At 69.5% G+C, this 57,671-nt stretch carries 43 protein-coding genes and 4 pseudogenes (2 of these 47 running past the window's edge); 10 read left to right on the top strand and 37 right to left on the bottom strand.

Annotated elements, in window-relative coordinates:
* On the bottom strand, nt 1-1,351 hold the 5' portion of the coding sequence (locus tag QNO09_RS27370; RefSeq protein ID WP_283972921.1) for a rhamnogalacturonan lyase family protein. 962 nt of this gene lie to the left of the window's left edge; only the first 1,351 of its 2,313 coding nucleotides appear in the window; its start codon is at nt 1,349-1,351; its stop codon lies off the left edge, out of view.
* A gap of 1,302 nt (nt 1,352-2,653) precedes the next feature.
* Between QNO09_RS27370 and QNO09_RS27375 the strand changes: the two genes are divergently transcribed.
* Nucleotides 2,654-5,029 (top strand): glycosyl hydrolase 53 family protein, encoded by a 2,376-nt coding sequence (locus QNO09_RS27375; RefSeq protein WP_283972922.1) that lies wholly within the window; start codon nt 2,654-2,656, stop codon nt 5,027-5,029.
* Nucleotides 5,030-5,298: 269 nt separating this feature from the next.
* A complete protein-coding gene (locus tag QNO09_RS27380) occupies nt 5,299-6,681 on the top strand; it encodes an L-serine ammonia-lyase (RefSeq protein WP_283972923.1) in 1,383 nt (460 codons plus the stop codon).
* Between the two features lie 191 nt (nt 6,682-6,872).
* Here QNO09_RS27380 and QNO09_RS27385 read toward each other — a convergent pair whose 3' ends face one another.
* Both QNO09_RS27385 and QNO09_RS27390 read right to left on the bottom strand, forming a co-directional pair.
* A complete protein-coding gene (locus tag QNO09_RS27385; RefSeq protein ID WP_283972924.1) occupies nt 6,873-9,167 on the bottom strand; it encodes an FdhF/YdeP family oxidoreductase in 2,295 nt (764 codons plus the stop codon).
* Complete coding sequence (locus QNO09_RS27390; protein WP_283972925.1) at nt 9,164-10,312, bottom strand: aromatic ring-hydroxylating oxygenase subunit alpha; 1,149 nt, start codon at nt 10,310-10,312, stop codon at nt 9,164-9,166. The genes QNO09_RS27385 and QNO09_RS27390 overlap by 4 nt, the downstream gene beginning before the upstream one ends.
* A 191-nt stretch (nt 10,313-10,503) precedes the next feature.
* Here QNO09_RS27390 and purU point away from each other — a divergent pair, with 191 nt between their 5' ends.
* Complete coding sequence (gene purU, locus QNO09_RS27395) at nt 10,504-11,376, top strand: formyltetrahydrofolate deformylase (protein WP_283972926.1); 873 nt, start codon at nt 10,504-10,506, stop codon at nt 11,374-11,376.
* A gap of 55 nt (nt 11,377-11,431) precedes the next feature.
* Entirely contained in the window at nt 11,432-12,223 is a 792-nt protein-coding gene (locus QNO09_RS27400) for an IclR family transcriptional regulator (RefSeq protein WP_283972927.1), read from the top strand.
* A 148-nt stretch (nt 12,224-12,371) separates the two neighbouring features.
* Here QNO09_RS27400 and QNO09_RS27405 read toward each other — a convergent pair.
* The 11 genes and pseudogenes from QNO09_RS27405 to betA form a co-directional block, all read right to left on the bottom strand.
* Nucleotides 12,372-12,935 (bottom strand): annotated as a pseudogene (locus tag QNO09_RS27405) (sarcosine oxidase subunit gamma); the annotation flags it as partial.
* A complete protein-coding gene (locus tag QNO09_RS27410) occupies nt 12,928-16,260 on the bottom strand; it encodes a sarcosine oxidase subunit alpha family protein (protein ID WP_283972928.1) in 3,333 nt (1,110 codons plus the stop codon). The gene QNO09_RS27410 and the pseudogene QNO09_RS27405, both read right to left, overlap by 8 nt.
* 20 nt (nt 16,261-16,280) lie before the next feature.
* Nucleotides 16,281-17,513: a sarcosine oxidase subunit beta family protein gene (locus tag QNO09_RS27415; protein WP_283972929.1), complete on the bottom strand. Its 1,233-nt coding sequence runs from the start codon at nt 17,511-17,513 to the stop codon at nt 16,281-16,283.
* On the bottom strand, nt 17,510-18,793 hold the full coding sequence (gene glyA, locus QNO09_RS27420) for a serine hydroxymethyltransferase (RefSeq protein ID WP_283972930.1): 1,284 nt from the start codon (nt 18,791-18,793) through the stop codon (nt 17,510-17,512). Before glyA ends, QNO09_RS27415 begins: the two co-directional genes overlap by 4 nt.
* Nucleotides 18,790-19,650 carry a bifunctional methylenetetrahydrofolate dehydrogenase/methenyltetrahydrofolate cyclohydrolase gene (locus QNO09_RS27425; protein WP_283972931.1) on the bottom strand — a complete coding sequence of 287 codons (861 nt, stop codon included), beginning with the start codon at nt 19,648-19,650 and terminating at the stop codon, nt 18,790-18,792. Before QNO09_RS27425 ends, glyA begins: the two co-directional genes overlap by 4 nt.
* A gap of 120 nt (nt 19,651-19,770) precedes the next feature.
* On the bottom strand, nt 19,771-22,209 hold the full coding sequence (locus tag QNO09_RS27430) for a GcvT family protein (RefSeq protein WP_283972932.1): 2,439 nt from the start codon (nt 22,207-22,209) through the stop codon (nt 19,771-19,773).
* Between the two features lie 227 nt (nt 22,210-22,436).
* Nucleotides 22,437-23,408, bottom strand: coding sequence for an ABC transporter substrate-binding protein (locus QNO09_RS27435; protein WP_283972933.1), 972 nt, complete (start codon nt 23,406-23,408; stop codon nt 22,437-22,439).
* Nucleotides 23,409-23,421: 13 nt separating this feature from the next.
* Nucleotides 23,422-25,422 (bottom strand): ABC transporter permease, encoded by a 2,001-nt coding sequence (locus tag QNO09_RS27440; protein WP_283972934.1) that lies wholly within the window; start codon nt 25,420-25,422, stop codon nt 23,422-23,424.
* Nucleotides 25,422-26,510, bottom strand: a complete 1,089-nt coding sequence (locus tag QNO09_RS27445; protein WP_283972935.1) for a quaternary amine ABC transporter ATP-binding protein — start codon at nt 26,508-26,510, stop codon at nt 25,422-25,424. Before QNO09_RS27445 ends, QNO09_RS27440 begins: the two co-directional genes overlap by 1 nt.
* A 20-nt stretch (nt 26,511-26,530) precedes the next feature.
* Nucleotides 26,531-28,000: an aldehyde dehydrogenase family protein gene (locus QNO09_RS27450; RefSeq protein WP_283972972.1), complete on the bottom strand. Its 1,470-nt coding sequence runs from the start codon at nt 27,998-28,000 to the stop codon at nt 26,531-26,533.
* A gap of 196 nt (nt 28,001-28,196) precedes the next feature.
* The gene (gene betA, locus QNO09_RS27455) at nt 28,197-29,855 is read right to left on the bottom strand and encodes a choline dehydrogenase (protein WP_283972936.1); all 1,659 of its coding nucleotides are present in this window, start codon (nt 29,853-29,855) and stop codon (nt 28,197-28,199) included.
* Between the two features lie 208 nt (nt 29,856-30,063).
* Here betA and QNO09_RS27460 point away from each other — a divergent pair, with 208 nt between their 5' ends.
* Nucleotides 30,064-30,810 (top strand): IclR family transcriptional regulator, encoded by a 747-nt coding sequence (locus QNO09_RS27460; protein WP_283972973.1) that lies wholly within the window; start codon nt 30,064-30,066, stop codon nt 30,808-30,810.
* A gap of 60 nt (nt 30,811-30,870) precedes the next feature.
* Here QNO09_RS27460 and QNO09_RS27465 read toward each other — a convergent pair whose 3' ends face one another.
* The 7 genes and pseudogenes from QNO09_RS27465 to QNO09_RS27495 all read right to left on the bottom strand — a co-directional run bounded on the left by QNO09_RS27465 (nt 30,871) and on the right by QNO09_RS27495 (nt 37,084).
* The gene (locus tag QNO09_RS27465) at nt 30,871-32,001 is read right to left on the bottom strand and encodes an aromatic ring-hydroxylating oxygenase subunit alpha (RefSeq protein ID WP_283972937.1); all 1,131 of its coding nucleotides are present in this window, start codon (nt 31,999-32,001) and stop codon (nt 30,871-30,873) included.
* 130 nt (nt 32,002-32,131) lie between these two features.
* The gene (locus tag QNO09_RS27470) at nt 32,132-33,298 is read right to left on the bottom strand and encodes an NAD(P)/FAD-dependent oxidoreductase (RefSeq protein WP_283972938.1); all 1,167 of its coding nucleotides are present in this window, start codon (nt 33,296-33,298) and stop codon (nt 32,132-32,134) included.
* Nucleotides 33,295-33,657 (bottom strand): bifunctional 3-phenylpropionate/cinnamic acid dioxygenase ferredoxin subunit, encoded by a 363-nt coding sequence (locus tag QNO09_RS27475; RefSeq protein WP_283972939.1) that lies wholly within the window; start codon nt 33,655-33,657, stop codon nt 33,295-33,297. Before QNO09_RS27475 ends, QNO09_RS27470 begins: the two co-directional genes overlap by 4 nt.
* A 168-nt stretch (nt 33,658-33,825) precedes the next feature.
* Nucleotides 33,826-34,737 (bottom strand): dihydropteroate synthase, encoded by a 912-nt coding sequence (folP, locus tag QNO09_RS27480; RefSeq protein ID WP_502962353.1) that lies wholly within the window; start codon nt 34,735-34,737, stop codon nt 33,826-33,828.
* A gap of 122 nt (nt 34,738-34,859) precedes the next feature.
* Nucleotides 34,860-35,188, bottom strand: a pseudogene (locus QNO09_RS27485) (chorismate-binding protein); the annotation flags it as partial.
* A gap of 175 nt (nt 35,189-35,363) precedes the next feature.
* Nucleotides 35,364-35,999, bottom strand: a complete 636-nt coding sequence (locus QNO09_RS27490) for an MBL fold metallo-hydrolase (protein ID WP_283972940.1) — start codon at nt 35,997-35,999, stop codon at nt 35,364-35,366.
* Nucleotides 35,999-37,084 carry an S-(hydroxymethyl)mycothiol dehydrogenase gene (locus tag QNO09_RS27495; RefSeq protein WP_283972941.1) on the bottom strand — a complete coding sequence of 362 codons (1,086 nt, stop codon included), beginning with the start codon at nt 37,082-37,084 and terminating at the stop codon, nt 35,999-36,001. Before QNO09_RS27495 ends, QNO09_RS27490 begins: the two co-directional genes overlap by 1 nt.
* Between QNO09_RS27495 and QNO09_RS27500 the strand changes: the two are divergent.
* A pseudogene (locus QNO09_RS27500) lies at nt 37,083-37,652 on the top strand (NAD(P)-dependent oxidoreductase); the annotation flags it as partial. The gene QNO09_RS27495 and the pseudogene QNO09_RS27500 overlap by 2 nt on opposite strands.
* A 289-nt stretch (nt 37,653-37,941) precedes the next feature.
* Here QNO09_RS27500 and QNO09_RS27505 read toward each other — a convergent pair.
* The 6 genes from QNO09_RS27505 to QNO09_RS27530 all read right to left on the bottom strand — a co-directional run bounded on the left by QNO09_RS27505 (nt 37,942) and on the right by QNO09_RS27530 (nt 44,113).
* Nucleotides 37,942-38,418, bottom strand: coding sequence for a MarR family winged helix-turn-helix transcriptional regulator (locus QNO09_RS27505; RefSeq protein ID WP_283972975.1), 477 nt, complete (start codon nt 38,416-38,418; stop codon nt 37,942-37,944).
* A gap of 342 nt (nt 38,419-38,760) precedes the next feature.
* Nucleotides 38,761-39,090, bottom strand: a complete 330-nt coding sequence (locus QNO09_RS27510; RefSeq protein WP_283972942.1) for a DUF4387 domain-containing protein — start codon at nt 39,088-39,090, stop codon at nt 38,761-38,763.
* Nucleotides 39,083-40,468, bottom strand: a complete 1,386-nt coding sequence (locus tag QNO09_RS27515; protein ID WP_283972943.1) for an acyclic terpene utilization AtuA family protein — start codon at nt 40,466-40,468, stop codon at nt 39,083-39,085. Before QNO09_RS27515 ends, QNO09_RS27510 begins: the two co-directional genes overlap by 8 nt.
* A gap of 54 nt (nt 40,469-40,522) precedes the next feature.
* Entirely contained in the window at nt 40,523-41,509 is a 987-nt protein-coding gene (locus tag QNO09_RS27520) for a phosphoglycerate dehydrogenase (RefSeq protein ID WP_283972944.1), read from the bottom strand.
* Between the two features lie 62 nt (nt 41,510-41,571).
* Nucleotides 41,572-42,846 carry an MFS transporter gene (locus QNO09_RS27525; protein ID WP_283972945.1) on the bottom strand — a complete coding sequence of 425 codons (1,275 nt, stop codon included), beginning with the start codon at nt 42,844-42,846 and terminating at the stop codon, nt 41,572-41,574.
* 109 nt (nt 42,847-42,955) lie between these two features.
* Nucleotides 42,956-44,113, bottom strand: coding sequence for a tartrate dehydrogenase (locus tag QNO09_RS27530; protein ID WP_283972946.1), 1,158 nt, complete (start codon nt 44,111-44,113; stop codon nt 42,956-42,958).
* A gap of 200 nt (nt 44,114-44,313) precedes the next feature.
* Between QNO09_RS27530 and QNO09_RS27535 the strand changes: the two genes are divergently transcribed.
* Entirely contained in the window at nt 44,314-45,240 is a 927-nt protein-coding gene (locus tag QNO09_RS27535) for a LysR family transcriptional regulator (RefSeq protein ID WP_283972947.1), read from the top strand.
* Here QNO09_RS27535 and QNO09_RS27540 read toward each other — a convergent pair.
* Together QNO09_RS27540 and QNO09_RS27545 are read right to left on the bottom strand one after the other, a co-directional pair.
* Nucleotides 45,237-45,540, bottom strand: a pseudogene (locus tag QNO09_RS27540) (integrase core domain-containing protein); the annotation flags it as partial. The gene QNO09_RS27535 and the pseudogene QNO09_RS27540 overlap by 4 nt on opposite strands.
* Nucleotides 45,541-45,723: 183 nt before the next feature.
* Nucleotides 45,724-46,134: a RidA family protein gene (locus tag QNO09_RS27545; protein ID WP_283972948.1), complete on the bottom strand. Its 411-nt coding sequence runs from the start codon at nt 46,132-46,134 to the stop codon at nt 45,724-45,726.
* Between the two features lie 81 nt (nt 46,135-46,215).
* Here QNO09_RS27545 and QNO09_RS27550 point away from each other — a divergent pair, with 81 nt between their 5' ends.
* Entirely contained in the window at nt 46,216-46,587 is a 372-nt protein-coding gene (locus tag QNO09_RS27550; RefSeq protein ID WP_283972949.1) for a winged helix-turn-helix transcriptional regulator, read from the top strand.
* Nucleotides 46,588-46,693: 106 nt separating this feature from the next.
* On the opposite strand, the gene QNO09_RS27555 is transcribed toward QNO09_RS27550, so the two are convergent.
* From QNO09_RS27555 to QNO09_RS27565, 3 genes are read right to left on the bottom strand one after another with little or no spacing between them, the layout of a single operon-like run.
* Entirely contained in the window at nt 46,694-47,374 is a 681-nt protein-coding gene (locus QNO09_RS27555) for a haloacid dehalogenase type II (protein ID WP_283972950.1), read from the bottom strand.
* A 54-nt stretch (nt 47,375-47,428) separates the two neighbouring features.
* The gene (locus QNO09_RS27560; protein WP_283972951.1) at nt 47,429-48,508 is read right to left on the bottom strand and encodes a phosphotransferase; all 1,080 of its coding nucleotides are present in this window, start codon (nt 48,506-48,508) and stop codon (nt 47,429-47,431) included.
* A 23-nt stretch (nt 48,509-48,531) separates the two neighbouring features.
* Nucleotides 48,532-49,881, bottom strand: a complete 1,350-nt coding sequence (locus QNO09_RS27565; RefSeq protein WP_283972952.1) for an aspartate aminotransferase family protein — start codon at nt 49,879-49,881, stop codon at nt 48,532-48,534.
* A 585-nt stretch (nt 49,882-50,466) separates the two neighbouring features.
* Here QNO09_RS27565 and QNO09_RS27570 point away from each other — a divergent pair.
* Nucleotides 50,467-51,636, top strand: a complete 1,170-nt coding sequence (locus tag QNO09_RS27570; RefSeq protein WP_283972953.1) for an ROK family transcriptional regulator — start codon at nt 50,467-50,469, stop codon at nt 51,634-51,636.
* 254 nt (nt 51,637-51,890) lie between these two features.
* Here QNO09_RS27570 and QNO09_RS27575 read toward each other — a convergent pair whose 3' ends face one another.
* Nucleotides 51,891-52,724 carry a PIG-L family deacetylase gene (locus tag QNO09_RS27575; RefSeq protein WP_283972954.1) on the bottom strand — a complete coding sequence of 278 codons (834 nt, stop codon included), beginning with the start codon at nt 52,722-52,724 and terminating at the stop codon, nt 51,891-51,893.
* Nucleotides 52,725-52,909: 185 nt separating this feature from the next.
* Between QNO09_RS27575 and QNO09_RS27580 the strand changes: the two genes are divergently transcribed.
* A complete protein-coding gene (locus QNO09_RS27580) occupies nt 52,910-53,125 on the top strand; it encodes a hypothetical protein (protein WP_283972955.1) in 216 nt (71 codons plus the stop codon).
* A 208-nt stretch (nt 53,126-53,333) separates the two neighbouring features.
* Here QNO09_RS27580 and QNO09_RS27585 read toward each other — a convergent pair whose 3' ends face one another.
* From QNO09_RS27585 to QNO09_RS27600, 4 genes are all read right to left on the bottom strand, one after another.
* Entirely contained in the window at nt 53,334-54,095 is a 762-nt protein-coding gene (locus QNO09_RS27585) for a hypothetical protein (RefSeq protein WP_283972956.1), read from the bottom strand.
* A 520-nt stretch (nt 54,096-54,615) separates the two neighbouring features.
* Complete coding sequence (locus tag QNO09_RS27590) at nt 54,616-55,407, bottom strand: hypothetical protein (RefSeq protein WP_283972957.1); 792 nt, start codon at nt 55,405-55,407, stop codon at nt 54,616-54,618.
* A 196-nt stretch (nt 55,408-55,603) separates the two neighbouring features.
* Nucleotides 55,604-56,758, bottom strand: coding sequence for an oxygenase MpaB family protein (locus QNO09_RS27595; RefSeq protein WP_283972958.1), 1,155 nt, complete (start codon nt 56,756-56,758; stop codon nt 55,604-55,606).
* Between the two features lie 546 nt (nt 56,759-57,304).
* Nucleotides 57,305-57,671 carry the 3' portion of an RICIN domain-containing protein gene (locus QNO09_RS27600; protein ID WP_283972959.1) on the bottom strand. Its footprint extends 113 nt past the window's final position, so 367 of the gene's 480 nt are visible here — the last part of the coding sequence; the start codon falls outside the window, past its right edge — the gene reads right to left on this strand; it ends in the stop codon at nt 57,305-57,307.

Genomic DNA, 57,671 nt, shown 5'->3' on the forward strand with positions numbered 1-57,671 from the left:
CCGCGCGGTTGCCGTAGTTGTCGCCCCAGGAGGAGACGTTGCCGCGCGGCGGGTCGTAGGTGACGGTGGACATCGCGGCGCCGGTCAGACCGTTGAACATGGTCAGGTACTCGGGCCCGGCCAGGATGTAGCCGCTGGAGTTGCGGTGGTCGGCGCCCGCGTTGCCGATGACCGTGCCCTGGCCGTCGCGTGTGGCGTCCGCCGTCTTCATGGCCACCTCGGACCGGCCGTCACCGTCGTAGTCGTACACCTGGAACTGGGTGTAGTGCGCCCCGGCCCGGATGTTGCGACCGAGATCGATGCGCCACAACCGCTGGCCGCTCAGCCGGTAGGCGTCGATGTAGACGTTGCCGGTCACGCCGGACTGCGAGTTGTCCTTCGCGTTGCTCGGGTCCCACTTGACGATCAGCTCGTACTGCCCGTCGCCGTCCACGTCACCCGGGCTGGCCTCCACCGGCGTGTAACCCGAACCGGGCGAAGACAGCGGCACGTCGAGGTGGTTGCCTCCGGTGAAACGCAGCGAGGACTCCGATGCCGGCTGCTCCGTGCCGTTCACCACCGCGCGCACGGTGTACGAGGCATCCGAAGGGGCGCCGTTGTCCAGGTAGTTGGTGGAGTCGGTGACCGGTGAGCCGTTCACCTTCGTGCCATTGCGGTACACGTGGAACGCCGTGTCGTAGCTCTCGGTGCCCAACAGCCGCCAGGACACCAGATTGCCCGAGCCCGAACGCACCGAGACCAGACCCCGGTTCAGGTCCTCCATCTGCAGGGCCTCACCGGCCGGCGGATCGGGATCCGCGCCGCCGCCGGTCTTCACCAGCCGCCACTGCTGGTTGAAGCCGTCGTTGTCCTCGTACTGGGAGATCCGGGCACCGTCTTCCGTCGACCGCTCCCAGACGTCCAGCGCCTTGCCGCTGTTGCGGTTGATCAGCTGCACATACTGGCTGTCGATGTCGACCACGCTGAACTGCTGATGGACGGCGTTGTTGTCCGTCCACTGCAGCAGGTTCGCGCCGTTGGCCGTGGACCCACCCTCCACGTCGAGCACCTTGCCACTGTGCCGGGCCTTGATCCGGTAGTACCCGCTGCCCGAATCGACGAACTGGAACTGCTGGTTGGCGGCGGTTCCAGGGGTCCGCTGGACGACTTCGGCTCCGTCGGCGGTGGAGCCCCCCGATACTTCGACGGCCTTGCCGCTGTGGCGTGAGATCAGTTGGTAGGAGGCGGACGTATCGATCACGGCCGCGCTCGCGACGGCCGCGGGCAGGGCGACCAGTGAGACGGCGGCCAGCAAGGCCGCCAGCAAGAACATGATCGGCCCGCGCGTTCTTCGCAGACTTCGGACGGACATGTGCGGCTCCTTCACGAGGGCGGGCAAGGGCTTGCAGGGGCCCGGCACCATGGATGAAACGATTCACCTTTGCCGTTCACGAGGGACAGGTCTTGCTCGGGACGAGTGGGAGCGCTCCCACTGAGGCTAGAAGGGGCCATCAGGGGCGGCAAGACCTATGCGCCGACTGAATGTCGCAATCTGTTTGATCAAGTGGTTTCCAGGTTGCGGGTCACGATTGACTGTCCCCGCATGTGACCCGTTCACGCAGGCGCGTCAAATGACCTCAACCTGCAAGTAGGGGCGGCCACTGCCGGATCAGGACTGCCTCCCGCCCTGCGGCGGGACTCTGGAGCCTGACGGGCCGATGCCTTGCCGTACGGCGGGCGCCTGAGTACCGTCCTCAATTGTCAACAGAACCGAAAGAACCTCAACGGCCTCTCCGACGCCACGACGGCGAGCCGCACGCGGCGCGACAGGACCTGTCAGGCCAGGGCAGGACGACGCGCCGGTCTCGCAACTCGGCGGATCCACCCCCTGAGGACGTACTCACGAAATCCCGTCACGGGCTGCTTTGTCATGGACGCATCTTCCCGTCCAGGGCTCATCCGCTCGCCCGGGCGGGCTGCGGACACGCCTACACGAGGAGGAACAGAGTGCGATCACGAACCACCGAGAACGCACCGCCGGGAGAACCCGGCCCAGGCCCCGGCGCGGCGGAGTGCGCCGCCCGGCAACAGTGTCAACGGCGGGAGGCGCCCGGGTCCGCTCCGGGCCCGATGCGGGGCACACCGGACGGCGCCCGTGGGAAGTGCGCTCCTTTTCCCTGGCCTGCGCCCTCCAGTTCGGCCCCGGACTCGGCCCTCCGCGTGCTCCAGTCCAGTTTGGCGACGTCAACGCCCTGCTGCGTGAGCGGGTGACGCGCCGGGTGGGCCTGGGCCGGAGCGGCGAGCCCGCCCTGCCGGGGCCTTGTGGGGTTCGCGCCGCCGGTTACGGGGTCGCGTCCCACGAGGTGGTGCAGGGATCAAGGCCCACAGGTTCCGGTACGAGGACCGCGGCGATCCACCTCGTGGCCGCAGCCCGCGAAGCATCCCGCCGACGCCGGGTGACCGTACGGTCCGGCGGACTCGCCGTCTCCGACCTGCGGATTCCGGTGACTTGATCCCCTGCACCACCTGGCGGGACGCCACCGGCTACGTGCCTCGCCGCGTTACCGAACCGCCCGGGTGCGGACAGGTACGACTGGCGGTCCGGCGCCCTTCGATGCACCCTCCCGCAGGCACCTGGGGGAGAAGCGAGCCACTCCGACAGGAGGAGTAAGCAATGATGCGAAGACACCCGGTCCGCACGGCACTCGGCATCACGACCGCCGTCATTCTGGCTTGCGGCGCAGCGGCATTCGGGCCGGCTGCCCCGGCCTCCGCGCAGTACGGCAAGGCCGAGATCTCGCCGATCGAGAGCGACATCAGTGCCAAAGACTGGGCGAGCGTCGACGTCAGCAGCGGAGCGTCCACCGCCGACCTGGCGATCGACCAGGACGACCAAACCGCGTGGATGGCGGACGGTACGCCCGGGAACCAGTGGCTGACCCTCGATCTGGGCGGCGCCTACGACAACGTCAGGAAGGTCGAGGTCGTCTTTCCGGGCACCGGGGCCGCCTACCAGTACGTGGTCGAGTCGTCAGCGGACGGCGACAGTTGGCAGGTCATCGCCGACCACTCGGCCAACCACCAGCCCACTCGCGGATCGGTCGACCTCTTCACCCGGCCGGGGACGAGATTCGTACGGGTGACGTTCACGGGAGCCTCGCCCGGTGCAACCCTGGGCATCAGTGAACTCAGCGTCTACAACTATCTGCGCGGTGACCTGATCCTCGGCGCCGACGCCTCCTGGGTGGACAACGACGTCGCCGAAGGACGCGAGTACTGGGTGAGTCCGACCGAGGAGGACCGAGGTGCGGGTCCCCACCTGCTCGACGTGCTCCAGGACCGTGGCGTCGAGTACGCCCGGCTGCGGGTCTTCAACGAGCCTCGCAGCGAATCCTCGGGCGACGTACTGGCCGTCCCGTACCAAGGCCCCGCGCGGTCACTCGAGGTCTCCGAGTGGATCAAGGCCGAACGGGACATGGGCCTGGGGATCGACCTCCACTACGCGGACTCGTGGGCCGACCCGGCCAAGCAGCCGAAGCCGCGGGCGTGGGCCGGGCTGGAGTTCGACGACCTGACCCAGGCTGTGTACGACTACACCTACGACTACGTCGGGCAGTTGATCGAGCAGGGCACGACGCCGGACAAGGTCGCGATCGGCAACGAGATCGTCAACGGCTTCCTGTACGGAAGTGAGGCCGCGTTGATCGGCACCACCGATCCGGCGTACTTCCGGAACCAGCCGGAGATCTACCAGTCGCGGCCCGGCGGTGGCCTGCTCTGGAAGTACTGGGGCTCCGACGACCCGGAGGAGCAGCGGCTCTACGAAGAGGCGTGGGACCGGTTCACGACGCTGTCCGCGGCGGGGATCCGCGCGGTCCGCGATGTGTCGGCCGACCGGGGGGAGGACATCGACGTCGAGACGCACATCATCATCGGCAAGGATCGGGGCGCCAAGACGCTCGAGTTCTGGGACCAGTACCTGACCCGGGTGAACGCCAAGGGCGCCGACCCGGACGTGCTCGCCCATTCGTACTACCCGGAGTGGCACGGGTCGCCGGACCACTACGAGCGCAATCTCCACGCGGTGGCGGCGGCGCACCCGGGGTACGGGATCGAGATCGCCGAGACCTCGTACCCGGCGTCGGGCGGCGGCGGGGCCCCGATGCCCAACTCGTCGTACCCGCGGACCGTTCAGGGTCAGGCGGATGCCCTTCAGCGCGTGTTCCAGATCGCCAACGACATCCCGGACAACCGGGGCTTGGGCGTGCTGGCGTGGGAGCCGGCGAGATGGCAGTCCCTGTTCACCGCCGTACCGGGCATGACGCGCACCTGGGAGCCGAACGCGTCGATCGACATCTTCACCAAGAGTCGCGCCTCCCACGTGGTGGAGGACACCGTGTACGCGTCCGCGCCGGTCGGCGACGAGGTCGTGCTGCCGGATTCGGTCCGCGTGCTGACCACGGCCGACGGTTCGACCGAGCCGGTCCCGGTGGAATGGAACCCGGTACCGGACGGCGCCACCGACACGGCCGGCCGGCTCACGGTCCACGGCTCCACCGAGTACGGTCCGGTGACGGCGATGCTCGACGTGGTCGAAACGTATGCCGGACTCGACTGCGACCGGGTAATCACCGGTCGGCACTCCGGGCCCCTGACGGTGACCGAGGGTGCGACCTGCCTGAACGGAGCGACGGTGTCGGGCCCGGTGTCGGTGCGGGCCGGCGCCTCGCTCCAGGTGGACGGTGCGGTGATCGCCGGTCCGGTGCGGGCCGACGGCGCGGCGGGGGTGGTGATCTGCGACAGCCGGATCTCCGGCCCGGTGACGTTGTCCGGGACCTCGTCGGTGACGATCGGCAACCCGGTGCTGGGCTGTGCTCAGAATGCGATCGCGGGCCCGGTGACGGTGACGCGGACGCGTGGGTGGAACGTGATCGCAGGGAACACGATCAACGGCCCGCTGACGTGCGGGGAAAACGCTCAGCCACCGGTGAACAACGGATCGGCCAACAGGGTGAGAGGTCCGAAATCCGGGCAGTGCCGCGACCTGTAGCGACCTGACGTCCGGCTGTTCCGTGAGCGCTGCCTCGCCGGGGGGCCCGGCCCGGCCGGGCAGCGCTCTCGTCCGGAGTGCCCCGCGTCCCGCGTCGACGGCGCTGCGTCGGCGGCGGCTTGGCAGGTGTCTTGACAACCAGGGGCACAAAAGAAAGTCTGTTGCGTATAGAGATGCTGGTTGCCTCATCAGAAACCAAGTGTCCACGGTCGAGGGGGTCTCGCTCGCACCTCCAGGCCGCACCCGCGCGCAGACAAGGGAGCCCGCTCGTGGCCATCTCCGTCTTCGACCTCTTCTCCATCGGCATAGGCCCGTCCAGTTCCCACACTGTCGGTCCCATGCGGGCCGCCCGCATGTTCGCCGGCAGGCTGGCGAAGGAGGATCTGCTGGGGCGGACGGCGTCTGTGCGGGCCGAACTCTTCGGCTCCCTGGGGGCCACCGGCCACGGTCACGGCACCCCCAAGGCCGTCCTGCTCGGTCTGGAGGGCAACGAGCCGCACACGGTGGACGTCGGCGTGGCCGAAGGTGAGGTCGAGCGGATCAGGGCGACAGGAAGGCTGCGCCTGCTGGGCCGCGAGCTCGGCGACCTCCACGAGATCCGTTTCGACACGGAGCGGCAGTTGGTCCTGCACCGCCGCCGTTCCCTGCCCTACCACGCCAACGGCATGACCCTGTTCGCGTACGACGCCGAAGGGCTGTCCTTGCTGGAGGCCACCTACTACTCGGTGGGCGGCGGCTTCGTCGTGGACGAGGACGCCGTGGGCGCGGACCGGGTCAAGGTCGACGACACGGTCGTGAAGTACCCGTTCGGCAGTGGCGACGAGCTGCTGCGTCTGACCCGGGAGACGGGTCTGTCGATCTCGGCGCTGATGCTGGAGAACGAACTGGCCTGGCGGAGCGAGGAGGAGATCCGCGCGGGGCTGCTGGAGATCTGGCGGGTGATGCGGGAGTGCGTGGCACGAGGCCTGTCGTGTGAGGGGATCCTGCCGGGCGGGCTCAGGGTCCGCCGCCGTTCCACCGCCGTGGCCAAGGCGCTGCGGGCCGAGGGCGACCCGGCCGGGCGGGCGTTGGAGTGGGTGACCCTCTACGCCATGGCGGTCAACGAGGAGAACGCGGCCGGCGGCCGGGTCGTCACCGCTCCGACGAACGGCGCGGCCGGCATCATCCCGGCGGTCCTGCACTACTACGTCAACTTCGTGCACGGAGCCGACGACGACGCCGTGGTCCGGTTCCTGCTGGCTGCCGGCGCCATCGGCCTGCTGTTCAAGGAGAACGCCTCGATCTCGGGCGCCGAGGTCGGCTGCCAGGGCGAGGTCGGGGCCGCCTGTTCCATGGCCGCGGGCGGCCTCGCGGAGGTGCTCGGCGGCTCGCCCGAACAGGTGGAGAACGCCGCCGAGATCGGCATGGAACACAACCTGGGCCTGACCTGCGACCCGGTCGGCGGCCTCGTGCAGATCCCGTGCATCGAGCGCAACGGCATGGCGGCGGTCAAGGCCGTCACCGCGGCCCGGATGGCCCTGCGGGGCGACGGCCGCCACCACGTCTCCCTGGACAAGGTCATCAAGACCATGAAGGAGACGGGTGCAGACATGAAGGTCAAGTACAAGGAGACGGCCCGCGGCGGGCTCGCGGTCAACGTCATCGAGTGCTGACGACGCGGCGGCGATGCGCGAGCGGGCCTGACCGGCCGTGAGCATGCCTGACCGGACGGCCCAGTCAGTCGCGAGCGTGCCCGACCCGGCCGAGTCCCCGTCAGCCGCGTGTGTGCCTCGCCGGCCGGGTCCGGTCAGGCGTGGGCGTGCCCGACCGGACCCGGCCGGCTGGGTCCTGACCGGCCGTCCGGTCAGCGCGCCGGTTCCAGTCGGACCACGAGGGACTTGGACGTCGGCGTGTTGCTGACCTCCGCGGTGGAGTCCAGCGGTACGAGGACGTTGGTCTCGGGGAAGTAGGCGGCGCAGCAGCCGCGCGGCGTGGGGTAGGCGACCGTTCGGAAGGCCGGTGCCCGGCGCTCGATCCCGTCGGAGAACTCGCTGACGATGTCGACCGGATCGCCCTCGGTCAGGCCGCGCTCGGCGAGGTCGTCCGGGTGGACGAAGAGCACCCTGCGGCCCTGGTGGATGCCCCGGTAGCGGTCGTCCAGGCCGTAGATGGTGGTGTTGTACTGGTCGTGCGAACGGAGGGTCTGCAGGAGCAGCCGCCCCTGCGGGACGCGCAGCACGTCCAGTGGGTTGACGGTGAAGTTGGCCAGTCCGGTTCTGGTGGGGAAGCGCCTCTCGTCGCGTGGCGGGTGGGGCAGAGCGAAGCCGCCCGGCCGGCGCACGCGGGCGTTGAAGTCCTCGAAGCCGGGGATGACCCGGGCGATCCTGTCCCGGATCAGGTCGTAGTCCGCTGCGAAGTCGGCCCAGGGCACCTGCGGACCGCCGCCGCCGAGGGCCGCGTTCGCCATCCGGCAGATGATCGCCACCTCGCTCACCAAGGCGCCGGAGGCGGGTGCGAGCCGGCCTCGCGAGAGGTGCACCAGGCCCATGGAGTCCTCCACCGTCACCCGTTGCTCACCGGTGGGCCGCGGGTCGGCCTCGGTGCGGCCCAGGCAGGGCAGGATGAGCGCCTGGCGGCCGGCCACCGCGTGGGACCGGTTGAGCTTGGTGGAGATCTGTACCGTGAGCTCGCAGTTGCGCAGAGCTCGCTCGGTGAGTTCGGTGTCCGGAGCGGCGGAGACGAAGTTGCCGCCGAGCGCGACGAAGACCCGTACCTGTCCGTCCCGCATGGCCCGGATGCTCTCCACCGCGTCGTGACCGTGGTGGCGCGGCGGCACGAAGCCGAACTCCGCGCCGAGCGCGTCCAGGAAAGCGGCGTCCGGCTTCTCGTGGATGCCCATGGTCCGGTCGCCCTGGACGTTGGAGTGCCCGCGCACGGGGCACAGGCCGGCGCCCGGGCGTCCGATGTTGCCGCGCAGCAGCAAGAAGTTGACGACCTCACGGATCGTCGGTACCGAGTGGCGGTGCTGGGTGAGGCCCATGGCCCAGCACACGACGATCTTCCGGGCGGACGCCACTTCCTGGAACGCCTCCCGGATCTCCCGCTCCGACAGGCCGGTCGCTTCCAGGACGTCGTCCCAGGACGTCCTGCGGGCCTGGTCGGCGAACTCCTCGAAGCCGTGCGTGTGCGCGGCGATGAACTCACGGTCGAGGACCGTACCGGGAGCGTCGTCCTCCGCCTCCAGGAGCATGCGGTTGAAGGCCTGGAAGAGGGCCTGGTCGCCGCCGAGCCTGATCTGCAGGAACAGGTCGGAGAGCGGTGTTCCCGCCCCCAGTACGCCGGAGGGCCGCTGGGGGTTCTTGAAGCGCGACAGGCCCGCCTCGGGCAGGGGGTTGACCGAGATGACGCGGGCCCCCCTGTCCTTGGCGGTCTCGAGCGCCGAGAGCATCCGGGGGTGGTTGGTACCCGGGTTCTGCCCGACGACGAGGATCAGGTCGGCCTCGTAGAGGTCCTCCAGCCGGACGCTGCCCTTGCCGATGCCGATGGTCTCGGTCAGGGCGGAGCCGCTCGACTCGTGGCACATGTTGGAGCAGTCCGGCAGGTTGTTGGTGCCCAGGAGCCGGACGAACAGCTGGTAGACGAAGGCGGCCTCGTTGCTCGCCCGGCCGGAGGTGTAGAAGGCGGCCTGGTCGGGTGAGTCGAGGGCGCCCAGTTCCCGGGCGATGACGGCGAACGCGTCGTCCCAGGAGATCTGCCGGTACCGGTCGCTGCCCGCGGAGCGGTACATGGGGTGGGTGAGGCGGCCCTGCTGACCGAGCCAGTAGTCGCTGCGTCCGGCGAGTTCCGCCAGGGTGTGCTCGGCGAAGAAGCCGGGACCGACCCGGCGCAGGGTCGCCTCCTCGGCCACCGCTTTGGCGCCGTTCTCGCAGAACTCGGCACGGTGCCGGTGCTCGGGCTCGGGCCAGGCGCATCCCGGGCAGTCGAATCCCGTCTTCTGGTTGACGCTCAGCAGGGTCAGCAGACTGCGGCGCACGCCCATCTGCGCGTGGGCGTGGCGCAGCGAGGACGTGACCGCGGGAAGGCCCGCGGCGTAGTCCTTCGGCGGGCCCACCCGCAGCCGGGAGTCACCGGGGTCCTCGGCAGGTGCCTTGCGGGTCATCCCTGGCGCTCCGCGAGGGTCGCCCGGGTGCCGAGGCGGTCCTGGACCCAGTCGTGGAACTCGCCGATGTGATGCTCGCTGGGCACGAGGACGCCGCCCTTGGCGTACAGCCGGGAGCTCATCGCGGGCTGGCAGCGCTCACAGGCGTCGAAGTCCTGCCGGTTGACGCGGTCGAACAGTTCGACCGACCGGCTGACGTCCCGGCCGTCGGCCACCACGCCCTTCAGGTACAGCCAGTCGCACTCCACGATCGTGCGATCGACCGCCACCGGGAACATCCGGTGGAAGATCACGTGGTCGGGGACCAGGTTGATGAACACCTGCGGGCGCACCGTGATCGCGTAGTACCGGCGGTCCTGCTCTTCGGAGACCGTGGGGATACGGTCCACGCCCTCGGAGCCGTCCACGGTGAAGCCCTGGACGTCGGAGCCGAACTCGGCGCCGTGTCCCACGTAGTACTGCGCCGCGTAGCCGTCGGCGAATTCCGGGAGGACCTCCGTGAGTTCGGGGTGGATGGTCGCGCAGTGGTAGCACTCCATGAAGTTCTCGATGATCAGCTTCCAGTTGGCCTTGACGTCGTAGACGATCCGCCGTCCGACCTCCAGGCTCTCGACGTCGTACCGCTCGATGGACTCCACGTCGCCCAGGCGCGCGACCACGTCCGCGATCACCGACTGCTCGAACGAGGGCGGGTTCTCGGCCAGGCACACCCACACATAACCCAGCCACTCGCGTACCGCCACGGTCACCAGGCCGTACTCGGTGCGGCCGATGTCCGGCATCTTCGTCAGGTTCGGGGCCGCGACGAGCTTGCCGTTCAGGTCGTACGTCCAGGCGTGGTACGGGCACTGGAAGGCCCGCTTCACCTCTCCGGACTCCTGCGTGCACAGTTTCGCGCCCCGGTGCCGGCACACGTTGAAGAAGGCCCGGACGGAGCCGTCCCGCGACCGGGTCAGCAGGACGCTCTCCCGCCCGACGTCCACGGTCCGGAAGGCGCCCGGCTTCGACAGTTCCGACGAGCGTGCCGCGCAGAACCACATGGATTCAAAGATGTGTTCCTGCTCCAGGCGGAAGATCTCCGGGTCCGTGTAGTGGTCGCCGGGGAGGGTCGCGATCAGGCTCTCCGGCAGGCCGGTCGTGGTCATGGTTCACCTCGAAGTGAAGCGCCCCGGGCGGGCGAGTGGTTGCCTCATGTGCAACGAGCTTCTTGTTACGCAACTCACGGTGCAGTTCACCCGAGACACTGTCAAGCCCTTGACCGCAGACCGTCACGGCCGGGACCATGTTGCGTATCAGTCAGGCTGTTGCGTAATACGCACTTCTCTGGGAGGGCTCCGTGTCACCTGGACCCACTACCGGCCGTGAGTTCGTCCTCACCCTGTCGTGCCCCGACCGCTCGGGCCTCGTCCACGCCGTCACCGGCTTCCTGGTCCGGCACTCCGGGAACATCCAGGAGAGCCAGCAGTTCGACGACCGGCTCCAGGACCGCTTTTTCATGCGGGTGCACTTCGACGTCTCCGACCCGGGCGCGACCGCGGACTGCCTGAAGTCCGGCTTCGCGCAGGTGGCGGAGGCCTACCGGATCACCTGGCAGCTCTACGAGGCGTCGACGCCGACGCGCACGCTGATCATGGTGTCGAAGTTCGGGCACTGCCTGAACGACCTGCTCTTCCGCTGGCGCACCGGCGCGCTGAACATCGAGGTGCCGGCGATCGTCTCCAACCACCGGGACTTCGAGCCACTCGCCGAGAGCTACGGGATCCCCTTCCACCACGTGCCCGTCACCCGGGAGACGAAGCCCGAGGCGGAGGCGCGGCTGCTGGAGCTCGTCGACGAGCTGGACATCGACCTCGTGGTTCTCGCCCGCTACATGCAGATTCTGTCGAACGACCTGTGCAAGCAGCTCGAGGGCCGGGCGATCAACATCCACCACTCGTTCCTGCCGAGCTTCAAGGGCGCCCGCCCTTATGTCCAGGCGCACGAGCGGGGCGTCAAGCTCGTCGGGGCGACGGCCCACTACGTCACCCCGGACCTCGACGAGGGACCCATCATCGAGCAGGACGTCATCCGTGTGAACCACTCCCAGGGGCCCGACAGCATGGTCGCCCTGGGGCGCGACGTCGAGGCGCAGGTCCTGGCGCGCGCGGTGGAATGGCACAGCCAGAGCCGCATCATGGTCAACGGCAACCGTACGGTCGTCTTCCGCTGAGGAAAATGCCCTCCACCCCCTCACACCTGTTGACCATTTCACCTAGGGTTTCGCCATGAGCAACCCTGGCGCCGAGTCCGCAGGCGCTCCCAGTGGCGGAGTGCAATCCGTTGACCGTGCTGTCGCCGTGCTGGAGATCCTCGCCCAGCACGGTGAGGCGGGCGTGAGTGAAGTGGCGGCGGCGATCGATGTCCACAAGTCCACCGCTTTCCGTCTGCTCGGCGCGCTGGAAGCGCACGGAATGGTCGAGCAGGAGAGCGAACGAGGGAAGTACCGCCTCGGCTTCGGCGTCGTGCGTCTGGCCGGCGCCGTGACGGGCCGCATCGCCGTCACCAGACACGGGCGCGGCATCTGCGAGCGTCTCGTCGACGACGTGGGCGAGACGCTGAACATCGCCGTGCTCGAGTCCCACAACGCGATCAATCTCTACCAGGTGCGCGGCTCGTCGGCCATCGCCGCGCAGAACTGGGTGGGACGGCTGACGCCGCTGCACTGCACGTCGAGCGGCAAGGTCCTCCTGGCGCACCTCGACCGCGAGGTCCGCGACGAGCTCCTCGCCGAGGCCGGCCTGCCCCGTCTGACACCGCGCACGGTGACCTCCAGGAAGAAGCTGGAGGCGGACCTGGCCGAAGCCCGTGAGCAGGGCTATGCCATCACGAGGGAGGAGTACGAGGAGGGCCTCAACGCCCTGTCCGCTCCCGTGCGTTCGGACGACGGCGAAGTCGTCGCCGCCCTCAGCGCGTCAGGACCGGCCTTCCGGCTGACCGAGGAGCGGATGCGTGAACTCGCGCCGCTGCTGGTGTCGGGAGCGGACGAGCTCAGCCGCCGTCTCGGCTACGCGGGCTGAGGCCCGGGAGGCCCGGTTGGGTCGCCGACCAGGACAAGGCCCTCACCACGAGCGGCGGGCGTGATCCGGTGTGCGGGTCACGACCCCCGCCCGCATGCTGCCCGGGTCCGCCCGGCCCCCCCCCCCCCCCGGCCCGCAGCCCGGCCCTGAGGGAGCCGGCGAAGGACGAACGGACCAGCACCCAGAACCCGGCCCTGGGGTCGTCACGGGCCACCAGGACGACCTGGGTGCGGCCCAGGTTCGTCTGGGCGCAGCGACCCGGGCCGAAGACCCGCGGGTGAAGGTCCAGCGAGCAGCCGTGGGCCAGCACGTCGCGGGCCCGGGGACCCGCGACGAGCAGCGTGGTGCGCTGAGCCGAGACATCGATGACGGACACGGGCTCGTCGCCCGCGGCCGCACGGATCCGGCTCTCCACGTCCTGTTGCGTGCCCGGCGGGCCCACCACGAGCCACTCGTCGGGACCGAGCCACAGGGCGGTCAGCTCACCGGCGCGGACGACGGTGTCGGGTTCGACGGGGAGCTGGAGGCCCAGCGCCAGCCCCACGGCGTCAGCCGCCGCTCCCTTGGGGTCGAGACGCACATTGATCTGGGTCAGGAAGGGCAGTTCCGCCAGCCGGATCGTGCCCCCGGAGGTGCGGGTCGCGGCGGCCAGCCGGTCGGCGGCATGCGACAGAGGGCTGCGGAGCGGAGTGGTAACGGCGGTGTCAGCCATCGCGGCGGGCTCCCTCGGGGTCGTAGAGGACGGGGCTTGCGACGGTCACCGGGACCAGCCGGTCGCCCACGGGGGCGTAGAGTCGCTCACCGATGCGGTCCCGGCCGCCCTTGACCAGTGCGAGGGCGAAGGTCCGGCCGAGGGCCGCGCTGCGGTAACTGGACGTGACGTGGCCGAGCATCGGCACGGGCGGCGCGGGCAGCACACTGTCGGCCACCAGATGCGTGCCCTCGGGGAGGAACGTGCCCGGGTCCTCCGGAAGCAGCCCGACCAGGTGCTTGCGGTCGGGGCGGACGGTGTCGGCACGGGCGTGGGACCGCTTGCCGATGAAGTCCCGCTTCTTCTTCGACACCACCCAGCTCATGCCGAGGTCCTGCGGCGTCACGGTGCCGTCGGTGTCCTGGCCGACGATCGGATAGCCCTTCTCGGCACGCAGGACGTGCATGGTCTCCGTGCCGTACGGGGTGATGCCGTACGGGGCGCCGGCCTCGTACAGCGCCTCCCACAGGGCGAGGGCCTGCCACGGCGACACGTTGATCTCGTAGGCGAGTTCACCGGAGAAGCTGATCCGGCACACGCGCGCGTCGATGCCGGCGACGGTCGTCTCGCGCCACGCCATGAACGGGAAGTCCTCGTTGGCGACGGCGAGTCGGGGGGCGAGCGAGCCGAGAACCTCGCGGGAGCGCGGGCCGACCAGGGCGACGGTGGCCCACTGCTCGGTCACCGAGGTGCAGTGGACGCGCAGTTCGGGCCACTCCGTCTGGAGCCACTCCTCCATCCAGTCCAGCACGGCGGCGGCGTTGCCCGTCGTGGTGGTGACCAGGTAGCGGTCCTGGTCGAGGCGGATCACCGTGCCGTCGTCGAAGACCATTCCGTCCGGGCGGCACATCACGCCGTAGCGGATCATGCCGACCTTCAGGGTGCTCATCATGTTGGTGTACAGCAGGTCGAGGAAGACGCCGGCGTCCGGGCCCTGGACGTCGATCTTGCCGAGGGTGGAGGCGTCCATGAAGGCGACGCCCTCACGGGCGGCGGCGCACTCGCGCAGGACGGCCGTCTCCATGTCCTCGCCGTCCTGCGGGTAGTACCAGGGCCGCTTCCACTGGCCGACGTTCTCGAAGAGGGCGCCGTGTGCGACATGCCACTCGTGCAGGGCGGTGGTGCGGATCGGGTCGAGCAGGGCACCGCGGTCGCGGCCGGCGAGAGCGGCGAAGGAGACCGGGGTGTACGGCGGACGGAACGTGGTCGTGCCGAGCGCGCGGATGTCCACGCCCAGCAGTTCGGCGACCACACCGCTGGCCAGGACGCCGGAGGTCTTGCCCTGGTCGTTCGCCGTACCGGCCGTGGTGTAGCGCTTGGTGTGCTCGACGGAGCGCATGCCGGCCCCGGTCGCCCGGGCCAAATCGTCGACGGTGACGTCGCGTTGCAGGTCGACGAAGCGAGGGGCGCCTTCCCGGCCCGGGACGGTGAACACCCGCATGGGCGGCGTCTGCGGCGGCGTGGCCACCTGGGGCAGCCGGACCTCCCCCGGGGTGTAGCCCTCGGCCTCCAGGGCGCGGGAAGCGGCGGCGGCCCCCTGGGCGAGAACGCTCGCCAGGTCGAAGACACCGCTCGCGCCGCCCGCGACCTCGACGGCCTGACGGCAGGTGTCGGGGACGAAGGTGCCGAGCTCCTCGTCGTAGCGGAGCTTGCCTCCCGCCTGGCTGAACAGGTGCGCCACCGGGTTCCAGCCGCCGGAGACCAGGAGCAGGTCGGCGGCGAACTCCCGCTGCCGTGTGCACTGTCCGTACGGGGCGACGGTCACGGAGGTGAGCCGGGGGGCGCCCTCCGTGGCGGTGACGGCGTGCCCCGTCAGCACCTCGATGCCTGCCTGCCGGGCGCGCGTCGCCCACTCCCCCGGTTCGGTGCGGGTGTCGACGACGGCCTCGATGGCCACGCCCGCCGCCGCGAGGTCGAGGGCGGCCGCGTAGGCGCTGTCGTTGGTGGTGAAGACGACCGCGTGGCGGCCGGGCAGGACGCCGTGGCGGTGGGCGTAGGCGCGGGCCGACGCGGCCAGCATCACGCCGGGGCGGTCGTTGTCCGCGAAGGCCAGCGAGCGTTCGTGGGCGCCGGTGGCGAGGACGACGCGGCGGGCGCGGACGCGCCAGACGCGTTCGCGGGAGACGTTCTCGGCGGCTTGGGCGCCGAGGTGGTTCGTGCGGCGCTCCACGGCGAGCAGGTGATTGTCGTCGTAGTAGCCGAAGACGGTGGTGCGGCGCAGGACACGGACGCCGGAGGCGGCGTCGAGCCGGGCGGTCGTCTCGGTCACCCAGTCGAGGTGTTCGCCGGTGCCGAGGAGGCTGCCGCCGGGTTCCGGCCGGTCGTCGGCGAGGATGACGCGGGCACCCGATCGGGCGGCGGCTTCCGCCGCGGCGAGTCCGGCCGGGCCCGCGCCCACGACCAGGAGGTCGCAGTGGGTGTGCACGGCGTCGTAGCGGGCCGGGTCCGGGTCGGTGGCGAGGCGGCCCTGGCCGGGGAGGCTCGTCGCGACCAGGCCGTCGTAGAGCTCGACGGTGCTGGCGGGGAGCATGGGCTCGGGGAAGGGCGCCTCGATCTGGATGACGGCGTTGGGCTCCTCCGCGCCGGCCGAGAAGATGCCCCGCGGGCGGCCCAGCTTGATGCTGGTGCCGGTCTGGATGACGCCGTTGGCGAGGAGGGCGGAGGCGAGGGTGTCGCCCTTGTAGCCCTGGTATGCGGTGCCGTCGAAGGTGAAGGTGAGCGGGGCGTCGCGGTGGACTCTGCCGAGGGTGGGGTGGCGGAACGGCTGGCCTGAATCGCCCCCGCCACCCCTGCCCTTCCCACCCTGAAGGGGCTCCGCCCCTTCGACCTCGCTGGGGGCTGCTCCCCCGGGCCCCCGCGGAGGCTTCGCACCCTGCTCCCCCACCGGGGCCGCCGCCCCGGACCCTGCTTCGGCCTGGGCGGCCTCGTCCTCAAGCGCCGGACGGGCTGATGGTGCCGGAGCCGGCTGGAAGGTGACGGGGCGCGGCTCCGGAGCGCCCGCCCGCCGTTCAACCGTTTCCGGGCGTTCCTCACCCGCCCGGTACACCGTCAGGATCTCGTTCGTCGATGTGTCCCGCACCGCGTTGAACCAGCGGCGGCAGCCCGCCGCATGGCTCCAGCGCTCGGCGAAGGGGCCCCTCGGGTTGTCGCGGAAGAAGAGGTAGCGGGCCCACTCCTCGTCGGTGAGGGAGGAGGGGTCCTGCGGGTACGGCACGTGGGCCTGGCCGCCGTAGTGGAACTCGGCCTCGTCGCGGGGCCCGCACCACGGGCAGTCGATCAGCAGCATGGGTCGGCTCCCTGATGGTCCTAGTGGGCGACCGCGGCCGCGCCGTGCTCGTCGACGAGCGCGCCGGTGGTGAAACGGTCGAGCGAGAAGGGGGCGTTCAGCGGATGCGGTGTGTCGTGGGCGATGGTGTGGGCGTAGACCCAGCCCACGCCCGGAGTGGCCTTGAAACCACCGGTTCCCCACCCGCAGTTGAGGTAGAGGTTGTCGACCGGGCTGAGGCCGATGATCGGTGAGGCGTCGGGGCTGACGTCGACGATGCCGCCCCAGGTGCGCAGGACGTGGGCGCGGGCGAAGACCGGGAAGAGCTCCAGGGCCGCCGACATCTGCTCTTCGATGATGTGGAAGGCGCCGCGCTGGGTGTAGGAGTTGTACGCGTCGATGCCCGCGCCCATCACCAGCTCGCCCTTGTGGGCCTGGCTGACGTACACATGGACCGCGTTGGACATGACGACCGTCGGGTGCACCGGCTCCAGCAGCTCCGACACCAGGGCCTGCAGGGGGTGGCTCTGGACGGGGAGTTCGACGCCGGCCATGGCCGCCAGGACCGAGGTGTGGCCCGCCGAGCAGAGCGCGACCTTGCCCGCCGCGATCGGGCCGCGGGTGGTCCGGACTCCCACCACCCGGTTGCCGACAACATCGAGGCCGGTCACCTCGCAGTTCTGGATGATGTCGATCCCGGCGGCGTCGGCGGAGCGGGCCAGGCCCCACGCCACGTGGTCGTGCTTGGCGATGCCCGCGCGCGGCTGGTAGGTCGCGCCCAGGACCGGATAGCGCACGTCCGGGGAGATGTTCACGATCGGGCAGACTTCCTTGACGCCGTCCGCGTCGAGCCACTCGGCGTCCACGCCGTTGAGGCGGTTGGCCTCGACGCGGCGCACGCTGTCGCGGACGTCCTGGAGGCTGTGGGCGAGGTTCAGCACGCCACGCTGGGAGAACAGGATCGGGTAGTCGAGTTCGTCCGCCAGCCCCTCCCAGAGCTTGAGCGCGTGCTCGTAGATGCCGGCGCTCTCGTCCCACAGGTAGTTGGAGCGGATGATCGTGGTGTTGCGGGCCATGTTGCCGCCCGCCAGCCAGCCCTTCTCCAGCACGGCGACGTTGGTGATGCCGTGGTTCTTCGCCAGGTAGTGGGCGGTGGCCAGGCCGTGGCCGCCGCCGCCCACGACGACGACGTCGTACGAGCGCTTCGGCTCGGGGTTGCGCCACAGCCAGTCGGGGTGTTCGGGGAGCTCGGCGCCGGGGGTGCGGGGGCTCATCGGGCGTCTCCGTCTTCGGACAGGTGGGGGTAGAGCGGGTGCTTGGCCGCCAGGGCCTCCGTGCGGGCGCGCAGGGCCGTCACGTCCGGCTTCGGCTGAAGGGCGAGGGCGATCACGTCCGCCACCTCGGCGAAGTCCGCCTCGGTGAAGCCGCGGGTGGCCAGTGCCGGGGTGCCGATCCGCAGGCCCGAGGTGACCATGGGCGGGCGCGGGTCGAAGGGCACGGCATTGCGGTTGACGGTGATGCCGACCTCGTGGAGCAGGTCCTCGGCCTGCCGGCCGTCGAGCTCCGAGTCGTGCAGGTCGACCAGGACCAGGTGGACGTCGGTGCCTCCGGTCAGGACCTTCACCCCGGCCGCCGCCGCGTCGGGCAGGGAGAGACGTTCGGCGAGGATGCGGGAACCGGCGAGCGTCCGGGCCTGGCGTTCGGCGAACTCCGGTGACGCGGCGACCCTGAACGACACCGCCTTCGCGGCGATGACGTGCTCCAGGGGGCCGCCCTGCATACCGGGGAACACCGCTGAGTTGATCTTCTTGGCGAGGTCGGCCTCGTTGGTGAGGATGACGCCGCCGCGCGGGCCGCCGAGTGTCTTGTGGGTCGTGGTGGTCGTGACGTGGGCGTGCGGTACGGGGTTGGGGTGCAGGCCCGCCGCCACCAGCCCCGCGAAGTGCGCCATGTCGACCATCAGCAGGGCGCCCACGTCGTCGGCGATCCTGCGGAACTCCGCGAAGTCCAGCTGCCTCGGGTACGCCGACCAGCCCGCGATGATCATCTTGGGGCGGTGTTCCTTGGCGAGCCGCTCGACCTCGTCCATGTCAACGAGGTTGTCCGCCTCGGACACGTGGTACGGCACGACGTTGAGCATCTTGCCGCTGTAGTTGATGCGCATGCCGTGGGTGAGGTGCCCGCCGTGCGCGAGGTCGAGTCCGAGGACGGTGTCGCCGGGCTGGAGCAGGGCGAAGAAGACGGCGGTGTTCGCCTGAGCACCCGAGTGCGGCTGCACGTTGGCGAAGCCCGCTCCGAAGAGGGACTTGATCCGCTCGATCGCCAGCCGCTCGGTGACGTCGACGTGTTCGCAGCCGCCGTAGTAGCGGCGGCCCGGGTAGCCCTCGGCGTACTTGTTGGTCGCGACCGAGCCCTGCGCTTCCATCACGGCGGTGGGCGCGAAGTTCTCGGAGGCGATCATCTCCAGCGTGGACTGCTGGCGGTGCAGTTCGGCGCGGAGCGCGGCGTGGACCTCGGGGTCCAGCTCCGCCAGGGGGGTGTTCAGCGCGTTCATACGGCGTTCGCGTTCCTCTCGGCGGCCTCGACGACATTGGCGAGCAGCATGGCCCGGGTCATCGGGCCCACGCCCCCGGGCATCGGCGCCAGCCATCCGGCGACCTGGGCGGCGTCCGGGTGGATGTCGCCGACCAGCCCCTGGTCGGTGCGGGTGATACCGACATCGAGGACGGCCGCGCCGGGGCGCAGCATGTCCTTGGTGATCAAGCCGGGCGAGCCGGCGGCCGCGACGACGATGTCCGCCTCGCGTACGTGCCAGGCCAGGCCCTTGGTGCCGGTGTGGCAGAGGGTGACGGTGGCGTTCTCGGACCGGCGGGTGAGGAGGAGTCCGATGGGCCGTCCGACGGTGATGCCCCGGCCGATCACGCACACCCGCGCTCCGTCGAGCGGCACGTCGTGGCGGCGGAGCAGTTCGACGATGCCGCGCGGGGTGCACGGCAGCGGGGCCTCGACGCCGAGGACGAGCCGGCCGAGGTTGACGGGGTGCAGTCCGTCGGCGTCCTTGGCCGGGTCCATGCGTTCCAGTACGGCGCCCGCGTCGAGGTGGCGCGGCAGCGGGAGCTGGACGATGTAGCCGGTGCAGGCGGGGTCGGCGTTGAGTTCGTCGATCGTCTCCTCGACCTGCTGCTGCGAGGCGTCGGCGGGCAGCTCCCGGCGGAGGGAGGCGATGCCGACCTGTGCGCAGTCGCGGTGCTTGCCGCCGACGTAGGCGTGGCTGCCGGGGTCGTCGCCGACCAGGACGGTGCCCAGGCCCGGCGCACGGCCCGTGACGGCGGCCGACTTGGCGACCCGCTCGGCGAGTTCGCGGCGGATGGTGGCGGCAGTGGCCTTGCCGTCAAGGAGTTGTGCAGTCACCTGGAGTTCCTTCCAACGAGCGGTGGCCGAATGCCCTCCGAACCAAGGGGCGCGGGGCTGTGGCGATCAGCTGCTTCGCCGCGGGGCGCGACCAGCCACAACGGATCCGCAGACGAGGTCTCAGCCACGAAGACGGGACATGGCCGGATCGAACAGCGGCTCTTCGGCAACGACAGCCTCGACGCTCTGGTCGAAGTACCCGATATGCACAATCGTCCCCGGAGCGGCCAGCTCAGTCGGCAGCCACGCATAGGCGATGCCCTTGCCGATCGTGTAGCCGTACGCCGCACTCGTGACGTACCCGACCGCGCGGTCACCGTCGTACACCGGCTCCTTGCCCATCACGACCGCCCGCGGGTCGTCGATCGTGAGGCAGGTGAGCTTGCGCCGTACGTCGGCCTTGCGCCGCTCCAGTGCCGCCTTGCCGATGAAGTCGTCCTTGTCGAGCTTGACGGCGAATCCGACGCCGGCTTCGTAGGGGTCGTGCTCGTAGGTCATGTCCGTGCCGAAGGAGCGGTAGCCCTTCTCCAGGCGGAGGCTGTTGAAGGCCCCGCGGCCGGCCGCGATGCCGCCGAGGGGCTCGGCCGCCCGCCACAGCGTGTCCCACAGTTTCACCCCCAGGTCGGCAGTGGTGTACAGCTCCCAGCCGAGCTCGCCGACATAGCTCAGCCGCATCGCGGTGACGGGGACGGAGCCGATGTGGGCGCGCTTGGTCCGGAAGTACTTCAGGCCGGTCGCCGAGAAGTCGGCGTCGGTGAGCGGCTGGAGGACGTCGCGGGCGCGCGGGCCCCACAGGCCGATACAGCAGGTGCCGGGGGTGATGTCGCGGACCTGGACCGTGCCGTCGGCGGGGAGGTGACGGGTGAACCAGTCGAGGTCCAGGTTGCCGTTGGCGCCGACCTGGAAGACGTCGGGGGCCAGCCGGGCGACGGTGATGTCGCTGCGGATGCCGCCGTCGTGGTCGAGCAGCAGCGTGTAGGTCACCGAGCCGACGGACTTGGCGACCTTGCCGGTGCACAGCCGCTCCAGGAACTCGCCGGCACCGCGCCCGCTGACCTCGAGCCGTTTGAGGGCCGTCATGTCGTACATCGCGACGGTCTCGCGGGTGGTCTGGGCCTCGGCGGCGACGATGGGCGACCAGTACCGCGCGGCCCAGTCGTTGGGGGTGACGATGGAGCGGCCCTCGACCAGGCCCGCGTTGGCCTCGTACCACTGGGGGCGCTCCCAGCCGTTCGCCTCCAGGAAGAAGGCGCCCAGCTCCTGCTGGCGGGCGTGGAACGGGCTCGTGCGGATCGGGCGCGGGTCCCCCGACGGCTGGAGGGGGTGGAGGATGTCGTAGACCTCGACGAAGTTCTGGCAGTCGCGGGCCAGCACGTACTCCGGCGAGAGCTGGTGCGGCTCGAAGCGGTTGACGTCGCACTCGTGCAGGTCGAACGAGGAGCAGTAGCCGTCGACCAGCCACTCGGCCATGGCCCGTCCGACGCCCGCGGAGTGGGTGACCCAGACGGCCTCGGCGACCCAGAAGCCCTTGACGTCCGGGGATTCGCCGAGCAGCGGCAGGCCGTCGGTGGTGAAGGAGAACAGGCCGTTGATGCCCTCTTCGACCTTGGCGTCCTTCGTCGCGGGGAGCAGCGACCGGGTCTCGTTCCAGGCCTCCTCGAAGTCCTCCTCGGTGAACTTCAGGACGGACGGCATCTCGTCGGCCTCGTCCACGGAGAGGATGTCGTCGGCCGAGATCGGCATCGGGCGGTGGCCGTAGGAGCCGATGCCCAGGGCGTCGAAGCGGTCCCGGTAGTAGAGGTCGGCGTCCTGGTGGCGCAGGATCGGGCGGACCGCCTCCTGCGTCTGGCCGACCAGGGCCGGTACCGGGCCCGTCCAGGCGAGTTGGTGGCCGAGCGGCGTGAGGGGGAGGTTCATGCCGACCATGCGGGCGATCTTCGGGCCCCAGATGCCGGCGCAGCACACGACGATGTCGGCGGGGATCTCGCCCTGGTCGGTGAGGACGCCGGTCACCTCGCCGTCGGACCGTTGGACGTCGAGGACTTCGTGGCGGGCGAGGAAGCGCACGCCGCGCTCGGTGGCCCGGCGGATCTGCGCCTCGACGGCGAGAACCGCCTTCGCGAGGCCGTCCGTGGGCACGAGAAGGCCCGCGAGGACCTTGTCCGGGTTGACGAGCGGGTGCTGTTCGACGCACTCCTCGGTGCTCAGCAGCCGGGACTCGATGCCCCAGGAGGCGAGCCAGCCGTGGCGCCGCTGCAGTTCCGTGACGCGCTCCGGGGTGGTCGCCACCTCAAGGCCCCCGACCTGCAGGAAGCAGGGCTGACCGTCCACGTCGAGCGAGCAGAACTTCTCGACGGTGTAACGGGCCATCTCGGTCATGGTCTTGGAGGGGTTGGTCTGGAAGACCAGACCCGGGGCGTGCGACGACGATCCTCCGGTGGCGGGCAGGGGGCCCTGGTCGACCACGGTCACTTCGGTCCAGCCTCGCGCGGAGATCTCATCGGCGAGCGCTGCTCCCACGACGCCCGCTCCGATGATGACCACCCGGGGTCCCGCCATCGCCGTACCTCCGACGTTGAGAGCGATCCAGTTGCTGTGTGCGCAACAGGGTTCAGGTTGCGCAACTCAATGTGCCCGCCGCGGACAGGCGTGTCAAGAGGTCCGAGACGCCGGAAAAACCCCCGGAAACCCCAGGGCGGAACCACCGGAAAACGACAAGGCCCGGCAGGCTGAGGACACAGCCTGCCGGGCCTTGCCGGCGGGGTTCACCAGGGCGGTCGTGAGCCCTACTTGATCCAGGCGTCGACCTTGTCGCGGTTGGCCTCGACCCACTTCTTCGCCGCCGCCTCGGGCGACATCTTGTCCACCGCGATGTACTTGGCCACGGTGTTCTGGTCGTCGTTCGTCCAGGTGAAGTTCTTCACCAGGTCATAGGCCGGGCTGCCCGACTTGGCGAACTTCGCGCTGACGATCTTGTCGAGTTCGTACACCGGGTAGTCGCACGCGACCTTCTCGGTGTCGGCGTCGCAACCTTCCTTGTACTCGGGCAGGCTGACCTTCTTCAGCGGCACCTCGGACAGGAACCACTGGGGCTCGTAGAAGTAGCCGATCACCCATTTCTTGTTCTTCTCGGCGTTGCGGAACGCCTGGATGAGCGCGGTCTCGCTGCCCGCGTACACCACCTTGAAGTCGAGCTTGAGGTTCTTCACCAGCGCCCCGTCGTTGGTGACGAACGACGGGTCGCCGTCGAGGAGCTGCCCCTTGCCGCCCGACTCCGAGGTCTTGAACTTCGACGCGTACTTGTTCAGGTTCTTCCAGTCGGTGATGTCCGGGTGCGCCTTCGCCAGCCACGGCGGCACGTACCAGCCGATGAGGCCCTTGTTGCCGGTCGGCCCCGCGTTGACGGCGGTCTTCTGCTCGTCGATGTACTTCTTCTTCAGATCGTCGTGGCCCCAGTTCTCGACGACGGCGTCGACCTCGCCCGTCCCGAAGCCCTGCCAGGCGATCTCCTCCTTCAGGTTCTTCTTCTCGACCTTGCAGCCGAGGTCCTGCTCGGCCACGTAGGCGAGGACCGCCGCGTTCGCCTCGTAGCCCACCCAGGGATTGATCGCGAGATTGAAGGTGCTGCACTTGCCCGAGCTGCCCGAGCTGCTTGAACCGCCCGCGCTGTCGTCGCCGACCTTGGCGCCGCCGCAAGCCGTGAGGGTGAGGCCGAGAACGGCCAGGCCGGCCGCGCCGGCTCTCCAGTGTCGTGCCATGGTGTGGTGCTCCTTATGTACCGGCGCGGCGAGCCGCTGCCTGTGTGATCCGGTCGAACATGACTCCGAGCAGGACGATGGCGAGTCCGGCCGCGAGTCCCTTGCCGTACAGCTGTCCCTGCGAGAAGCCGGCCACGACGTCGTAGCCGAGGGCCCCCGCGCCCACCAGGCCGCCCACGACGACCATGGACAGCACATAGATCAGGCCCTGGTTGGTCGCGAGGGTCAGGGCGCCCCGCGACATGGGCAGTTGGACCTTGGTGATGATCTGCCAGGTGTTGCATCCGGTGGACGTCGCCGCCTCGACGGTGGTCGCGGGCACGGCCCGCACCCCGTCGGCGATGATCTTGATGGCGACCGGCGCCGCGTAGACGACGGCGGCGACGATGGCCGTGAACCGTGTCGCGCCGAACAGCGCCAGGAACGGCACGAGATAGACGAACGGCGGCATGACCTGGGCCGCGTCCAGGGTGGGCCGGACCAGTCGGTCCACCAGCGCACGGCGTCCCATCCACACCCCGACCACGACGCCGAGCAGCATCACCAGCACCGTGGCCACGGCGGTGGAGGCCAGTGTCGTCATGGCGTCCGACCAAAGACCCGTGCCCACCAGCAGGCCCACGCACACGACGGTGGTGACCGAGGCGCGCAGTCCGCCGAGCACCGCGCCGACCGCGACGAGGACCGCGCCGACGAGCCACCACGGGGAGTCGGTCAGCAGGGCCTGGAACGGGTTGAGCAGACCATTGGTGAGGGCGTCACGGAAGGCGTTGGTCAGGCCCGACAGATTGTCCTGCGCCCAGGTGGTCACCTCGGCCGCCGTCCTGGAGATGGCGCTGCCGACTCGGCCCTCGCCGGGGAACTCGGCCGCCCACAGGTAGGTGTGCGACAGATACACCAGGACCAGCGCCACCACTCCCCCGGCCGCCAGCAGGTGGCGCCTCCACTTGAGGAAGGGACCGCCCGAACCCCGGGCCGTCTCCGCCCGTCCGCTCGCCGCGGTGGTGACCCGGTCCAGCACGATGGCCAGGACGACGATGGCCAGACCGGCGTTGAAGGCCGTACCGACGTCCAGCGACTGCAGGGCCTGGATGACGGTCGCGCCAAGACCGGGCGCGTTGATCAGGGCGGCGATGGTCACCATGGCCAGGGCGGCCATGATGGTCTGGTTGATGCCCATCACCACGGTCCGCTTGGACATCGGCAGCAGGACCTTCAGCAGCGTCTGCCGCCGCGTCGCGCCCATCGAGTCCGCCGCCTCGACCGTGGCCTGTGGGACGGAGCGGATGGCGTGCGCGGTGATGCGGATCGCCGGTGGTGCCGCGTAGATCGTGGTGGCGATCGTGGCGGAGGCGGGACCGATCAGGAAGAACAGGGTCAGCGGCGCCAGATAGACGAAGGTCGGCATCGTCTGCATGAAGTCCAGGAACGGCGTCACGATCCGGTTGACCCGGTCCGACAACCCGGCCCAGACGCCCAGCGGGATGGCGAACAGCAGCGCCACGCAGACCGCCGAGAGGGTCAGCGCCAGGGTGTCCATGCTCTCCTGCCAGAGGCCTTGCAGGCCGAGGAAGGTGAAGCCGGCCACGGCCAGCAACGCCACCCGCCAGTTGCCCACGGCCCAGGAGACGTAGCCGGCGACGCCGACGACACCGAGCCAGCCGATCTGTGGCACCGGGCGGCCCGGTGTCGGCTGTGAGATCAGATCCTGCACGAAGGTCACCAGGGAGTCGATGACCAGGCGGATCTCGTTGAAGAAGTAGAGGAAGAGCGGGTTGGAGTTGCGGTTGGCTCCGATCGAGTCGTTGACGTCGTTGAACCACCGGTGCAAATCGGTCAGGTCGGCCGCGGCCAGGGTCAGCGTGTGCCTGCCGCGCAGCACGGCGAAGAGCACCAGCCAGACGAGCAGGATCCCGGCGACCACCACGCCACGGTTCACCGTGCGCACGCGCCGGGCGGGAGCGGGCGGCTCAACGGTCCCGGTCTTCTCCGGCTTCTCGATCGCGACGGTCATCACGCGTCGCCTTCCTGCCCGGCGACCACCGCGAGGATCTCCTCGTCGCCGACGATGCCGAGCAGCTTGCCGTCCTCCACCACCTTGACCGGCTTCTCGGCCGCGAGCACCACCCGGGTGGCCTCCTTCACCACGACGTCCGGGCCGAGCTCGGGACCGTCCAGGGAGTCGTCGGGCTCCGCCGGGCGCATGATCCACCGCAGGGTCAGTACGTCACCGCGGGGCACGTCCCGGACGAAGTCGCGTACGTAGTCGTCAGCGGGGGCGCCGACCAGTTCGTCGCCGGTGCCGCACTGGACCATCCTGCCGTCGCGCATGATGAGGATGCGGTCACCCAGCCGCAGCGCCTCCGACAGATCGTGGGTGATGAACACCATCGTCTTGCCGACCTCGTGATGCAGCCGGACGACCTCGTTCTGCATGTCACGGCGGATCAGCGGGTCGAGCGCGGAGAACGGCTCGTCGAAGAGGAGTACGTCCGGGTCGCCGGCCAAGGCTCGGGCGAGACCCACGCGTTGCTGCATTCCGCCGGAGAGCTGGTCGGGGTAGGAGCTCTCGTACCCGGAGAGCCCGACGAGTTCGACGACTTCCAGCGCCCGTCTCGTGCGCTCGGCCCGGCTCATGCCGCGGATCTCCAGCCCGAACGCCACGTTCTCGACGACCCGGCGGTGCGGCAGCAGCCCGAAGTGCTGGAAGACCATGGAGAACTTGCTGCGGCGCAGTTCGCGCAGGCGGCCCGCGTCCGCGTCGCGGATGTTCTCGCCCTCGAAGAGGATCTCGCCGGCGGTGGGTTCGATGAGCCGGGTCAGACAGCGCACCAGGGTGGACTTGCCCGAGCCGGACAGACCCATGACGACGAAAACCTCGCCGGGCGAGACCTCGAAGTCCACGTCGCGCACGGCGGCGGTGCATCCGGTGCGGTCCATCAGTTCGCGGCGGGTGAGCCCGCGCAGTTCCTCGGAACCCGGTACCTGGGCCGCCTTCGGCCCGAACACCTTCCACAGCTCGCGTACGGATATGACCGGGTCGGGTGCCGAGTCCTGGGGCGTGCCGCGCCGCTGCGGCACCTCGGTCGTTGCTGGGGTCATGTTCGACCTCTTTTCGGCGTTCAGCCGCGGAACCAGTGCTGCGGCCTGGGTTGGATGTTCTGCCAGATGTGTTTGGGTTCCCGGTACTCGTCCAGGCCGGTCGGGCCCAGCTCCCGGCCCACGCCGGAGTACCCGAACCCGCCCCATTCCGCCTGTGGCACATAGGGGTGGTAGTCGTTGATCCACACCGTGCCGTGGCGCAGTCGGCGGGCGACCCGCTGGGCCTTCCCGGCGTCCTGCGTCCAGACGGCGCCGGCGAGTCCGTACTCGGTGTCGTTGGCGATGCGGACGGCGTCGTCCTCGCCGGTGAAGCGCTCCACGGTGAGCACGGGCCCGAAGGACTCCTCGTGCACCACCCGCATGTCCTGACCGCACTCGTCGAGCACGGTGGGCGGGTAGTAGTGGCCGTCGGCCAGCCCCGGGTCGTCGGGGCGTTGACCACCACAGCGCAGGACGGCGCCCTCGGCGAGTCCGGCCGCGACGTACGCCTCGACCTTCGCCAGGTGCTGCGCGGAGATCAGCGGGCCGGTGTCGGCCCGCTGGTCGAAGGGGCCGCCGAGCCGGATCCGCCGGGCGCGGCGGACCACCTCGTCGACGAACCGGTCGTGCAGCGAGTCCTCGACGATCAGCCGGGCGCCGGCCGAGCAGACCTGGCCGGAATGCAGGAAGACGGCCGTGAGCGCGAAGTCCACGGCCGTCTCGAAGTCGGCGTCGGCGAAGACGACGTTGGGGTTCTTGCCGCCGAGTTCGAGCGCGACCTTCTTCACGGTCGCGGCGGCGGTGGCCATGATGCGTCTGCCGGTGTCCAGGCCGCCGGTGAAGGAGACCATGTCGACGGCGGGGTCCTCGGCAAGCGGTGCGCCCGCCTCGGGCCCGGCCCCCAGGACGAGGTTGGCGGCGCCGGCCGGGAGCCCGGCCTCCTCCAGTGCCTTCATCAGCAGGATGGACGTCGAGGGGGTGAGCTCACTGGGCTTGAGGACGATCGTGTTGCCCGCGAGGAGAGCGGGAGCGACCTTCCAACTGGCTTGGAGCAGCGGGTAGTTCCAAGGGGTGATCAGTCCGCACACGCCGATCGGCTCGTACACGACGCGGCTGACGGCGTCGTCGCGGCCGGTGTCGATCACCCGGCCGGCGTCGGTGCCGCCGAGCCCTCCGTAGTAGCGGAAGCAGGAGACGACGTCGGCGATGTCGTACTCGCTCTCCACCAGCCGCTTGCCGGTGTCCAGCGATTCGGCGCGGGCGACAGCGTCGGCGTCGCGTTCGAGGAGGTCGGCGGTGCGCAGGAGGAGCGCGCCGCGCTCACGCTCGGGGATGCGCGGCCAGGGCCCTTCGTCGAAGGCTCGGCGGGCCGCGGCGATGGCCGCCTCGGTGTCTGGACGGGTACCTTCGGACACGGTCGCGGAGAGGGTGCCGTCGGCGGGGCAGCGGATGTCCCGGTGGCCGCCGGCGACGGGATCCCGCCATGTTCCGTCCACGTACAGGTCTGCCAAATCGAGTGCCTTTCCCGCGTTCGCGTTGCGCATCGTGCACCGTATTGCTTGTGGTGGAACACTCTGTAGAAGGCCGCACCCCACGTCAAGGGGGTGACCGATGACGGTTTCGCCAAGGAGACGGTCACGGGGAGCCTACGCCAGCCAGCCCGGAACGCCTCGCGCCCGGGCCTGCCGACTGTCTGAAAAGTGCTGGTTACGACTGGGATCGGTGCCGGTAATACGCGGCATCGGACGGCGGCAACGGATCCTTTCCGAGGATGAGGTCGGCCGCCTTCTCCGCGATCATCATCACCGGCGCGTAGATGTTGCCGTTGGTGATGTAGGGCATCACCGACGCGTCGACCACGCGTAGCCCCTCCACCCCGTGCACCCGCATGCTGGCCGGATCCACGACGGCCATCTCGTCGGTGCCCATCTTGCAGGTGCACGACGGGTGCAGCGCGGTTTCGGCGTCCTTGGCGACCCACGCGAGGATCTCCTCGTCGGTCTCGACGGACGGTCCCGGCGAGACCTCCCCGGCGTTGTAGGGGGCCATGGCGGGCTGGTTGAGCAGCTCGCGGGCGACCCTGACGGCCTCGACCCACTCACGGCGGTCCTGCTCGGTGGACAGGTAGTTGAAGCGCAGCGCGGGGCGCTCGGCCGGATCCTTGCTCTTGATCTTCACCGAGCCGATGGCGTCGGAATACATGGGTCCGACGTGCACCTGATAGCCGTGTCCGCCGGCGGGCACGGAGCCGTCGTAGCGGACCGCGACGGGCAGGAAGTGGAACATCAGGTTGGGGTAGGCCACGTCCTCGTTGCCGCGGACGAAGCCGCCCGCTTCGAAGTGGTTGGTCGCGGCGGGGCCCGTGCGGAAGAGCCACTGCAGGCCGATGAACGGGGCCCGCCACTTCGCGAGGTACGGCTGCATGGAGACGGGCTGTTTGCAGGCGTACTGGATGTACACCTCCAGGTGGTCCTGGAGGTTCTCGCCGACACCCGGCAGATCGTGTACGACGTCGATGCCGAGCGCGCGCAGTTCCTCCGCGTTGCCGACGCCCGAGAGCTGGAGCAGTTGCGGGGAGTTGATCGCTCCTCCGCAGAGGATGATGTCGCGGGCGAGCACCCGCTGGGGTCTGCCGCGACCGCGCCGGTACTCGACGCCGACCGCCCGCTTGCCCTCGAAGAGGACGCGGGTGACCAGCGCCCGCGTCCTGACCGTGAGGTTGGGGCGCTTGCGCACCGGCTTCAAGTAGGCCTGGGAGGCCGACAGACGGCGACCGCGATGAACATTGCGGTCAAATCTGGCGAAACCCTCTTGACGGTAGCCGTTCACGTCGTCGGTGGGTGCGTGGCCCGCCTCCTCGGTGGCCTTCAGGAAGGCCTGGAACAGCGGATTGGCCCCCGGGCCGCGTTCCAGCACCAGAGGGCCGTCGTGGCCGCGGAAATCGTCGTCGGGGTCGGCGGCGAGACAGTTCTCCATCCGCCGGAAGTACGGCAGGCAGTGCGCGTAGTCCCAGGCCTCCATGCCCGGGTCGGCCGCCCAGCGCTCGTAGTCCATGGGGTTGCCCCGCTGGAAGATCATGCCGTTGATGCTGCTGGAACCGCCCAGCACCTTGCCCCGCGCGTGATAGACGCGCCGACCGCCCATGTGGGGCTCGGGCTCGGACTCGTACTTCCAGTCGTAGAACCGGCTGCCGATCGGGTAGGTCAGTGCGGCGGGCATGTGGATGAAGACGTCCCAGGGGTAGTCGGGCCTGCCCGCCTCGAGGACCAGCACCTGGTTACCCGGATCCGCCGAGAGCCGGTTGGCCAGCGCACTGCCGGCCGATCCGCCGCCGACGATGACGAAGTCGTACTGCACGTGAGCCATGTTGTCTCGTCTCGCTCGCGCCGTTGAGAATGCGCGGCATGCTAGTACCCGTATCTCTATGTGCACCAGGTTGCGGACGACGCAACTTGGATGGAGTCGGCCTCACCCGCGTGATCTCGCCGCCGCAGGCTATGTTTACGGTGCGTATAGTTGCGTTGTGAGCAACTACGAGCCAGATACCGAAACGACAAGCGCGCCGACCGGCGGGGTGCAGTCCGTCGATCGCGCCATCACCGTGCTGGAGATCCTGGCCCGGCGTGGCGAGGCCGGTGTCAGCGAAGTGGCCGCCGAGATCGACGTCCACAAATCGACCGCGTTCCGGTTGCTGGGGGCTCTGGAGGTGCGCGGCCTGGTGGAGCAGGCAGGCGAGCGCGGTAAGTACCGCCTCGGTTTCGGCATCGTCCGCCTCGCCGGTGCGGTCACCGGACGCATCGACCTCACCCAGCAGAGCCGCCCGGTCTGCGAGCGTCTCGCCGAGGAGATCGGCGAGACCGTGAACGTCGCGGTGATGCAGGAGCAGTTCGCGATCAACCTGTACCAGGTGCGCGGTCCGGGTGCTGTCACGGCGTTCAACTGGGTCGGCCAGCTGACGCCGCTGCACGCCACCTCCAGCGGCAAGATCCTGCTGGCGCACATGCCGGCGAAGGAGCGTGCCTCGCTGCTGTCGGCGACCGGGCTGAAGAAGGTGACCCCCCGCACCCTGACCGCGAGGACCAAGCTGGAGAAGAACCTGAGCGAGGCGCTCGAGCGTGGCTACTCCTGGACCCTGGAAGAGTTCGAGGTCGGCCTGCACGCCATGGCCGCCCCGGTCCGCAACCGGGACGGAGAGGTCATCGCGGCGATCAGTGCCTCCGGACCGGCGTACCGGCTCACCGAGGACCGCATGCACGCCCTCGCTCCGGTGCTGGTCAAGGGTGCGGACGAGATCAGCCACCGCATGGGCTACCTGGGCTGACCCCGCCCCGTCGTCCGGGACGGGCGCCCTCACATCAGGGCCCGGTCGGCCGTTGCGGCGCTACTGCGGCCGCCCGGCACCCAGGCGCTTCTGGACGAAGGCGTGGAATTCGCCGATGTGATGCTCGCTGGGCACGAGCACGCCGCCCTTGGCGTACAGCCGAGAGCTCATCGCGGGCTGACAGCGCTCGCACGCGTCGAAGTCCTGCCGGTTGACCCGGTCGAAGAGCTCCACCGACCGGCTCACGTCCTTACCGCTCTCGACGACGTGCTTGAGGTAGAGCCAGTCGCACTCGACGACGGTGCGATCCGCGGCGACCGGATACATCCGGTGGAAGATCACGTGGTCGGGTACGAGGTTGATGAACACCTGCGGCCGGACGGTGATGGCGTAGTAGCGGCGATCCTGGTCCGCGGTGACCCCTGGAATGCGGTCGAGGCCTTCGGAGCCATCCACGGTGAAGCCCTTGATCCCGGAGCCGAACTCCGCGCCGTGTCCCACGTAGAACTGGGCGGCGTACCCGTCGGCGAACTCGGGGAGCACCTCGGTCAGCTCGGGGTGGATCGTCGCGCAGTGATAGCACTCCATGAAGTTCTCGACGATGAGCTTCCAGTTCGCCTGCACGTCGTAGACGATGCGTTTGCCGACTTCGAGGTTGTCGATGTCGTAGTGCTCGATCGAGTCCGTGTCGCCGAGCCGCGCGATGACGTCCCCCACGACCTCGTCGAAGGGGGGTGGTTTCTCCGCGAGGCACACCCACACATAGCCGAGCCACTCCCGCGTGGCCACTGTCGCCAGGCCGTATGCGGTGCGGTCGACGTCGGGCATCTTGGTGAGGTTGGGCGCCGCGACCAGTTTGCCCGTCAGGTCGTACGTCCAGGCGTGATAGGGGCATTGGAAGGCGCGTTTGACCTCGCCGGTCTCCGCCGTGCAGAGCTTCGCGCCGCGGTGCCGGCAGATGTTGAAGAAGGCGCGCACGGAGTTGTCCCGTGCCCGGGTGATCAGGATGCTCTCGCGGCCCACCTCGACGGTCCGGAAGGCTCCGGGCCCGGCAAGGTCGGCGGAGCGGACGGCGCAGAACCACATCGCCTCGAAGATGTGTTCCTGCTCCTGGGCGAAGATGCCGGGGTCCGTGTAGGCGGAGCCGGGGAGGGTGGCGATCAGGCTGTCCGGCAGGCCGGTCGAGGTCACAGTGCACTCCTCGGGGGATCGTCGTGGATCGGGCATGCACGCGCCGGGAAGTGCGACACCGGACGTCGTCGGGTGCGGAGCAGCGCGGCTCCACGCAACAGTTGCTGTGCGAGTGCGGCCTGTGCGCCCGTCAGGGCGTTCCGGCCGCCGCGAGGTGCTTGCGCCAGCGCATGAACGGCCGCGGCTGGTTCATCCCGAGCACGGCGACGGGGTGTCCCCCGCGCCGGTAGACGGCCAGGACGTTGCGCTCGTCCGCGGTGCCTTCCTCGATCGTCACGCTGTCGGCGCGGGAGGCGTTGCCGGCGAACTGGATCTTCACGCCGTACTGATCGGACCAGAAGTACGGTGGCCTCGGTACGCCCGGTTCGGACTCGCCCCAGGACAGCAGGGCGGCCACGGCCGCGTCGGGCCGCTCCCTGGCTCCGGTCCAGTGCTCGACACGGCGGTGGGTGCCGGCGCGCGGGTCGTACCAGGAAGCGCAGTCCCCGACCGCGACCACCCCGGCCAGGCTGGTACGCCCGTCCGCACCGCACTTGACACCGTCGTCGAGTTCGACGCCGGATCCGGCCAGCCATTCGACGCAGGGACGGGCCCCGACCCCCACGACCACGATGTCGGCGGGGATGCTCCGGCCGTCCTCCATCAGGACGGCGTCGACGCGGTTCTCTCCGCTCAGCCCCTTCACGCCCACGCCGCACAACAGGCGTACGCCGTGGTCCGCGTGGAGGCCCGAGACGATGCGCCCCATGCCCGGGCCGAGCGGTCCGGCCAGGGGTGTGGGCGCCGCCTCGACGATGGTGACGTCGAGGCCGAGGGCGTGGGCGGTGGAGGCGACCTCGGCACCGATGAAGCCGCCGCCTATCACGACCAGGCGTCCGCCCCGGGCCAGTTCGTCCCGCAGGGCGCGAGCGTCGTCGAGGGTGCGCAGCGTGTGCACGCCGGGCAGTCCGTCCATGCCGGGCAGGGTCCGGGCGGTGGCGCCGGTGGCGATGACGATGCCGTCGGCGCGCACCTCCCGGCCGTCGGTGAGCCGCACGGCACGGGGCGTGGTGTCGAGTGCGGCGGCCCGGGCCCCGAGCAGCCACTCCGCCCGGAGGTCCTCGTCGTCCGGCTCCAGCGCGAGTTCGGCTTCGCCGATGCTGCCGGTCAGGAACTCTTTGGACAGGGGCGGCCTGTCGTACGGGCGATGTGTCTCGTCGCCGATGACGATCAGGCGACCGTCGTAGCCCTGTTTGCGCAACGAGCGCGCCGCCGACAGACCGGCCAGCGACGCGCCGACCACGGCCACCGTCCTCACGCGACGCCCCCGGCGAGCCGGGCGGCGATGCAGGGAGGCAGGTTCGGGGCCGCCGTGGACAGCCGGACGTAGATCATGCCGTCCTCGACGAGGACCTCGTGCGTGCGCACCGGGAGCTTGGCCGGCGGGGCGTCGACGGCTCCGGTCTTGAGGTTGAACTTCGAGGCGTGCAAGGGGCATTCGACCTCGCAGCCCTCCAGCCAGCCGTCGGCGAGCGAGGCGTCCTGGTGGGTGCATGTGTCGTCGATGGCGAAGAGTTCGCCGTCGTCGGTGTGGAACACCGAGACCGGCGGGTCGATGTCGAGCCTGTGGGCCTCGCCTCGGGGCAGATCCACGAGACGGCACGCGGCAATCATCATGACACCTCGGTGCGTATAGCGAAACGGATTGCGGTGAACGCAACGCCAGTTTGAGGGCGCCCACAAACCCTTGTCAAGGAGTTCACTGGACACCGAATGCCCCTATTTTGCGTTGCTACAGACGCAACGCTCAGCGTCATGAGAAACGCAGGTCGGTGCCGGGGACCGTCAGAATGGCGGCACGGGCGACAGCGTTCCGGCCGCTTCGAGGCCCCACCGGGCGGCCACGCGCACCGCGTCGGCCGTCGAGGCCACGTCATGGACGCGCACGCACCAGGCACCCTGCGCCGCGGCCAGGACCGATACCGCGGCGGTGGCCGCGTCCCGCAGGTGCGCCGGGCGGGGCCGACCGGTCTCCGGGTCCGCCAGGAGGTCTCCCAGGAAGGACTTCCGCGCCGCACCCACCAGGACCGGCCGGCCGAGTGCGGAAAGCTCCCGGAGACGGCCGAGCAGCCGCCAGTTGTGTTCGGAGTGCTTGGCGAACCCGAGCCCCGGGTCGACCACCAGACAGTCCGCCGGGACCCCGGCGTGCAAGGCCGCCTCGACTCTCGCCCGCAACTCGTCGACCACGTCGGTGACGACGTCGTCGTACACGGCGTTCGCCTGCATGCCCGCGGAGTGCCCGCGCCAGTGCATGAGCACGTAGGGCGTGCCGGCCCGCGCCATCAGCGGCAGCATGGCCGGATCGGCGAGGCCTCCGGAGACGTCGTTGACGAGGGCGGCTCCGGCCTCGATGGCGTGCGCGGCGACCTCGGCCCGCATGGTGTCGACGCTGACCGTCGCACCGGCGGCGGCGAGTGCACGGACGACCGGCAGCACGCGCCGCAGCTCCTCCTCGACGGCCGGGCGCGCGGCACCGGGACGGGTCGACTCACCGCCCACGTCCAGGATGTCCGCGCCCTCGCCGAGCAGCGCCAGGCCGTGCGCGACGGCCCGTTCCGGGTCGAACCACCGCCCGCCGTCGGAGAACGAGTCGGGCGTCACGTTCACGATGCCCATCACCAGGGTCCGGTCGAGGCGGGGGAGGCCTCGCGGATGGAGCGCGGGAGCCACCTGACCGGGCCGGGCGGCGGTACTCACGCGTCTCGGTGCGGGTCGGCGTGGGGACGTGCGGGAATCTTCATGAGCCTGTCGACCTCGTTGCATATAGAGGAACAACGTGCGATATGGGCAACGAGTCTGAGGACGGCGGCACGGCACTGTCAAGGCGGCTGGGAAGCCTGGGCATCCCTGTACGGACCGGACGCCGGAGAGAGCAGACGAGAGGCCTCCAGCTCGGCCTCCTCCCGCTCCCCGGCGGGATCGGGGACCCCCAGGTGATGCCGAAGCCCAGCACCGGTCCGGCAGGGTCGGCCCGGTCGATCCGAAAAGTGCGGACGCCCAGGGCCGGTTCACCGGTCCCCCGGTCGGCGTCGACCCACCCGACGGCCCGGCGGTAGGGGCCACGTGGCCGGCACTCCAGGGCGTCGATGATGCGCAGTGCATCGGACCCGGGCGCGCCGGTCACGGAGCCCGGCGGGAACGAGCCCGCCGAAGCGGGCCGTCGGGGCGGGAGCGGATACGGCGGTTCGTCCAAGGGCCAGCGGGGCGGGGGGCCTCGGTCATGACGGTGGCCGGCGGCCGGGGCCGTTGTCCGTGCGCGGGTCTCGCCCGAGGAGACGTGGGTGCACGTGACCGTCCCGGCCGGCCCAGGGCCCGGCCCTGTGTCACCAGCCGCGGGCGGCCCACTCCTCCAGGTGCGGTGCTTCCGCCGCGACGGTGGTGGTATCGCCGTGTCCCGTGTGGACGGCCGTCTCACCGGGGAGGGTCAGCAGCCGATCACCGATGGAGCCGATGATCGTACCGAAGTCGCTGTACGAGCGCCCGGTCGCGCCGGGCCCTCCGGCGAACAGCGTGTCGCCGCTGAACAGCGCGCCCAGGTCCGGTGCGTACAGGCACACGGCGCCCGGAGCGTGTCCGGGCGTGTGCAGGACACGCAGGCCGATGCCCGCCACCGTGAGCTCGTCACCGTCCGCGAGCGGCCTGTCGGGGCGCCGGCCGGGATGGACCATCTTCCACAGCACCTGGTCGTCAGGGTGCAGGAGGATGGGCGCGCCCGTGGCCAGCGCGATGTCCGGCGCGGCGCGCACATGGTCGTCGTGGGCGTGGGTGCAGACGACGGCCGACAGACGCCGGTCGCCGACGGCCTCCAGGACGGCGTCGGAGTCGTGTGCGGCGTCAATGACGACCACCTCGTCGTCGTCACCGATGATCCAGACGTTGTTGTCGACGTCCCAGGTGCCGCCGTCGAGGCTGAAGGTCCCGCTGGTGACGAGGTGTTCGATCCGCGGTGCGCCGGCCATCACAGCACCACCACCGAGCGCAGCACGTCGCCGTGGTGCATCTTCTCGAACGCCTCCTCCACGTCGCCGAGGCCGATGGTCTCGGAGACGAAGGCGTCCAGGTCGAAACGGCCTCCCAGATACAGGTCGATGAGGGCCGGGAAGTCGCGCGAGGGCAGGCAGTCGCCGTACCAGCTGGACTTCAGCGCACCACCCCGCCCGAAGACGTCGAGCAGGGGCAGCTCCACCTTCATCTCCGGGGTGGGCACGCCGACCAGCACGACCGTGCCGGCCAGGTCACGGGCGTAGAAGGCCTGCCGGTAGGTCTCGGGGCGGCCGACCGCCTCGACGACGACGTCCGCGCCGAAGCCGCCCGTCAGCTCGCGCACTGCTTCCACCACGTCGTCCTTCGCCCCGTCGACCGTGTGGGTCGCGCCCATGGCCATGGCCCGGTCCAGCTTGCGCCGGTCGATGTCGACGGCGATGACCTTGCTCGCTCCGGCGAGCCTCGCACCCGCGACGGCGGCCATGCCGACGCCTCCGCAGCCGATGACGGCGACGGAGTCGCCCCTGCCGACGGCGCCGGTGTTCACGGCCGCGCCGAAGCCCGCCATGACGCCGCACCCGAGCAGCCCGGCCGCGGCCGCCGGGGCCGCCGGATCCACCTTGGTGCACTGCCCGGCCGCGACCAGCGTCTTCTCCGCGAACGCGCCGATGCCGAGGGCGGGCGAGAGGGGGGTGCCGTCGAGCAGCGTCATGGGCTGTGCGGCGTTGTGGGTGGCGAAGCAGTACCAGGGCTTGCCCTTGCTGCATGCCCGGCACTGGCCGCACACCGCCCGCCAGTTGAGGATCACGAAGTCGCCGGGCTCGACACCGGTGACACCCTCTCCTACCGCTTCGACGCGGCCTGCCGCCTCGTGCCCCAGAAGGAAGGGGAACTCGTCGTTGATGCCGCCCTCGCGGTAGTGGAGATCGGTATGACAGACGCCGCACGCCTCGACGTCGACCAGCGCCTCGCCCGGGCCGGGGTCGGGGACGACGATCGTTTCGACGGTGACCGGTGCGCCCTTCTTGCGGGCGACGACGGCACGAACCTCGTGGGCCATGAGCTGCTCCTCAAGCAGGAAACTCTCGCGAGCGCGTTGCCTCATACGCTACACGCACCGCTATGCGCAACCGAGCATCGCGGAGGAGAACGCCGAGGGTCAAGGGCTCGGTGCCAACCGGGTCACGGACGCCCTGTCCCCGGATCCCGCGCTGACGGCTGTCGCCCTCGACGCCACGGTGCCCGCCCAGGTGGCCGGAGTCGCGGCAGGTCACAACGCGGTGATCTCGGCCGTCTCCCCACCCCGCGACGGTTCCGACCCGTCCGCCCCGCTGCTGGAGACGTACCGCTCCCTGATCGAGGGGCTGCGCACCGCGGGCGGGCCGCGACTTGTCGTAGTGGGCGGCGCCGGCAGCCTCAGGACGACATCGGGCGTGGACCGCGTAGACACCGCCGATTTTCCGGCGGTTTACAAGGCCGAGTCCCTCGCCCAGCGCGAGGTCATGCGGCTGCTGCGCGCCGAGGTGAGCGACCTGGACTGGACGTACGTCTCCCCGGCTGACGAGATCGCCCCCGGCGACCGGACCGCCCAGTTCCGGCTCGGCGGCGACGAACTCCTCGTCGACGCGAACGGCCGCAGCTTCATCAGCGCCGAGGACTACGCCGTCGCGCTGGTCGACGAACTGGAGAAGAACCAGGCCATCCGCCGCCGTATTCACCGTCGCCTACTGACCTGCGCCCGGGCCTGCCACGATTCCGGTCGCGGACAGGGAGAGGACCGGCCGGCCCCGGACGGCGGCGGTGACGAGCCGATCGCGGCTACGAGCCTGGCTGGGCGCCCTTGGCCTTGCCAAGGCAGCGCCGTGCGGCGAGGCCAAGGGCGATGGCCGGCGGCCGACAGGGCCTCACCTGGCACGGTCAAGGGCCGGTGCCCGCGCGATCGCCTGCCGCGCGTACCCGTGCGGGGCCCTGCACCGCGCCTCTTGCGCCGTGGGCCGTCAGCTTGTTCACCAGCTCGCGCAGGATCAAGCGCTCAATCGGGGTGAGCGGCTCCAGGAGGTCGGCGGTGATCTGCGGGACGTGCGCGGCGAGGGCGCGTCCCAGCAGTTCACGACCTTTCGGGGTGGCTTCCAGGAGTGCGGCGCGGCGGTCGTCGGGGTGGGGGTGCCGGGCGAGCAGCCCGGCCTCCTCCATGCGGGCGATGAGCCGGGTCAGCCCGCCGGAGGTGAATGACAGATCCTCGGCCAAGCGGGCGCTGGTGGTCCGGTTCTGCGGGTGCCGGGCCAGGCGCAGGAGCACCTCGAACTCGGAACCGATCAGCCCGGTGGCCTCGCGCATGGTGCGTTCGGACCGACCGCCGATCACGTCCGTCAGCCGCAGGATGTCGCCGTACAAGACGACCGCCTCGTCGTTCAGCAGCTCATTCTTAAACCTGACGACACAGCGGTCTCGGATGCGTCCGGGCGCCAAAGCTCCATGTCTGAGGGCGCGATGCGCAACTTGAAAGTCAAAATAATCCTGTACGGGAAGGTAACTTCCTTCCCGTCAATCACACTGCAGCACCGCACTGAAGGGGAAACCTCCATGACGGTCGGACGACGTCAGATACTCGCCGCAGGTTCACTCACGGTCACGGGGGTGGCGCTGGGCGCCGGAAACGGCAAGGGGGTTCAAGGAACTGCTCCTTCAGATGCTGGTGGGGAGGGTGAGTCTGTGAAGTGCCGCGTCCGGGCGGTGTCAGGTGGCGGGCAGGGGCAGCACCGCCAACGGCACATGGTGCTGACCGGAGTGGACGTCACGGTCTCGCAGGGATGCCTGGCTGACAGGACGCGGGAAGGAGATCTTGACGACGTTCAGCGAGGGGATGCGGAACATCTGCACGTCGGCCTCGTCGATTCCGTAGAGCCGGGCGACGGTTCCCTCATTGAGGAACGTCTCGTCGGCGGCGATGCGATAGCCGTCCGCGTCACGCAGGAACAGCTCCATGGTGACCCAGAAGGGTCCGGCGTTCTTGGACCGGACCTCGTACGCCAGGTCTCCCAGGGTGGTGGGGGTGGTCTCAGCCATGGTGGGGGACCTCTTCGATCGCGGTGCGGAACATGTCGGCGGGGGCGAGGGTGTCGACGACGTGGTTGAGTACGAACGCGTACGCCGGGCCGCGCTCGACCTCCGCCGGTGAGGTGGCGAACGCGAGGCTCGGCAGATGGTTCATGTCGGCCGTCGGCAGGTGCAGCATCAAGGGATTGGCGATTTTCGCGACGGCGGTGGCGGTGCTCTGGTCCGGTGCGTTGACGAGGAGCATGACTCCCACCTCGCGAGGCGGACCCGATGCCGGATCGAGATCCCCGAGGATGGCGTTGTACCCGTAGAGGCGCAGGTCGAAGGCGTACTTGTCCTCGCTCAGGCCGATCGTCTGCTCCACCCGCTGTTTGATCATCCTGCGCATGAGATCGGCCCAGTCGTCGATGTTCGCCAGGATGTGCGGATCCCGGATCGCGCTGAACGACATGGTCTCGTAGCCGGTGATCCGGGCGCCTTCGAGCTTGATGGTGTGCTGGTCGGCGACCTGGAACTGCGAACCCTCGACTCGCACCGTGCGCTCGTCCAGGGCGGTGTAGACGGCGTCACGGACGTCCAACGTGCCGTCAGGCTCGCGCATCTGAAACGGGTTCACCGTCTCGTACAGCATGTGGGCGGCGACCAGGATCGGCGTGCAGGCGACCGTCGGGTCGAGCGGCTCGATGGTGAAGCCGTCGGCGTCGATCGTGGCCAGCACCCCGCCCGCGCGCGGATCGCTGGTGCACTGCCCACCGCACTCGATGATTTTCGCTGCGTGCCAGGCCGGCCCGGCGGGCATCCCCTTCATCAGCGGATAGGCTGCGGCGATGGCGGTGTCCGTGGCGCGCCCGGCGAGCACGACCTGTGCCCCGGCCTCGAGCGCGGCGACGATCGGCTCGTGCCCCATGGCTCCGACGATGTGTGTGCAGCTCCGCAGCGTTTCCGGCTCCAGTTCGCCCAGTGGGGGCAGGGCATGGATCCGCCCCTCGGCCAAGCGCTCCAGGAGCGCGCCGGGGTCCTGCTCGCTGTAGATGCGCGCCACCCGCAGCCGGAGTCCCTCGGCCGCCAGGATGTCGGCGACGATGCCGGCGACCCAGTCGACACCGGCATCGGTTCCGCTGGTGCCGCACGAGCCCACGATCAGCGGAATTCCGGCGCCGGCAGCGGCCTTGAGCAGTACTCGAAGGTCACGGGCGACCGCAGCCCGGGTGGTCTTGGGCTGTGACGCGCCGAGATAGTAGGGACCGGAGTCGGTGCTGCCCCCGTCGACGGAGATGACATCGGCGCCGAGCGCCAGGCCTCGCTCGATCGTGGCCTCGGGAAAGCCGGCTCCGAGCATGCCGGTCGGTGCCAGGACCTTGACCTGGTCAACCCGTTCGTTTTCCATTTCGTTTTCCATGTTCCTCTTTCCTCTTGGTGGCGGGCGCGTGGCGGGTGGGTGTCACCCGTCGGACCGGGCGGTGGGCGTGCGGGGCAGCAGGTGGGCGTTCACCGCGAAACGGGGGCGGCCCTCGAGCGCGGCCACCACCTCGGCGGCCCCCTCCAGGCCCGCGGCGGCACGGGCTTCGGCGGTCTGGCCCGCAAGATGGGAGAAGACGATGATTCCCTCGACGTCCCGCAGCGGGCTGTCGGCCGGGAGGGGCTCCTCACTCACCACGTCGAGGGCCGCCGCTGCGATCTGGCCGGTGCGCACGGCGTCGGCCAGGGCCCGTTCGTCGACGACGGCGCCCCGCCCGGTGTTGACCAGTACCGCCGTCGACTTCATCCGCCGGAAGGCGCTGGCGTCCAGGAGGCCTCGTGTGCGGTCGGTCAACGCGGTGTGCACCGACACGTAGTCGGACGCCGCCAGCAGTTCGGGGAGGTCGACGAACCGCACCGACTCGTCCGGCCGTTGGTGCTTCGGCACACCGGTCGTGCAGAGCACCTCCATGCCGAAGGCCCGGGCCAGCGGCACCACGGCGCGTGCTGCAGCCCCGTAGCCGATCAGGCCGAGCGTGGAGCCACGCAGTTCGTGACCGTCCTCCCTCGGCCACCGGCCGGCAGTCACCCCCGCCGCGCTCTGCACCAGCCGACGCGCGGCGGCCAGCAGCAGACCGAGGGTGTACTCGGCCACGGCGTTCGCGTTGATTCCCGGCAGGTTGCTCACCGTGATGCCGAGCCGGCCGGCGGCGGTGATGTCGATCGAGTCGTAGCCGACGCCGGTTCGCACGATGGCGCGCAGGCGAGGCGCCTCACAGAGGACCTGGGCGGTCAGGGGCTCATGGCCGACGAGCGCGGCGTCGATCCCGTCGAGGGCGGCGACGAGTTGCTCGGGCCCGCGCCGTCCGATGAACGGCACGTGTACCGTCGTGTGGCCGTGCGCCCGGAGATGGTGATCGACCTCGTCGCCGGGCCGCAGGTAGTCGGTGGTGATCAGAATGCGGGGCACGGTTTCCTCGTCTCTGGCTGCGCCGGGCGCCGGGTGGGCGCCGCGCTGCGTGGAGGGGCTGACTACTTCGCGAGGGTCAGGACGGCGCGCCGCTGCAGCACACCGATCCTGGCTACGACGACGATCGACAGCGCGGCGACGATGGCGATGTCCATGAGCATCAGGGGCCAGCCGCTGATGTCGACCATCCCGCCGACCAGCGCCGGGCCCACGAAGCCGCCGCCGGCCCAGCCGACGGTGTACATCCCGGCGTAGGTCCCGAAGACCCGGGCCGAGGGTGCCAGGTTCCACAGGACGACCACCGCGTTGACCAGGAAGCAGGCCGCGCCGGCGGCCGCGAGGCACAGGGCCGCGGTGGCCCCCGTCGGTGTCTGGATGAGCGTCCCCAGGACCATGGCGCCGGCGAAGACCGACATGCCCAGGGCCATGACCCGGAGCCGTCCGTGACGCTCGGCGAGCACGGCCGCCGGGTAGGCCGCCAGGATGAAGGCGATACCGCTGGGCAGCGTGAGACCGCCCGCGTCTCCTCGTGACATGTCCAGCGCTTCCATCCCGTACGGCGTGATCAGGGACCGGGACGCGGCCCATGCGCTGCCGAAGAGGAGGATCGCGAGGAGCAGCAGAAGCCGGCTGCGGTCGGAGTCCTTGAGGATTTCGATGAAGGTGTCCCGGACCCGTGGTTCGATGCGCTCGGCATCGTCCTCCGCCGCGCATTCGGCCACCGCCGCCTGGTAGGCCGGGGACCGGTTGTCGCGCACTGTGGCCGCCAGCACCCCGATCGAGATCAGCATGATGACCGCGGGGATCGCGAAGGCAAGGCTCAAGTGGTTGTCGACCAGGAAGATGCTGATGACCGCGGCGACGATGGCCGTGACACTCGAAGCGATCTTGACCACGGCGTTGGCCCGGCTCCGTCGCTCGGGTGCGATGAAGTCCGGTACGAGCGCCTCGGCGATCGGCTTGAAGGTGTTGGCGACGAGCGCGTACGAGAACAGCACAGCGATCAGGAGCGGCAAGGACCCCGCGCTGTGCGGGATGAGGATGAACAGCGCGGCGGCGGTCGGCATTCCGACCACCAGGTAGGGCATCCGCCGACCCCAGGAGGTCCTGGTCCTGTCGGACCTGTTGCCGATCCACGGCTGGATGAAGATGCCGAGCAAGTTGTCCATGCCCATCAGCAGACCCACGACGGCCGCGCTGGTGAGGTGCTCCCGCAAGAGCGGCGGAACCTGGGATTCGTAGAAGTTCCAGGTCGACTCCTGTGCGAAGACCGCGAGTGCGACCAGGAACGTGATGCGCCGGGTACGCGTCCGCTGGCCTGCTGACACCGTCGTCATACGGGTCGTCCCTTCGCGCCGCCACCATGCTGGGCAGCTGCTGGATAGTGTGCGGCGGCGAGCCGGTCCCGGCGCCGCTCAAGGCCGACCGGGCCGGAGACAGATCTGGTCATAGCGCCGGGAGCCCGCCTTGGGCCGCGCGACCGGCCGGGTCGCCGGCCGCCCCTCCCCCGCCCTGGCCGGCGCGCGGCCTCGCCGCGATCCGGGCCGCGATGGCCTTCCCCAGTCCCACCGTCGTGCCCGGGCCCCCGAGGTCGGGGGTGACCACATGAGGCTGCTCGTCCAGGACGTTCTCGATCGCCGCCACGACGTGCGCCGCTGCCTGGTGCTCGCCGAGGTGGGTGAGCATCATGGCGCCGCTCCAGATCTGACCGACGGGGTTGGCGACACCGAGACCGGCGATGTCCGGCGCCGACCCGTGCACCGGTTCGAAGAGGCTGGGGAAGGAGCGGTCGGGGTTGATGTTGGCGCTGGGGGCGATGCCGATCGTTCCGGTACAGGCCGGGCCCAGGTCCGAGAGGATGTCACCGAACAGGTTGCTGGCGACGACCACGTCGTACCGGTCGGGCTGGAGGACGAACTTCGCGGTCAGGATGTCGATGTGGTCCTTTTCGGCGGTCACGCCCGGGTATCGGGCGGCCATCTCGGTGGCGCGCTCGTCCCAGTAGGGCATGGAGATCGAGATCCCGTTGCTCTTCGTCGCCCAGGTCAGGTGCTTGCCCGGGCGGGACGAGGCGAGTTCGAAGGCATAGCGCAGCACGCGGTCGACGCCGGTCCGTGTCATGACCGTTTCCTGGACCACCGTCTCGCGGTCGGTGCCCTCGAAGATCCGGCCGCCGATGCTGGAGTACTCGCCTTCGGTGTTCTCCCGCACGACGTAGAAGTCGATGTCGCCCGGCCGGTGGTCACGCAGGGGACTGCGGACGCCGCGCAGCAGCCGGACGGGACGCAGGTTGACGTACTGGTCGAAGCCCCGCCGCAGCTGGAGCAGGCTGCCCCACAGCGACACATGGTCCGGGACCACCTCCGGCCATCCGACCGCGCCGAAGAAGATCGCGTCGAACGCACCGAGTACGTCCCGCCAGTTCTCGGGCAGCATCGTGCCGTGCTTCTGCCAGTAGTCGGCACTGGCGAACTCGAAGTCGGTGACGTCGAGTTCGAAGCCGTGCACCTCGGCAGCGGCCCGCAGGCACCGCAGGCCCTCCGGGACGACCTCGCGGCCGATTCCGTCACCCGGAATCGCCGCGATGCGATAGGTCTGCGGCACGACATCACTCCCCGTCCATGTGATCGATGCGCAAGTGAAGTGGCGGGCACTGCCTGCGGAGGCGTCCCGGCCACAGCGCGACCGGGTCCTACCCTGGCCAGCGGCGACAGCCGTTACAAGCCCGTAATCGGCAAGGTACGTTTTCCCCCATGGAAAGCTCTCGGCGTTCTGGTCGCCCCTGGCCCAAGAGCCGTTCAGTCGTGGATGACTTGCGGTTCTTCCACGTGGTCGCGTCGAGCGAGACGCTGACGGCCGCGTCGCGTGAACTCGGTTGCTCGCTGCCCGTCGTCAGCAAGCGCCTCAGCGCACTGGAGCACCGCCTGGACGTCCGGCTCGTGCAGCGCGGCGCCCGCCGGCTCGTGCTGACGTCGGAAGGCGAGCTGTACGCGGCGCGCGTCGAGGCGATCCTCGACCAGGTACGCGAACTGGAAGACACCATCACCGACACGGCCGGGGGGCTGCGCGGGTCGCTGGTCGTCGAAGCCACCCTGGGTCTCGGCCGTGCGCACATCGCGCCGCTGCTCGGCGAGTTCGCCGCGGCCCACCCCGAACTGCACGTCCGGATGCAGACGTCCGCGCTTCCGCTGCGGCCCCACCAGCGTGAGTTCGACGTGGCCGTCCACGTCGGCATGCCGCCCGATTCCTCACTGCGCATGCGGCGTCTGGCCAGGAACCGGCGGGTGCCCTGCGCGTCACCGTCCTATCTCGCCAGGCACGGCACCCCGGCGGGCATCGAGGATCTGGCGCACCACGACTGCATCGTGCTGCGGGAGAACGAGAGCGATTTCGCGCTCTGGCGCTTCGAGGACGCGGACGGTCCCCGGCATGTGCGGGTGCAGGGAAGCCTGTCCAGCAACGACGGTGACGTGGTGACCGGCTGGGCGCTGGAGGGCCGTGGTGTGATCATGCGCTCCGAGTGGCACGTCGGACCGCATCTCGAGCGAGGCGAGCTGGTCAGGGTCCTGCCACACCTGCCGACACCGGCCGCCGACATCTATGCCCTTCTGGAGGAGGGCGGGCATGTCCCGCGGCGGGTCAGCGCACTCCTCGACCACCTCGCCGCACGGCTCCCGCTCCGGCTGGAACAGGCGCGGGACCGGCCCCCGGGGTCGCGGAGCGCCGGTTAGCCGTACCGACCCGTGAGGTTGGGGACGCGGCCAGCGGGTGGGTGCCCTTTTCAGGGCGGTGTTTTCCGAGGTGGTGATTGTAGGTGTGCAGCCGGCCGGGGAAGGCGTCGCGTCGTTCGTGCTCTGAGCGGTAGCGCGGGCGTAGGCCCACCCATCCGGCAAGGTCCGGTTGAACCGCTCGACCTTGCCGTTGGTTTGCCGCCCGTGGGGACGGGTGCGCTTGTGCGTCATGCCGGCCCGGGCCAGCTCGTCGCGCCAGTCGCGTGAGCGGTAGCAGGAGCCGTTGTCGGTGAGCACCCGGTCGCCGACGAGGAGTGCCTGAAGCCCGTGGAGCCGAGTTCCGTGGGCTTGCGCCCGCAGTCCGGGCGCCTCCTGGCCGGTGACGGCCGCCCGTTGCCATGCCGTGAGAGCCTGCGGAGAGACGAGGCGGCGCCGACGCGGGTTGCAGAGAGAAGGTAACCCGCGTCGGCGCCGGAGATCGACTCAATCGAGGATCGCGGTCGCCTCCACCTCGACCAGGACGTCGGGCTCGAAGAGGTAGTCGACCCCGATCAGCGAGGAGGGCGGAAGCGGCACCGTCAGCCCGATCTCCTCCGCCACCTGCCCGACCCCTGCCATGAACGCGTCGATCTTCTCGGGGGCCCATTCCGTGACGTAGAACGTGAGCCTCAGGACGTCGTCGAACGACGCACCCGCCCCCGCGAGGCCCTTCCCGGTGTTCCGCAACGCGTGGGCGACCTGGCCGGCGAGGTCTCCCGGGGCGACGGGAGACCCGTCCGCCGAGCGGGCGACCTGGCCGCTGACATGCACGTGACGCGTTCCCGTGCCCACGGCCACATGCTCGTACGGGGTGGGCTGCATCATGCCTTCAGGTGTGAAACGACGGACGGACATGGAGATCTCCTCACTTCGACCACAACGCGGTATACCCTTGCTACCTGGTAGACGAAGGACACTTCAAGGAGACCAGGTATCGTGCCGGCTACTACGCACAGCCACGACGGCGAGCTCAGGATCGAGCACCCTCACCGGGAGTTCCTCGACCAGGTGCTCGACAAGTGGTCGCTGAGCGTCCTCAACGAACTGTGCGAACGGCCCTGTCGCTTCAACGACCTGCGCCGTGCGATCCCCGCGGTGACCCAGAAGTCGCTCACCGCCACACTGCGCCGACTCGAACGCAACGGCATCGTGGAGCGCGTGCTCCTCAGTTCCCGCCCCGTCGCCGTCGAGTACCGGATCACCCCCCTGGGCAAGACCATGCGGCAGCCGATCGAGGTGCTCCTGGAGTGGGCCGCGACACACATGCCCGAGGTGGAACGCGCCCGGCGTGCCTTCGACCTCGCATGAACTGACCGGGCAAACAGGTAGGCGGCGAGACCGACACCGTACCGAACGGTAGACAGAACCCGTGGGGAAACGGGATGTCTGCCGTGTGGGACGTTGTTGCCTTCGGTCAGATGCCGAGCATGGTGTTGAGGTCGTCCAGGGACTTCACGGTCACGTAGTCGTAGCCGTGGGTCACCGGGTCGTAGCCGCGGTCCAGCAGGACCAGGTTGCGGAAGCCCATGTCGTGCATCGACTGGTGGTCGTAACGGGTGTGCGAGGCGACGTGCACGAAGTCCTCGGGGGACGCGTCCAGCTTCTCGAGCATGTACTCGAAGGCGGCGTAGCGGGGCTTGTAGTAGCCGGCCTGCTCCGCGGTCAGGACCGCGTGGAAGTCCGCCCCGAGCTTGGGCACGCTCTCCGCGAGGAAGGAGTCGTCGGCATTGGAGAGGATCACCAGCTTGTAGTGCTCGGCCATCTTCTTCAGCGGCTCCACCACGTCCGGGTGGGGTCCCCAGCTGCGGACGCCTGCGGCGAACCGCTTGCCGGCGTCCGGCGCCGCCGTCACACCCCACTTGCGGCAGACCCGCTCGAACGAGTCCTGCAGCACCTGCTCGTAGGGGTAGTACGCGCCGCGCACCTGGTCGTAGCGGTAGCCGCGGAACTCCCGCACGAACTGGTCCCACTGCTCGGCGGGGATCTGGTCGCCGACGAGCTCGTACGTGATGGGGGTGATCGGGTACTCGATCAGCGTGCCGTAGCAGTCGAACGAGACGTACTTCGGACGGAACTGGAACGAGGGAATCGCCATGATAAATGCTCATGCCCTTCGATAGGGGAATCGCAGAGGTGCGGAATTGGATTCTCAGGAAAGCCCGTGACGGGCTTGCCGTAGGTGCGCGACGACGTCGTCCAGGCTCACAGCCAAGGAGCGCTCGACATTGATCCAGTCGTCCCTGGCGTGCTCCAGGAGGTACTCGCGCCGATCGGGTGCCCGCTCGGCACGCCAGTTCGTGATCAGCGCGCGCAGGGTGAGTCGGGCCAATGCGGCAACCGGGAGCAGGGGAAGTTCCCAGGCCCGGATCGGCCGCTGCCGTTGATAGCCCGCGACGAAGGAACAGGCGTCTCGCCAAGGATCATCCGGCGTCCTGCCGAGCAGGTTCGCCATGGGAACGGCGGGGTCGAAGATCACCGCACTGCGCACGGTGTCGCCGAAGTCGATGACCCCGGTGACGAAGTGATCACTCGTCGGGTCCACCACGATGTTGTATGGGCTGAAGTCACCGTGGATCACTTGTGTCTCAAGGTCGCTCAGCCTCGGGACGACGTTCTCACCGAAGAGCCGGAACACCGATCGGGCTGACCTGCGGTGCTCGAAGTCAGGCGTGTGTTCGACCAGTTCGCTCAGCTGGTGGAAGTGCCGGATGTCCCACGCCAGACCCCGTCGGTCCGCCGGGTGGGTGAACTCCCCGAGCGCCACGTCGATCAGCCCGAGCATCTCGCCCGCCCTGGCCAGCCCCTCCGCGCCCGGGTTCACATCGGCCAGGACCTGGCCTTCGACGAAGTCGAACACCCGCAGGACCCGAGCCCTGCCGTCGTTCAGCCTCAAGGTCACATGGTCGTCCCCGTCGGCGGTCAGCTTCACCCGCTGGACGGGCAGGTGCGGAGCCGTGCTTTCGAGGTAGCGCATCGCGGCGGTCTGGAGAGCGACGACCGCCTCCGCCTCTTCCGGGGGCGAGACCTTGACGAGACAGGTGCTCGACTCGGTGCTGAGTTTGAACGTGTCGTCCTTCTCGGTCGCCAGCCGTTCGAAGCGCCCGCTGAGGCGGTAGCGCCTCTCGAGGAAGGTGCTCACCAGCATCACGTCGATGGGGTGATGGGACGACGTCAGGCCGCTCTCCTCGAGGAGCCGTTGAGCATAGGTCGGAGCCGGTGAGGTGTTCACGGTTTGTCCCTTCGGCCAGCCTGCTACAGACGGTTTTTCGCGACCGTGGCGAAGGTCTCCAGAAAGCGGGTCACATCGGCGGAGTCGAAGGCCAGCGGGGGGCGGATCTTCAGTGTGTTCGCCGACGGGCCCGTACCGTTGATCAGGATGCGGCGATCGCGCATGTCGTTGATGACGTCTTCGGCCAGTGCGCGGTCGGGCTCGAGGGTCTCCCGGTCCTTGACGATCTCCACACCGACGAAGAGACCGGCGCCGCGGACCTCGGCGACGTAGGGGGAAGCCTCGGTGATCTCCCGCAGTCCCGCGCGCAGAGCGTTGCCGCTCTCCAGGACACGCTGCTGCACGTTCTCCCTCTCGATGACGTCCAGCACCGCGGCGCCGGCGGCCACGGGGATGGAACTGCCACCGAAGGTGTTGAAGTAGCGGACGTTGCGTCCGAACTCCTCGCAGACCTCGGGGCGGAAGACCACACCCGAGATCGGCAGGCCGTTGCCCATCGGCTTGCCCATGGTGACGATGTCCGGCAGCACGCCGTGGCGGCTGAAGCCCCACATGGAGTCCCCCAGCCGGGCGAATCCTGACTGGACCTCGTCCGCGATGTAGACGCCGCCGGCCGCGTGCACCTCCTCCACCACGGCCTGCATGTAGCCGGGAGGGTCGGTGAAGATGCCGTCACTGCTGTAGGCGCAGTCGGTGATCAGCGCGGCGAGCCGGTAGCCGTGGCGCTCGAGGTCGTCGATCGCGCCACGCACCTGCTGCCGCATGTGCTCGTCGAGCGTGGAACCGGGCGCGACGAGGCGCGGGTCCGGGGCATCGATGAGCCGGACGTTCGGGCCCAGCGGCGAGCCCGCACCCAGAGTGGGCGAGAAGCTCGCCACCTCCCGGGTGATGCCGTGGTAGGCCCAGCGAGTGACGATGATGCCCTCGCCGCCCGTGTGGAATCTCGCTACACGCATGGCCAGGTCGTTCGCCTCCGAACCGCTGCACGCGATGCTCAGCTTCGACAGCTCCCCGGGGAAGGTCGCAAGAAGCCGCTCCGCGTAGTCGACCAGCGCTTGCTGGACGTAGCGCGTGTTGGTGTTGACCGCGGCCATCTGCCGGGCGACGGCCTCGGCCACGTGGGGGTGGGCGTGCCCGACACACGGGACGTTGTTGTAGGCGTCGAGATAGTCGTTGCCGTCACGGTCGATCAAGTGGGCTCCGTGACCGGAAACGAACTCGACCGGCTCCTTGTAGATGAGCGTGTAACCGGGGCCCAGCACCCGATCGCGGCGCTGGATGATCTCTTGGATGTGTTCGGGGAGTTCGCTCACTGCGCCCGGGTCGAACCGGTTGGGGTAGTGGGCGATGGCCCGACTGAGTGTGGAAGTCATCCGCAGGCACACCTTCCGTCTCGTTCTGGTCGACGTTGCTCGCTGCCGTGGCTGAGACCATAGCATTATTTGTTCCAGTTCCAACCTGAAACTAGAAAGATTCTCGGCTGGAACCGGCCGGCTCCACGGGGCTGCGCCCGCGGGCCGGGACTCGGGCCCCGCCTGACGGCCTCCGTGGTGAGTGGTACGGTCGCCGGCATGCGGTCAAGTCGCCCAGGTCATGGGGCGATCAGCCCGGCGACGCCACTGCGTCGCGGCGGCTGACCGCACAGGGGTCCACCGTCTGATGGATGCTCGCTGCCGACAGTCAGCTGGTCATCGACCCCCAGCCTCCTGGCCTGCGCCGCGGTGCGGCGATCCTGCTGGGAGTGCCCCGGGGACCCTTCGGAGTGCATGCAGATGAGCCGAGAACCGTCCGTCACAGCAGAGGACGACCCAGAGGGCCCTGAGGGCGCTTTCCAGCGCACCCGGGCGACGACGGCAGGCGGGCGCGAGCAGCCTCGCGTCACTCCGCCGAAACCCATGATCATCACACCCAGGCCGGTCCCGGCGGGAGCGGCGTACCGGGCTCGCTATGGTCATCACGTGACCTCTCACCCCACTCCCCGCGACTACAACAAGGCATCGGTCCTCGACGTGGTCCTCTCCCACGCGCCCCTGACCCGGAACCAGCTGATCGAGCTCACGGGCCTGAGCAAGGCCACGGTGTCCAGAGCGGTGGAGGAGCTCCGGGCCGACGGCTTCGTCGTCGACGGCGGAATGGACGAGGTCACCGGCCGTGGCCGCAGGTCCACCTACCTGGACTTGCCGGGCACGACTGGGCATGTCGCCGGCATCAGCTTCGGTGCGCAGACCACCGGTGTGCTGGTGACCGACCTCAGGGGCCGCGAGGTGCACCACCTGGCGGTTGCCACCGCCGAACATCAGGAGGTCGAGGACGCCGCACGATGGCTGGTCGATCTGATCGGACAGGCGGCCGAATCCGCGCAGGGTCCGCTGCGTCAGATCGTCGCCGCAGTTCCCGGCCGGGTCCGGGGCGGCACCGAGATCTTCGGCCCTGCGGAGTCGATGAAGATCTTCGAGGGCTCCGGTCTCCACCGTGCCATCGAGGAACTGGTCGACGCCCCCGTGCTCCTCGACAGCGACGCCAACGCGGCCCTGCTCGGGATCCTCACGAACGACGCCAGTATCCGGAACGCCGCGCTCTTCAGCGTCAGCACGATACTGAACTTCGCCAGCTGCACGGATCACGAGCTCGCCCGCGGGAGTACACCGGCTTTCGGTGACATCGGTGTGCTGTCCTCCGGGACCGGGAACGAGGTCCTCGACGAGCTGCTGAGCACCAGGGGGCTGCTCCGGTTCGCACGTCAGCGAGGACTCGACCTCGAGCGCGTCGAGGACCTCTGGCTGGAGCCGCACCCCGGCGCCGCACGTGACGAAGTGCTCGAAGCGTTCACCACGGCCGTCGTGACCGCTGTCAGCGTCGTCGCCGTGACGCTGGACCCGGAGTCCGTCTATTTCGTGGGCCGACTGCGCCCGCTCGTCGACACAGTGCTTCCCGAGGTGCGCGGCCGGCTCGACCGGAGCCTGCCGGCCGTTCCCGAGATCAGGTCGGTGCAGCATCTGATCGGTCTGTCGACGGCACAGGGAGCGGTGTACGCATGCCTGTCGATGGCTCAGGAACGACTACGGCACGCCGTGCTAGGGGCCCGCCGCCAGAGCAGACCGGCCGAGCAGTCGGCACCCGCCTTCTGAACCGGGGCCGAAGGCGACGCACTCCACCGCGCACCTGTCGAGCTGCCAGCGATTGCGGTTGCCTGGCGGTTCGGGCACGAGCGCAGTGCCGGGTCGGCAGTGCCGGCACGCGTCGACGCCGCCGGCGAGTGCCTGGTCACCGACTGCCGGAGCAGGACTCTCGTGGACATGCCCCTTGGTGTGTGACGCGCTCGAGCGCGCTGTGCGGCTGTGAGCTTCCCCGGACGCGGTCGGGCGGGCTGCGGGCGGGCGGATCAGCGCAGTCCGGCGAAGAGATCGTTCTCGGGTACGGCCGCGCCGGTGGCGTCCTGGACACGTACGAAGGTCTCCATGCCCATCAACTCGCCGAACCTCTCCTTGCCCATCTTGAGGAAGAAGATGTTCTCGCCCTGACTGGCGTGCGCGGCCAGCGCGTCGAACTTCTGGCCGCTGAACGCGGTGGTGTCCACCCACGTGGTGATCTCATCGTCGGGGAGGCCGATCTCGGCCATCGCGGCGGCCTCGGCAGGATCCGGCTCCGGCATGTCCGGATGGAACTCGCGCATGATCTCGCCGAACCGCTGCATCATCGAGCGGGGCATCGTGGTCCAGTACACCTTCGGTGTCAGCGTGGTCATCTCCAGCGCCGCCATCGTGATGCGGTGGGCCTGGATGTGGTCGGGGTGGCCGTAGAAACCGTTCTCGTCGTAGGTGACGACCACATCTGGTCGGTAGTGCCGCATGAGTTCCGCGAGCCGGGCCGCGCCTTCCTGCACAGGGGTCTGCCAGAAGGATCCGGGGGCGTCGTTGCTCGGCCAGCCCGCCATCCCGGAGTCGGCATAGTCCAGCATTTCCAGATCGCTGATCTTCAGGACGTCACAGCTCGCCTTGAGTTCTTGACGGCGCATCAAGGCGACCGCTGCCGGATCATGACCGGGATCACCCGGCTTGACACCCCCCGGTCCGTCACCGCAACCGCCGTCGGTACACGTCACCAGAACCGTGCGGATGCCTTCCGCCGCGTACTGCGCGAGGACCCCTCCGGTTCCGGTGGCCTCATCATCGGGGTGCGCGTGTACCGCCATGAGCGTCAAGGGCCGGTCAGTCATGAAACGTCCTCCTACTGAATTACGTCCTGGTCCGAGTGCGCGGCGGGCGTACCGCGCGCCTCGGCCCGGATCCTGGTAGGGCCGACGGCCTTTTGATCTCCGTGCTCCTCGCCCGTGCGGCGCCGGTCCCTCGGTCGATGCAACCGTGCGGACCGGGCGGCTGTTCCCGGCGTGGCCGCCTGCCCGTGATCAACGTCCAGCCTCGCGAGAGCCTGCAGTCCTCCGGCGGCGGCATCGCCACCTCCGCCAACCTCGCCTACAGCCTGGCGCTCGGCGGTCTGCCACAGCTCCCGGCGCTGCTCGTCGCTCTCGGCCCCCATCACGGCTATGCGCTTCGGCAGCGACTCGCGCTCGGCGTCGGCCAGGGACTCGCTCGCCTCGCGCAGGGGCGGCGACCGTGAAGTGCCGGCTTTCAACGTGTTCGTGGCGACGTCCAGCTCAAGAGCGACACGATGTGGCTCACCCGCCATGCGCAGCGGTCTGGCCAGGGTGTCGAACCCACACACGCACTCGTCGGGCATCTCCCACCATGCCTCGGCGGACGCCCGGTCGGGACATACGTACATGTGGTAGTCGTCATCTAAGATGATCACCGGCCGGTCGGCATAGTCACGAGCGAAGGAGGGACATCACATCGGATGACGAGACGGTCTGCTGATTCCGGGGCGGGCTGACAGCGACCGGATCTCCGAGTCCGCTGAATCGGACGAAGAAGGAGCGGCCCCCTTCGACGTGGTACTCCGCGAGTCGGGCTGACGGTTCTCCGTGCTCGGGTACGTACACACGAATCGTCACGGGACCGTCGGTGAGCGTCAGAGGCCGCAGTCTTGCTCCCTGGCGTACGGTGACCGGTTCGGAGAGGACGTCGCTGTCGCTGCTGCCGGCTCCAGCCAGCAACTCCCCCGTCTGGCAGACAGCGGCTATGCCCTCGAGCTGCGGCGTTTCCGCGGGGAGTTCGGTCACCATGTACGCCCCGCGCAACAGCTTGGCTGCTTCCCAGGCAGGTACGTCATCAGCAGGCGTCACAGGATCCGCACTGGCGGCTCGGCCGCCGTTGAGCATCGACACGGCCTGATCCACGGCCGAGTCCTTCCAACGCGTCCACACCCGCCCCTTTGCGAGCAGGCTCTCGGCACCGCCCACCGTCCCCTTACAGTCACCTCCCGCGATGACCTGGGCCTCGAACGGGGTCTTCGTCCCGTCAGGGCTGCGTATCTCGCCAGTCATCCTGTAGGTCTGTGCCTCCCGCACGGGCTGCAGGACCTCTTCCAGGGCTCGTGCCTCGCTGCTGCCGCTGGCGGTGGTACAGGAGGTCAGCGTCACCGCTAAGGACAGGATCACACCTGCCGCCACGACGGGCTTCCCGAGCATCTTTCGTCTCCCCTCTTTCGTTCATCGGCGGCTCAACTCTCCTGCAGGGGGCAGGCGTTGCCAACTGCAAGTGGTCGTGTGCCAGCCACCGTCGGTCGGCGCCGCGAACTCCAGGCCTGGCGAGCCGCACCGCGTGGCACGCCGACGTGGCCTGCTCAGACCTGCCGGGCCGTAGTCGACCCGACGACCCTCACCGGCGCAACCGGGACGGCGACGACATCGTGGCTTCGACGACTTCTTACGACAGCGCTTGTTACCGAGTTTTGGGGTCTGGCACAGATCTTGGAGAGCGAGCTTGGCTGGGAAGCCGTGGGTGCGGGTGACCACGATGACGATCAAAGCCGGTACGAGAAGGGCAAGGACGCACCGCCGACCTCAGCCTGCACTGGAGTTCCGGCGCACCGAAGGCGCTGTGAACCGCATCAAAAAGATCAGAAGGCAGCTCTACGGGAGGGCCGGATTCGATCCACTCCGCAAAAAGATCCTGCTCCAGTAACCAAGCAGCCGCAGGCCCGGGGCATCAGCCGCGGTCGAGCCGCGGCAGCGACGCGCAGAGGTGCTCGGGCAATTCCGGCAGGGTTTTGTGGATCCCGGCGCATCCCGCATCGCCGTCCGTGGCGACCGGCCGCCAGCCCGAGGACTCGGCCCGGTAGAACCAGCGCTGGGAGACACCGGAGGAGGAGCATCCGTCGCCGGCGTCACCGCACGCCGGTCCCATCCGGGTCGACAGGTCCAGCACCAGCCACGTGTCGTCGCAGCCGCGTTCCTCCCAGCTCGTGTGCTTGGGGATGTCCGTGTCGTTGACCGCCTGTCGGTACGAGGACGAGGTGCAACGCGGCGGCGTGGGGTCACAGCCGTTCTCACCGCACTGCCGCAGGGCGGGTGGCGTGGCACCGACGGGGGTGTACACCTCCATGCTGTTCACCATGACGCTGCGGGATCCCAGGGGCTCGCCCAGCTTCACCGTCGCTTTGACCCGCCGCGTGCCGGTGCAGCCGGAGTCCTGGTGCAGGGAACGGGTCTCGTATGTGACTTTCACGTATACGGTGCCGTGCTCGACGGTGTCGAGCTCACCGCGCAGGCTGCGCACGCAGTCGCGTGTCCCGTCGGGCACTTCGGCATCGACCACCAAAGACCGGCCGCCGTCGGCGGTACGGACTCCGTCGACGCGAATCGGAGCGGCGAGGGTCCAGGCGGCGGCCGTGGTCGTGCCTGTCGCCTCCTCATCGGACTCGGCGGTCTTGGAACCGCAGCCGGCGAGGACCACCAGGGCCGCGCCGAGCACGACCACCCGTATCCCCCGCTGCCACATGCCAGGCCCCCATCCGCCGTAGAACCGCAGCCTAGCGTGCCCCCGGGCACCCCCCGCCGTCTCCTCCCGGACCGCCTGTAGGGCAGGGGAATTGTTTCCGGCGAGGACTTGCTCGGCGGCAGCGCCTGTACGTGTGGGCGGGCGCGGTGTGCGCCCGCCGGGGGCCGCTGCCGGTGAGCGGGCGGTGCTGTTCCGGTCAGCGGTTGTCGCCGAGTTCCTGGTGCATCTGGGGCTGGTCGTCCTGGTCGTGGGTGATGGCGTACTTGACGATCTGGTTGTAGCCCTTGGCGGCGAGGCCGACTACTTCGTCGTAGGGGTTCACGCCGACGGTCTTCTTCGCGGCGCCGCCGAAGAGGCCGCTGCCCAGGCTGCTGACGGCCTTGTGGCCCTGCGCGAGCGGCTTGCCCGCCAGGTCGATCGGACTCCTGGGTACGCCGGCCATGTCCGCGTACTTGTCGCCCAGACCGATCCGGGTCACCGTGATGAAGGCGTCGCTGACCCCGGGCGGGAGCAGGTCGCGGTAGAACTTGACGGCCTGCTGGGTCATGTAGGTGCAGTGCTCGGATGTCCTCCACTCCTTTTCCCGTTCGATGCGCCAGATCCGGTCGACGACGTCGACGTCCTTGGGCATCAGCCACTTGGCCGGGGTGCCGAGGTAGTGGTTGACGTAGTGCCAGGCGCACATGAACCCGTGAGCGTCGTCCTCCGACACCGTGATGCCGAGGTTCCTCATCGCCTCCAGGACCTGGACGCTGAAGACGCAGATGGCACCGGCCATGTACTTCTGAGAGACCGGCTCACCGTAGGTGTCGTAGTCCCACACTCCGCTCATCTTGTGCAGTTGCCGCACCGAGGCGTGCACCAGGCGCACCTTCGTCACATCGGCCGCCAGGGTGCCGTCGCGCAGGGCGCCGCGGTTGCCCATGTCGATGAACAGGCGGGAGGACTGCGACAGGCGTCGGCCCGGTCCCTCCACCCCGCCCAGGCGGCCGGTGGAGCGCAGCGTGAACGCCCCGGTGGGTGAGAGGTAGGTGCCGATCAGGCCCACCGTTCCCTGGAGCATGGAGGCCACGCCGTGGTGGTGGTCGAAGAACCCTTCGGCGGCGGTGACGTCCGCCTCGCTCCAGCCGGGCGGCTCGGCCGCGGCCTCGTTGAGGAACTGCGCCAGACGCTCGGGCAGACGGGAGAAGTCCATGCCGGGCTTGAGCGTTCCGATCGTGCGGAACAGGCCGTTGACGCCATCGACGTCTTGGTTGTCGATGAGGTCCGACACCAGCGCGTCGACGGCCGGGTCACCCTCCTGACTCGCGGCCTGCATCTCGGCTTCGACGTCCTCAACGGTCAAAGACACAACATCACTCCGTTCCTCAGAGAGGTCAGTCGCCGGCCGCGGGTGGCAGTGGCCTTCGGTGTACACCGAGCATGTCCGAAACCAGTTCCGTCGGGGCCGCGTGGCCATCGCGGATGGGGCCGAAGCATCGTCCGGCTGTGCGTGAGGTGCCGTGCAGCAGGCGGGGTGAGCGGGCGCTGGTCAGGCGCCGTATCCGTGATCTTGCCGGCGGTCCGGTAGGAGGGCGTTGCCCCGCAGGGGGGATACCGCAGTGCGCCCCCGGCGCACCCAGGGCGCGGACTGGCGGACCGTTCCCGCCTCTTCGACCGTGTCCTACGCGGTGAGGCGGACGAGTCGTCGGCGCAACTGCCACTCCTCTTCCTCGGCGATGTGGAAGGGAGGCGGCCGATGCGGGTCCTGAATGGATCGCGGAGAATTCCCGATGACGTCGGCTGCGGGTGACCGCGTTGCGTCACCGTCCCGGCTGACGCTCGGCGGCCACCCGCTGATGGACCGGCATGCTTCAGGTGGAGCTCCCGCGATAGCGGCGCTCGTGCTCGTTCGGAGTCAGCTCTGGTCCTCGGACGAGGGGTAGATCCGCCACAACTGGGAGAGGTTGGGTCCGCCCCACATGCGGGTCAGGCCCACCAGCCGGTCGTTGCCCTGGAGGTGGTCGGCGATGGCGAGGGCGTAGCGTGGGTGCACGACCGAGACCAGGTAGAAGTCGTTGCCGTGCTCTGCGTGCGAGACCAGCCGCCAGTGCTGGTTGAGGCTGTCCGTGCTTTCCCGCAGGGTCACGATGTCGGGTGGGTTGGCCCCTGCGGTGAGGCAGCGGTGGTTGGCGTACGACTCGATGCGCACGGTGCCGCCGGCGTTCTGCCGCAGGAACCAGCGGTGCGAGTTGTTGTCCTTGGCGAAGGGGTCTTGGGCCCAG

This window comes from Streptomyces sp. 378, assembly GCF_030124145.1.
Classification (GTDB): Bacteria; Actinomycetota; Actinomycetes; order Streptomycetales; family Streptomycetaceae; genus Streptomyces.

Excerpts from the sequence above, each read along its gene's own strand:
- QNO09_RS27375 (WP_283972922.1), top strand. The coding sequence starts at position 2,654 with ATGATGCGAAGACACCCGGTCCGCACGGCACTCGGCATCACGACCGCC.
- QNO09_RS27385 (WP_283972924.1), bottom strand. The coding sequence starts at position 9,167 with ATGACCCGCAAGGCACCTGCCGAGGACCCCGGTGACTCCCGGCTGCGG.
- QNO09_RS27390 (WP_283972925.1), bottom strand. The coding sequence starts at position 10,312 with ATGACCACGACCGGCCTGCCGGAGAGCCTGATCGCGACCCTCCCCGGC.
- QNO09_RS27400 (WP_283972927.1), top strand. The coding sequence starts at position 11,432 with ATGAGCAACCCTGGCGCCGAGTCCGCAGGCGCTCCCAGTGGCGGAGTG.
- QNO09_RS27410 (WP_283972928.1), bottom strand. The coding sequence starts at position 16,260 with ATGCTGCTGATCGACTGCCCGTGGTGCGGGCCCCGCGACGAGGCCGAG.
- QNO09_RS27415 (WP_283972929.1), bottom strand. The coding sequence starts at position 17,513 with ATGAGCCCCCGCACCCCCGGCGCCGAGCTCCCCGAACACCCCGACTGG.
- glyA (WP_283972930.1), bottom strand. The coding sequence starts at position 18,793 with ATGAACGCGCTGAACACCCCCCTGGCGGAGCTGGACCCCGAGGTCCAC.
- QNO09_RS27430 (WP_283972932.1), bottom strand. The coding sequence starts at position 22,209 with ATGGCGGGACCCCGGGTGGTCATCATCGGAGCGGGCGTCGTGGGAGCA.
- QNO09_RS27435 (WP_283972933.1), bottom strand. The coding sequence starts at position 23,408 with ATGGCACGACACTGGAGAGCCGGCGCGGCCGGCCTGGCCGTTCTCGGC.
- QNO09_RS27440 (WP_283972934.1), bottom strand. The coding sequence starts at position 25,422 with ATGACCGTCGCGATCGAGAAGCCGGAGAAGACCGGGACCGTTGAGCCG.
- QNO09_RS27445 (WP_283972935.1), bottom strand. The coding sequence starts at position 26,510 with ATGACCCCAGCAACGACCGAGGTGCCGCAGCGGCGCGGCACGCCCCAG.
- betA (WP_283972936.1), bottom strand. The coding sequence starts at position 29,855 with ATGGCTCACGTGCAGTACGACTTCGTCATCGTCGGCGGCGGATCGGCC.
- QNO09_RS27475 (WP_283972939.1), bottom strand. The coding sequence starts at position 33,657 with ATGATGATTGCCGCGTGCCGTCTCGTGGATCTGCCCCGAGGCGAGGCC.
- QNO09_RS27490 (WP_283972940.1), bottom strand. The coding sequence starts at position 35,999 with ATGGCCGGCGCACCGCGGATCGAACACCTCGTCACCAGCGGGACCTTC.
- QNO09_RS27495 (WP_283972941.1), bottom strand. The coding sequence starts at position 37,084 with ATGGCCCACGAGGTTCGTGCCGTCGTCGCCCGCAAGAAGGGCGCACCG.
- QNO09_RS27510 (WP_283972942.1), bottom strand. The coding sequence starts at position 39,090 with ATGGCTGAGACCACCCCCACCACCCTGGGAGACCTGGCGTACGAGGTC.
- QNO09_RS27515 (WP_283972943.1), bottom strand. The coding sequence starts at position 40,468 with ATGGAAAACGAACGGGTTGACCAGGTCAAGGTCCTGGCACCGACCGGC.
- QNO09_RS27525 (WP_283972945.1), bottom strand. The coding sequence starts at position 42,846 with ATGACGACGGTGTCAGCAGGCCAGCGGACGCGTACCCGGCGCATCACG.
- QNO09_RS27545 (WP_283972948.1), bottom strand. The coding sequence starts at position 46,134 with ATGTCCGTCCGTCGTTTCACACCTGAAGGCATGATGCAGCCCACCCCG.
- QNO09_RS27555 (WP_283972950.1), bottom strand. The coding sequence starts at position 47,374 with ATGGCGATTCCCTCGTTCCAGTTCCGTCCGAAGTACGTCTCGTTCGAC.
- QNO09_RS27565 (WP_283972952.1), bottom strand. The coding sequence starts at position 49,881 with ATGACTTCCACACTCAGTCGGGCCATCGCCCACTACCCCAACCGGTTC.
- QNO09_RS27575 (WP_283972954.1), bottom strand. The coding sequence starts at position 52,724 with ATGACTGACCGGCCCTTGACGCTCATGGCGGTACACGCGCACCCCGAT.
- QNO09_RS27585 (WP_283972956.1), bottom strand. The coding sequence starts at position 54,095 with ATGCTCGGGAAGCCCGTCGTGGCGGCAGGTGTGATCCTGTCCTTAGCG.
- QNO09_RS27590 (WP_283972957.1), bottom strand. The coding sequence starts at position 55,407 with ATGTGGCAGCGGGGGATACGGGTGGTCGTGCTCGGCGCGGCCCTGGTG.